Source organism: Jiangella ureilytica (assembly GCF_004348545.1).
In the GTDB taxonomy this organism is placed as follows: Bacteria; Actinomycetota; Actinomycetes; order Jiangellales; family Jiangellaceae; genus Jiangella; species Jiangella ureilytica.
Map to the genome: position 1 here is coordinate 1 of NZ_SMKL01000034.1, position 56,423 is coordinate 56,423.

Here is a 56,423-nt window from a genome sequence, read left to right on the forward strand (position 1 = left end):
GCCCGCCCCCGGATGACGGGAAGCCTCCGGCCCCCAGTCGCTGCCGGCGTGCACGGCACTCCACGGGTCAGCTCTTCGACTCGCCCTCGGCGTCGGAGAGGACGACTCTCGCGACCTCGCGCATGGACGTGCGCTTGTCCATGGCGGCCTTCTGGATCCACCGGAACGCGTCGGGCTCGCTCAGCCCGTATCTCGTCTGCAGGATGCCCTTGGCGCGGTCGACCAGCTTGCGCGTCTCGAGACGGTCGTTGAGGTCGGCGACCTCGTTCTCGAGCTGGGTGATCTCTTCGTGTCGCGACAGCGCCATCTCGATGGCCGGCACCAGGTCGGCTTTGCTGAACGGCTTCACCAGGTAGGCCATGGCGCCGGCCTCGCGGGCCCGCTCGACGAGGTCACGCTGGGAGAAGGCGGTGAGGATGAGGACGGGAGCGATGCGCTGCTCGACGATGCGGGCGGCGGCCGAGATGCCGTCGAGTACCGGCATCTTCACGTCCATGACGACGAGGTCGGGGCGGTGCTCCTCGGCCAGCCGGACGGCACTGGCGCCGTCGGCGGCCTCTCCCACCACCTCATAGCCCTCTTCACCCAGCATCTCGATGAGATCGAGGCGGATGAGCGACTCGTCCTCGGCCACGAGGACACGTCGGGCGGGCGCGGCTGGCGTAGGCGTTTCGGTCACCCGGGAAGCCTACTCGGCGCATGTTACGGATGAGGGTAGGCTGGGCCCCTGTCGCCGCGGACCGAGCGTGAGCGAGCGGCCCGGTAGGCAAATTGGCAAAGCCGGCGCACTCAAAATGCGTTGTTTGCGGGTTCGAGTCCCGCCCGGGCTACCCGTCGAACCGTCCTTCTACGATGGCGCACGGACGCGGGCCGGGCAGGCCGTTCTGGCAGTTCCGGGCCGCCGCGACGCGGACCGATCTGGGCGGCGGCATCGGGCTGGCGGCATACCCGCTACCCCCGTCTCGCTGACCGACGACCCGGCCGCGGTCGCGGCGGCGGGTGCCGCGGCGACGCTGCCGTGGCTGCTGACCGGGCTGCTCGCCGGCTCGCCGGCCGACCGCCTCATCGGCTCGTCGCCGGCACCGCGAGGTCCTGCTGGGCAGCGTCGCCGTCACCGCCGTGACACCCCCCTGCTGCCGACGAGTGACGAGCACCCCTTGCGGATACCCCTCCCCCGTATCTAGAGTACCCCTACGGGGTAGCAGTAACCGACGAGCAACGGGAGCCGGACCGATGACGAGCACACTGCAGGTCGAGATCGCCGCCGCGACGGTTGCCGAGACCGAGGAGCTGACGGCCATGGTGCGCACCGCCCGCGCGTATGACGGCGCGTACCGCGTCATGGTCGCGAACCAGACCATCGACGCCGCCTACATCGGGCGGCACCTGACCCGGGTCGCGCACGGGCCGGACGGCCGGATCCTCGGGTTCGCCAGCCTGCAGGTGCCCGGGCGCGGCGGGCCGGGCGAGGGCGAGCTCGACTTCATGTTCGTCGCCGACGACGCGCAGGGGCTCGGCATCGGCCGGCTGCTGATCGACGACGTCGTCGCCCACGCCCGCGCGCAGGGCCTCGTCCGCGTCCACATCGTCTCGCACCCGCCGTCGGCGGGGTTCTACCGGCGCTGCGGGGCGCGCGACGTCGCCGTCATCGCCCCGTACGGGCGCATCGGCTGGAGCCGTCCGCACCTGGTCCTCGACCTCGAGGACTGACCGCCCGGCTCAGGCCTCCAGCTGTGGCCTCGACGCGGCCTTCTTGAGCTGCCGGCGACGGCGCCAGCCCGGCCGCCGCACGCTGATGCTGCCCATGTTCAGGGTCCCGGCGACGGTGACGACGGCGCGCGGCGAGGCCGGCCGCTCCGGCACCTTGACGTCGACGCTGGAGAAGCGCGGCTCGACGTCGACGTCGACGGCGACGTCCTCGGGAACGACCAGGCGCAGCGAGCCGGCCGACACCTCGATGTCGATGCGGCAGCCGCCCGCGGTGAAGATCGCCTCGGTGAAGTCGAGCGTCACCGAGGACATCGACGACTGGACGGTCAGCTGCGCCGGCACGTCCCACCGGCCGACCCGCTGCACGGACGAGCCGTCGGCTCTGATGACGGCGTCGGGCACCGGACGCGCGGAGACGCCGTCGTCACCGAGATCGGCGACGACGGCGTCGAGGTCACCGCGCGTGCGCGCGGCGAGGGCGGAGCCCAGCCGGTCGTCCAGTTCGTCGAGTCCGAGCCGGCCGTCGGCGGCGGCCGCGCGGATGCGCTCGGCCACCTGCTCACGCTCCGCGTCGGAGACGCGTTGCAGGGCGCTGCGCCGGTCGGCGTCGTCATCGGCCATGGCCGCGATCCTACGACCGCGCCCGGCCCGGCGGCGGCGCCCCCACGCTCGGCGGCGGCGCCCGCAACGCGTACCCGGGCGGACCGTCAGCGGTCCTCGCGGAACTCCACGTGCCGGCCGGCGAGCGGGTCGTACTTGCGCAGGACCAGCCGGTCGGGGTCGTTGCGGCGGTTCTTCCGGGTGACGTAGGTGTACCCGGTGCCGGCCGTCGACCGGAGCTTCACGACCGGACGGAGATCGGTGCGCGCCATGTCTGTCCTTCCTCTGAGCTGCGAGCCGTCATCAACCCTGGCGGGCCTTGAGCCGCGGGTCGTTCTTGTTGATCACGAACAGCCGGCCGCGACGGCGGACCAGCTGCGAACCGGGCCGGTTCTTCAGCGACCTGAGCGAGTTGCGGACCTTCATGGCGCCTCCTCTGACGAGAACTGTTCTCATAACCGCGACGGCGGCGCGGTTGTTCCCGTCGGCGGTGCCACGGACAGAGCGCGTTTGACCCTCCTCGGAGGGGCCGGTAACGTACCCCACCCCTAGCGACGCCTCCGTCGGTAGCGGGTGGGGCACCTGCCCGCCCGTTCGATGGAGGCTCTTTCGTGTCCACGCCCTCTCCGCTGCGCCACCGCGACTTCCGCCTGCTCCTCGCCGGCCAGGCGACGAGCCAGTTCGGCGCCCAGATCAGCGGCATCGCGATCCCGCTGCTCGCCGTCCTCACGCTCGGCGCCTCGGCGTTGGAGGCCGGGCTGCTGGCGGCGTCGTCGACCCTCGCGTTCGCCGTCATCGGGTTGCCGGCCGGCGCCTGGATCGACCGCTGCCGGCGGCGGCCGGTGCTGATCGCCGCCGACCTCGCGCGGGCGCTGCTGCTCGCCACCATCCCGCTCGCGGCCGTCCTGGGGGTGCTGACGGTGCCGCAGCTGATCGCCGTCGCCCTGCTGACCGGGGTCGCGCGGGTCTTCTTCGACGTCGGCTACCAGAGCTACCTGCCCGCGGTCATCGGCCGCGACCGGGTGCTGGCCGGCAACTCGGCGATGGAGACGGTGCGCGCGTCCGGCCAGTTCGCCGGGCCCGGCCTGGGCGGCTGGCTGACCGGTCTGCTCGGAGGCGCCGCCGTGGTGGCGGTGCAGGTGGTGACGTTCCTGGTGTCGGCGGCCGCGCTGGCCGCGATCCGCACGCCCGAACCCGCACCGGCGCCCGTCCCGGGGCGAGTCGGGCGGGGCCGGCTGCGGGCCGAGATCCGCGCCGGCCTCGCGTTCGTCCGCCGCACCCCGGCGCTGCGCGCGACCGCCGCGGCGAGCGCCCTGTCGAACTTCTGCTTCGCGGTGGCGGCCGCGGTCTCGGTGATCTTCATGGCCCGGACGCTGGATCTGTCGCCGGCGGCCATCGGGCTCGCCGTCGCGGCCGGGTCCGCGACCGTCCTGGCCGGCGCGGCCGCGACCCCCTGGCTGTCGCGGCGGGCCGGGTCGGCCCGGATCTGCTGGCTGGCACTCGCGGTGACGGGCCCGTTCGGCCTGCTGGTGCCGCTGGCCGAGCCCGGCTGGACGGCGATCGCCTTCCTCGTCGCCGGCCTGGGCGCCGGCGAGCTCGGCCAGATCGTCTACGCGATCGCCAGCGTGAGCCTGCGCCAGCAGATCACCCCGGACGAGCTGCTCGGCCGGGTCAACGCGACCATGCGGGTGCTGATCATGGGCGCGTTCCCGCTGGGCGGCGTGGTGGGCGGCCTGCTCGGCGAGCTGGCCGGGCCGCGGGCGACGCTGTGGGTGTGCGGCGCGCTGACGCTGCTCGCGCCGCTCCCGCTCTGGTGGGCGCTGCGCGGGGTCCGCGACGTCGAGCAGCTGCTGCCGGGCTGAGCGAAAACCGCGCGCGCACGACGGTGCGAGATTGCTACCGTCGGCCCCATGCCGCAACGCGCGCAGCTGACGACGACGCCGGAGACCGTCCCGGCGCGCTGACAGCTGTCCACCGACGTCCGGGGCGAGTGCCCCGGGCGTCGCCGCGTGGTCACTCGCCCTCACTCATGAGGAGACCACGATGCACGACCACCGCAGGCTAGGCCGCGAGCTGGACCTGTTCGACACCGATCCGCTCATCGGCGCCGGGCTGCCGTACTGGCTGCCCGGCGGCGCCGCCGTCCGCCATGCGCTCGAGCAGTACGTCCACGCCGTCGAGCGCAGGGCCGGCTACCGGCACGTGAACTCGCCCGTCCTCGGCAAACGGGAGCTGTTCGAGCTCTCCGGCCATTGGTCGCACTACAGCGACGACATGTTCCCACCCATGGACGTGGGCGGCGAGCAGCTCGTGCTGCGGCCGAGCCTGTGCCCGCACCACGCGCTGATCTATCGCTCGCGCGGACACTCGTACCGCGAGCTGCCGCTGCGCATCGCCGAGCTGGGCGGCATGTACCGCTCGGAGCTGTCCGGCGTGCTCGGCGGGCTGACCCGGGTGCGGGCCATCCAGCTCAACGACGCGCACGTCTTCTGCGCCGAGGAGCAGGCGGCGGACGAGGCGGCCGCGGCGCTCGCGCTGATCAGGGCCGCGCACGCGGCCATGGGCATCCGGCCCGCGCGGCTGCGGCTGTCGCTGCCCGGCGCCGGCGGCACGTACGCCGGCGCACCGGCGGCCTGGCAGCGGGCCACCGAGCTGCTGGCCGACGTGCTGGAACGGTCCGGCGAGAAGTACGAGGCCGAGGAGGGCGAGGCGGCGTTCTACGGCCCCAAGATCGACGTGCAGATCACCGACGGCGCCGGGCGCGAGTCGACCCTGTCCACCGTCCAGATCGACTTCCACCAGCCCGAGCGCTTCGGCCTCGAGTACGTGGGGGCCGACGGCGCCAGGCACCGGCCGGTCATGGTGCACCGCAGCGTCATCGGCAGCCTGGAGCGTGCGGTCGCACACCTCATCGAGGTGCACGGCGGCGCCTTCCCGCCCTGGCTGGCGCCGGTGCAGGTGGTGGTGCTGCCGGTCGCGGCGGCGCAGGAGGCCGCGGCGCACGCCGTCGTCGAGCGCTGCCTGGACGCCGGGCTGCGAGCCGAGGTCGCCGCGCCCGGACAGGGCAGCCTGGGCGCCCGCATCCGCGCCGCCCGGCTGGTCCCGTACGCCGCCGTCGTCGGAGCCCAGGAGGCCGACGGCGACGGGGTCGCCCTGAGGCTGCGGGACGGACGGCGGCTCGACCCGCTGCCGGCGGCCGAGGCCGTGGCCCGCATCTGCGCCCGGGTGGCCGCCCACGCCGCCGACCTCTGGTGACGACGCCGCCGGACTCGCCCGGACCGCTGTCGATCATGGAGAAGGTCGGGTTCCCCGTGTTCCGGAGGCCGCCCTTCGCCATGATCAACTCGGGTCGAGGGGCAGGGCGTCGGCGAGGACGCGCTCGCCGGGCGGCGTGAACGCGGCCAGCAGAGTGGCGGTGATGGCGCTTGGCGCGGCGGTGGCGGCGAGCCGGCCCGCGCCGAGCTCGTCGGCCGCCCCGTGCACGACGGTGTAGAAGACCGCGACCAGCCAGTCGGCGGGCAGGTCGGAGCGGAACCCGCCGTCGGCCCGGCCGCGCTCGAGCAGCGCCCGGACGCGCCGCAAGGGGCTCTCGTGCAGCTCGCGGATCCGCTCCGGCGGCAGCGCGCGCTGCGCGGCGACCAGCAGCATGCGCGACTCGTCGACGACCTGCCAGCTGGACTCGACCAGCCGGGCCAGCGCCTGGCGGGCGTCGCCATCCAGGTCGACGGCGTCGAGCGTCTCGTGCGCGCGGGTCATCGCGCGGACGAACACGGCGTCGACCAGCTCGGTGCGCGAGCTGAAGTGCCCGTAGAGCGTGACCCGCCCGACCCCGGCCGCCGCGGCGATGTCCGAGACGCTCGCATCGGGGTCGCGGACCAGGCAGGCCGCGGCGGCGTCGAGGATCGCGGCGACGTTGCGCTGCGCATCGGCGCGGCGGCCCGTCGTGACCGGCATCGCGTGCTCCCGTCTTGTCGAACAGCCGTGTTCGAGTTACTGTATCGCGTAGAAGTCGAACACAGTTGTTCAGGTTAGGGAGTCATCGATGGACGCCGATACGACGCGTGCCGCCGGCCGCTGGCGGCTCCTCGCCCTTCTGGGCGTCGCCCAGTTCATGCTGGTGCTGGACGTGACGGTGGTGGCGGTGGCCCTGCCCGACATCGGCACCGATCTCGGCCTCGGCCGCACGGCGCTGACCTGGGTCGTCTCGGCGTACACGCTGATGTTCGGCGGCCTGCTGCTGCTCGGCGGGCGGTTGGCCGACCTCGTCGGCGCACGCCGCGTCGTGCTCGCGGGGCTGGCGTTGTTCACGACGGCCTCGCTGGTCAGCGGGGTGGCGTGGAACGCGGAGTCGCTGATCGGCGGCCGGATCAGCCAGGGCGCCGCCGCCGCGCTGCTCTCCCCTGCCGCACTGTCGATCGTCGCGACGACGTTCCACGGCGCGGAGCGGAACCGGGCGCTCGGCGTGTGGTCCGCGCTGGGTGGCGCCGGCTCCGCGGCCGGCGTGCTGGTCGGCGGGCTGCTCACGGCCGGGCCGGGCTGGTCGTGGATCTTCTACGTCAATGTGCCGGTCGGCGTGGCGGTGCTCGCACTGCTGCGGCGGGCACTGCCGGTCCCGGCTCCGGCCGGGCCCGGCCGCACGAGGCGGCCGCGGCTCGACCTGCCGGGCGCCCTGCTGGTGACGGCCGGCACCGCGGCGTTGATCTACGGCTTGGTCAACGCCGGCGACGACGGCTGGACGGCTTCCTCGACGGTGGCGCCGGTCGCCGCCGCGGCCGTCCTGTACACCGGATTCGTCCTGCTGCAGCGGCGGCTGCGGGCGCCGCTGATCGACCCGTGGCTGCTCACCCGGCGGCCGATGCTGGCCGGCGTGTTGCTGATGCTGGTCGCGACCGGGCTGCTGATCTCGTCGTTCTTCCTCGGCTCGTTCCTCCTGCAGCACGGGCGCGGGTACGGCGCGCTGACCACCGGCCTGCTGTTCCTGCCGGTGGCGGTCGCGACGGCGGCCGGTGCGCACGCGGGCGGGCGGGCCGTGGGCCGGCTGGGCCCGCGCCCGGTCGCCACCGTCGCACTGGCCGTGGCCGCCGCCGGGGCGACCCTCGCCGCCGTCGCGACCACCCTGGCCGACCCGAGCATCGGCACGGCGGCGCTGGTCACCGGCATGGGCGTCACCGCGGCCGGGCTCGGCGCCGGCTTCGTCACCGCCACCACGAGCGCCCTCGCGCACGTCGACCATCATGACGCCGGGCTGGCATCGGGCATCGTGAGCACGTTCCACGAGTTCGGCGCCGCCCTCGGTGTGGCCGTCGCCTCGAGCGTCGCCGCCGCGGACCTCGCGCCCGGCGCCGGCGGCACGGATGGGTTCACCGCCGCGTACACCGCCGGTGCCGTCGCCGCTGCCACCGCCGCCGTCCTGGCGCTGCTCCTGATCCCGGCCGGCCGCCCGGACCACGCCGCGCTTCCGGTGCACTGACCGCTCCCACCCGCGGTCGATCGTGGAGAAGGCGGGCGGGCCTACGGGAGGTTGCGGGCGATGGCGTCGCGGGCCAGCCGCAGCACGGCGGCCCGGCCGGGAACGCCGCCCGGAGGCGCGTCGGCGGGTGGCGCGCCGGGCGGCCGGGCCAGCGGGGCATCGGGCGCGCGGTCGGCGGCGGCGTCGAGGATCGCCGCCGGGCCGCCGTCGCCGAGCCGGCGCAGCAGGTCGGCGAGGTTGCGCACCGTCACCCACAGCCGAGTCCAGGTGCCGGTGCGGGCGAGGTAGTCGATCACCTCGCGGTAGCCCTCGAGCGCGTCGCGCAGGCGGCCGGCGTCGGCGCGGGCGGTCAGCAGGCCGATCGACGCGAGGCCGGCGCCGGCCGTGGCGCCCGACGCCCGGAACCCGGCGATCGCCGCGGCGTAGTGCTCCTCGGCCCGCTCCCACTCCCCCGCCGCGTTGGCGATCTCCGCCTCGAGGTAGGCCGTGAACGCTCGCGCGCTCGGCGAACCGGCGGCGTGCGCCATGGGCTTGGCCAGCGCCCTGGCGCGGTCGTCGTCGCCGTCGTACAGGGCGGCCAGGGCGGCGATGCCGTACGCCGTCGCCGGCCAGGGGTCCGACGCGGCCGCGGTGAGGGCGTGGCCGACGGCGTCGGCGAACCGGCCGTCCGCGAGCTCGGCCGACGCCAGCGTCGTCAGGCAGCTCCGCGCCGCCCGCGACCCGGCCGGCGCCAGCCCGAGCCCGGCCCGGGCCAGCCGCTGTGCCCGCACCCGGTCGCCGGCCTGGTGAGCACCATGGGCGACGACGGCGACGACGTCCGCACGCGCCGGGTGGGACGCGACGACGAGGTCGGCGGCCAGGTGCTCGGCCCAGGCGCGCAGCTCGGTGATATCGCGCCACGCCGACGCCTCGAACAACCCGGTGACCAGCGCGGCAGCTGCCTCCATCTCGTCCGGCCGGCGGGCCAGCGCCCACGCGGCCCGCAGGTTCGGCAGCTCGCGGCGCAGGACGGCGTCGGCAGCCGGCTCGTCCTCGGAGGTGACGGCGGCGTCGATCCAGGCGACCGTGTCGAGCGCCGAGCGCAGCAGTCGCCGGTCCGCCGCCTCCTCCTCGCCGGCGGCCGCCAGCCGGTCGCGGCCGAACGCGCGCAACGGCTCGGGCAGCCGGTATCGCCGCGGCCGCTCGGGCCCGGCGACCAGCAGCGCCGCGTCATCCAGCCGGGCGAGCGCGGCGGCCGGGTCGTCGAGCCCGAGGCCGGTCCCGACCCGTTCGGCGGTCGGCAGGTCGACGCCGTCGGGGAACACCGCGAGGTGCCGGAACAGCCGCCGCTCGTCGTCGCCGAGCAGAGCGTAGGCCCACTCGACGATGTCGCCGGCCGTCCGCTGCCGCTCGTCCAGCCGAGCCCGCAGCTCGGCCGGCGCGAACGTGGTCAGCCGGCCGGCCGCCAGCTCGATCGCCAGGGGCACGCCGTCGAGGGCGCGCACGATGTCGGCGACCAGCGGGAGGTCCTCGTCGCCGACGGTGCCGAGCCCGGCCCGTCCGCCCCGCGTCGCCCGGTCGAGGAAGAGCGCCACCGACGGCACGGAGCGCACGCCGTCGCCCTCGGCGGGCCCGCCGGGCGGGACCGGTAGCGGCGCCAGGGGCGCCAGGCACTCCACGTTCACGCCGAGCGGCTCGCGGCTGGTCGCCAGCACCGTCAGCTCCGGGCAGCCGGCCAGCAGGGTCGCGACGGTGTCGCGGGCGGCGTCGAGCAGGTGCTCGCAGTCGTCGACCACCACCAGCCCCGGCGCGGTCGCGAGCACCGCGACGCACGCGGCCAGCACGTCGCCGTGCACGACGTCGAGCCCGATCGCGCCGGCCAGCGCGTACGGTACCGCCGCAGGAGACGTGACGGCCGCCAGCGGCAGCAGCGCCACGGCGCCCGCCCGGTGCGCCACCTCGACGGCCAGCCGGGTCTTCCCCACCCCGCCGGCGCCCACCAGCGTCACCAGCCGCTCGGTCGCGAGCAGCCGCTCGACGGCGGCCAGCTGCGCCTCGCGGCCGTACAGCGGGCCGGGCGGGCGGGCGGTCACCGGCGGGTCCGCGCCGGGGTGCACCGGATGCTCGGCGACTCGCGTGCGCCGTTCTCGCGGCGCCCGCCCCGTCAGCGACCCGCCCGCCACGGCCCGCTCGAGGTCGCCCAGCTCCGGCGACGGGTCCAGCCCGGCCTCCTCGGCGAGCCGGCGGCGGAACGCGCGCCCGGCCGCCAGCGCGTCGGCCCGCCGGCCGGCGGCGGCGAGGGCGCGCACGTGCAGCCGGGCGGCCGGCTCGCGCAGCGGGTCGGCCGCCAGCAGGTCGCCGGCCAGGACGATCGCCTCGGCTGCGGACGCGGCGTCGCCGGCCGCACCGGCGTCGGCCAGGCACCCGGCCAGCGCCTCGGTGACGTCGCGACGCAGCAGGTCGAGGCCGGCGGCGGCGCTTGCGAGCGGCTCGACGGCGGCCAGCTCCGCCAGCGCCGGGCCGCGCCACAGCGCCAGCGCGGTCCGCAGCAGCTCGACGGCGGCGGCCGGCTCGTCGGTGGTGGCGCGGGCCCGGGCCAGCAGGGTGCGGGCGCGGACGTGGTCGAGCTCGCCGTCGGCCAGCCGCAGCCGGTACCCGTCGTCGAGCGTCTCGAGTCGCGCGGCCGCGGGACCGAGATGTCCGCGCAGCCGAGACAGGTGGTGGTGCAGGGCAGCCCGGCCGGACTCGGGCGGCTCGTCCGGCCAGAGCACGTCGAGCAGGTGGTCGGCGGTGACGGCGCGGCCCTCGGCCAGCGCGAGGACGGCGAGGACGGCCCGCCGCTCCGGCCCGGGCACCGCGACGTCGTCGCCGCCGACGGCCAGCCGGACCGGCCCCAGGAGCCGCACCCGCACGGTCGAGTCCATGACACCCCCCGCCCCAGCATGCCGCTCCGGGGCGGGGTCCGCCAGGGTCCGGCCGGCGACTACGCGCGGGCGGCGACGAAGTAGGGGCGCCCCCGCGTGTCTCCTGTTGGTCTGGCCGCCGGCGGTTCACGCGTGGCGTGGCGACCGGTCCGGCTGGAGTCCGGCCCGCCGGTCGCTGGCGCCGGACCCCGTGATCATCGGCGGTCACTGGCGGCCCGGCGCCAGCGATCACCGTTGATCACGGAGAAGGAAGGGTCACCAGAGCTCCGGAAGCCGCTCTTCGCCATGATCAACAGTGCGTGGCCGGCGCGAACCCCGCCACAGCCGAACCGGTCGCCGACACCACCCACGAAGCCGTCAGCGGCCAGCGCGACCCAAGGCACGGCGGGCTGGGCCGGGGCCTTTCTGCGGACGAGGCCCTGGTGCTGTGGAAGGTGAGGGCGGCGGCGCGGGTCACGTCAAGCGCCCCACCACAGCAGCGACCCGGCCCTAAGGCGCGCGGGCTCGAGGCGCGCCGCCGCGCCCGCGAGGTCGATCATGTCGGTCCCCCTCGCCCGTGACCACGACCTTCCGCGGGTCCTACACGTCCACGAACTGGGCACCACCACGCCGGACCCATACGAGGACAGCCGGAACGCGGCGAGAGTCGGCAGCGCTACTTCGACTGCGGCAGCTTGACCGAGCCGCGGCGCGGAGCGCCGGCCGACGGCGGCGGGACGACGGGGCCGATGTCGCCGTCGGGGGCCTCGTCGAGGTCGACGATGACCGGGGCGTGGTCGCTGGGGCCGGTGCCCTTGCGCGCGTGCCGGTCGACCCACGCGGCGGCCACCCGCCCGGCCACCGCGGAGCTGGCCAGCACGAGGTCGATGCGCATGCCGAGGTCCTTGTGGAACATGCCGGCGCGGTAGTCCCAGTACGTGAACACCCGCTCGGACGGCCAGCGGTCGCGGACGACGTCGTGCAGGCCGGCGGACTGCAGGTCGGCCAGCGCGGCCCGCTCGGGCGGGGTGACGTGGGTCTGCCCGATGTAGGCGTCGGGGTCGAAGACGTCGGCGTCGGCGGGGGCGATGTTCATGTCGCCGCAGACCATGACGGAGTCGGGCCCGGCCTCGACCTGGGCGCGCAGGGCCGCGAGCCATTGCAGCTTGTAGGCGTAGTGCTCGGAGTCGGGCTCGCGGCCGTTGGGCACGTAGACCGAGTGCACCCGCACGCCCCCGCAGGTGGCCGAGACGGCCCGCGCCTCCTGGTGCGGGAACCCCGGCCCGCCCGGCAGCCCGGTGACGACGTCGTCGAGACCGACCCGCGAGAACAGCGCGACGCCGTTCCAGCGCGCCTCGCCGTGGTAGGCCGCCTGGTAGCCGCGCTTCTCGAGCTCGGCGCCCAGCAGCCCCTCGATGGCGTCGTCGGCGAGCTTGGTCTCCTGCAGGCAGACGACGTCGGGGCGGCGCTGGTCGAGCCAGGGCAGCAGCCGGGGCATGCGCTGCTTGACGGAGTTGACGTTCCACGTGGCGACTCTCACCGCACCTACCGTAGCCGCGTCCGCTGACACCGGCGAAGACGGTGCGCAGGGTCGTCGTCCTCACCGACCTCCAGCAGGCCGTGCACATCGAGCTCGATCGCGACGCCGAGCCCGCGTGCGAGCCGGAAGGGCGCTACACGGCGGCCGAGTGACCGACGGGCGGCGACGGCGTCAGCGGTGCTGCAGGGCGAGCCGCAGCCCGAAGCCGACCAGCACGACCCCCGTCACCCGGTCGGCCACGCGCGCGAAGCGCGAGCGCCCGAGGGTGCGCGCCATGAATCCGGCCCCGGCGATGACGAACGCGAACCAGGCCATTCCGATGAGGTTGTGCACGACCGCGAGCAGAATGCCCATCAGCAGCGGCGAGGTGCCCTCGGGAATGAACTGCGGAATGGTCGCGACATAGAACACCCCGATCTTCGGATTGAGAATGTTCGTCCCGAGTCCGGTGAGCCACGAGACCCACAGCGACCCGCGCTCGGGCACATCCGCCGCCTCCAACGGGTCGTCGGAGGCAGGCCGCCGCCGCAGGCTCGTCCACAACAGGTGCGCGCCGAGCCCGACCAGGTATACCGCGCCGGCGAGCGTGAGCAGCCGGTACGCCGTCTCGGACGCGACCAGCAGCGCCGACGCCCCGACCGCGGCGGCGACGCCCCAGGCCAGGCAGCCGGCGCCGACGCCCAGCGCGGCGGCGACGGCGTGCCCGCGGCCCCGGCTGACGGCGGCGCGGAGCACCAGGGCGGTGTCGAGCCCGGGAATGACGGTGAGGAGGGCGGCTACGACGGAGAACGAGAGCAGCGCCTGTCCGATGGTCACGGACCAGCCTAACCCGGGGCGAATCCACCACCAGCGACCGGCGCGATCTTACTCGCCGTCACAACGACGAACAAGACTGTTCATGATCGATTGTTTCGGCTACGGTCCGAATCGGTGCTGCAGCATTCCCGAACCCAGAGAATCGAGGCCGCCATGAACCACCAGGCCCCTCTCCAGCACATCGCGACGTTCTGCGGCAATTGCGACTGCGGTTGCCCGGACCTCTTCCTGGACCAGAACGCTCCCCCGGAGCGCAGAGTCGTCATCACCGACGACTTCGGCCAGCGCGTGCAGATGAGCCTGGCGCAGTTCCGCACCATCGTCGAGTCGGCCAAGGAGGGCCGGCTCGACGAGGTGCTGCGGCCGGCCAACGCCTGAACGTCGGCCGGCCGCACCCTCGGCGAAGCGTCAGTGGTACGCCGGCGCGACCTTGCCGACGGCGTCGCCGATGCGGTGCACCCGCATGGCGTTGGTCGAGCCGGGGATGCCGGGAGGCGAGCCCGCCACGATGATGACGAGGTCGCCGCGGCGGCAGCGCTCCTGCTCGAGCAGCATGCGGTCGACCTGCTTGACCATCTCGTCGGTGTGGTCGACGTGCTCGGCGGTGAACGCCTCGATGCCCCACGACAGCGCCAGCTGGTGCCGGGTGGCGCTCAGCGGGCTGAACGCCAGCAGCGGGATGTCGGGACGCAGCCGGGCCATCCGGCGGGCGGAGTCGCCGCTCTGGGTGAACGCGACCAGGTACTTCGCGCCCAGCAGGGCACCGGTCTCGACCGCGGCCTTGGTGATGGCGCCGCCCTTGGTGCGCGGCTGCGTGCCCAGCGGCGGGATGCGCTCGAGGCCGTGCTCCTCGACCGTCTCGACGATCTTCGCCATGGTGGTGACGGTCTCGATGGGATAGGCCCCGACGCTGGTCTCGCCGGACAGCATGACGGCGTCGGCGCCGTCGAGGACGGCGTTGGCGACGTCGGAGGTCTCGGCGCGGGTGGGCCGTGGGTTGGTGATCATGGAGTCGAGCATCTGGGTGGCGACGATGACCGGCTTGGCCCGGCGCCGGCACAGCTCGACGGCGCGTTTCTGCACCAGCGGGACGTCCCACAGGGGCAGCTCGACGCCGAGGTCGCCGCGGGCGACCATGACGCCGTCGAACGCGTCGACGATCTCGGCGAGGTTCTCGACCGCCTGCGGCTTCTCGACCTTGGCGATGACCGGCAGCCGGACGCCCTCTTCGGCCATGATGCGGTGGACGTCGTCGACGTCGGCGGCGGACCGGACGAACGACAGCGCGATCATGTCGGCGCCGATGCGCAGCCCCCACCGCAGGTCTTCGATGTCCTTCTCGGACAGCGCCGGCACGCTGACGGCGGTGCCGGGCAGGTTGAGGCCCTTGTGGTTGGAGACCTTGCCGCCGATGACGACCGTGGTGACGACGTCGGTGTCGGTGACCTCGGTGACCTCGAGCGCCAGGCGGCCGTCGTCGATCAGCACGGAGTCGCCCGCCGTCACGTCGCCGGGCAGGCCCTTGTACGTGGTGGACGCACGCTCGGCCGTGCCCTCGACGTCGTCGACGGTGATGGTGAAGGTCTGGCCGACCTCGAGCTCCGCCGAACCGCCGGCGAACTCGCCCAGCCGGATCTTCGGGCCCTGGAGGTCGACGAGGACGCCCACGTTGCGCTCAGCCTCGGTGGCCGCCTTGCGCACCCTGAGGTACCGCTCCTCGTGTTCCGCGTGGCTCCCGTGACTGAGGTTGAACCGCGCGACGTCCATGCCGACGTCGATCAGTTCCCGCAGCCGCTCCGGCGAGTCGGTCGCTGGACCAAGAGTGCAAACAATCTTCGCTCTACGCACGTCCGCCAACACTAGTCGTCATCGGGCTCACACCGCGAGCGGACGGTCGGTGGGCGAGACCGGCGACGGGAGCCGGTCGACTCCGGTCAGCTTCCGGTCGACGGCGGCAGCCACCGACCGGCCCTCGGCGATGGCCCACACGATGAGGGACTGGCCGCGGCCGGCGTCGCCGGCCACGAAGACGCCCGGGACCGTGGTCTCGAACGACTCGTCGCGCACGATGTTGCCCCGCGCGTCGAGGTCGACGCCGAGCTGCTCGACCAGCGCCGACTTCTCGGGTCCGACGAACCCCATGGCCAGCAGGACGAGGTCGGCGGGCAGGTCGCGCTCGGTGCCCGGCACCGGCTCGAAGCCCGACGACGTCCGCTCGACCTCGACCAGCCGCAGCGCCGTCACCCGGCCGTCGTCGCCGGTGAACTCCAGCGTGGAGACGGCGTAGACGCGTTCGCCGCCCTCCTCGTGGGCGCTGGACGTGCGCAGCATGAGCGGCCAGGTGGGCCACGGCGTGGACGCGTGCCGGGTGCCCGGGGGCTCCGGCATGATCTCGAGCTGCGTCACCGACGCCGCGCCCTGCCGGTGGGCGGTGCCCAGGCAGTCGGCGCCGGTGTCGCCGCCGCCGATGATGACGACGTGCTTGCCCTCGGCCGTGATCTGCCCGGGGACGGTCTCGCCCTGGGCGACGCGGTTGGCCTGCGGCAGGTACTCCATGGCCTGGTGGACGCCGTCGAGCTCGCGCCCGGGGATCGGCAGGTCGCGCCAGTCCGTGGCGCCCACGGCCAGCACGACCGCGTCGTAGCGGGCCTGCAGCTCCTTGCCGGTGATGGTCGCCCCGACCTCGACACCGGTGCGGAAGATGGTGCCCTCGGCCCGCATCTGGTCGAGCCGCCGGTCGAGGTGCCTCTTCTCCATCTTGAACTCGGGGATGCCGTAGCGCAGCAGCCCGCCGGCGCGGTCGGCCCGCTCGTAGACGGCGACGGTGTGCCCCGCGCGGGTCAGCTGCTGGGCGACGGCGAGGCCGGCCGGTCCGGAGCCGATGACGGCCACCGTCCGGTCGGTCAGCCGCTCCGGCGGCAGCGGCGCCACCCAGCCCTCGTCGAACGCCTTGTCGATGATCGACACTTCGACGTTCTTAATGGTGACGGCGTCGTCGGCGATGGCGACCACGCAGGCCGCCTCGCACGGCGCCGGGCACAGCCGCCCGGTGAACTCGGGGAAGTTGTTCGTGGCGTGCAACCGCTCGGCCGCCACCTTCCAGTCGTCGCGCCAGACGAGGTCGTTCCACTCCGGGATCAGGTTCCCCAGCGGGCAGCCGTGGTGGCAGAACGGGATGCCGCAGTCCATGCAGCGCCCGGCCTGCTCGACGATGATCGGCAGCAGGGTGCGGCCGATGCCCGGTGCGGGGTAGACCTCGTTCCAGTCGCGCAGCCGCTCCTCGACCGGCCGCGCCTTGGCCACCTGGCGCGGGGTCTTCAGGAAGCCTCGTGGGTCAGCCATGCGCCGCCTCCATGATCGCGACGTCGACATCGCGTCCATCGCGCTCGGCGGCGGCCTTGGCGGCGAGCACTCGCTTGTAGTCCGTGGGCATGATGAGCGAGAACCGGGCCTGGGCCAGCGCCCAGTCGGCCAGCAGCTCCTCGGCGACGGCCGAGCCGGTCTCGTCGCGGTATTTCTGGATGATGGCGTACAGCCGCGTCAGCGCGCCGGCGTCGGGCGTCTCGACCTCGACCATCTCGGGGTTCACCAGGCTGGTGTCGAGGTCGAGGACGAATGCCGTCCCACCGGACATGCCGGCCGCGATGTTGCGGCCGGTGCGGCCCAGGATGACGACGGTGCCGCCGGTCATGTACTCGAGCGCGTGGTCGCCGACGCCCTCGACGACGGCGGTGACGCCGGAGTTGCGGACGCAGAACCGCTCGCCCACCAGGCCGCGGACGAACAGCTCGCCGCCGGTGGCGCCGTAGGCGGCGACGTTGCCGGCGATGATGTTCTCTTCGGCCGCGAACGGTGCGGAGCGGTCCGGCCGGACGACGACGCGGCCGCCCGACAGCCCTTTGGCGAGGTAGTCGTTGACGTCGCCCTCGAGCCGGAGCGTGACGCCGGCCGGCAGGAACGCGCCGAACGACTGCCCGGCCGAGCCGGTGAACGTGACGTCGATGGTGTCGTCGGGCAGGCCCGTGCCGTCGGTGCGCTTGGTCACCTCGTGGCCGAGCATGGTGCCGACGGTGCGGTTGACGTTGCGCACCTCGAGCTGCATGCGCACCGGCTCGCCGTGCTCGAGCGCGTCGGTGGCCAGGGCGATGAGCTGGTTGTCCAGCGCCTTCTCGAGGCCGTGGTCCTGGCCGACGACCTGGCGGCGGGCGGCGCCGTCGGGGAGGTCGGGCACGTGCAGGATCGGTGAGAGGTCGAGCCCGGCGGCCTTCCAGTGGTCGACGGCGGCCTCGGTGTCGAGCAGGTCGGCGCGGCCGATGGCCTCGTCGAGGCTGCGGAAGCCCAGCTCGGCCAGGTACTCGCGGACCTCCTCGGCGATGTACTCGAAGAAGTTGACGACGAACTCGGGCCGGCCGGTGAACTTCTTGCGCAGCTCCGGGTTCTGCGTCGCGACGCCGACGGGGCAGGTGTCGAGGTGGCAGACCCGCATCATGATGCAGCCCGACACGACCAGCGGCGCCGTCGCGAACCCGTACTCCTCGGCACCCAGCAGCGCGGCGACGATGACGTCGCGGCCGGTCTTGAGCTGGCCGTCGGTCTGCACGACGATGCGGTCGCGCAGCCCGTTGAGCAGCAGCGTCTGCTGCGTCTCGGCCAGGCCCAGCTCCCACGGGCCGCCGGCGTGCTTGAGGCTGGTCAGCGGGGCGGCGCCGGTGCCGCCGTCGTGACCGGAGATGAGCACGACGTCGGCGTGCGCCTTCGAGACGCCCGCGGCGACCGTCCCGACCCCCACCTCGGCGACGAGCTTCACGTGGATGCGCGCCGCCGGGTTGGCGTTCTTGAGGTCGTGGATGAGCTGCTTGAGGTCCTCGATGGAGTAGATGTCGTGGTGCGGCGGCGGCGAGATGAGGCCGACGCCCGGGGTGGAGTGCCGCGTGCGGGCCACCCACGGGTACACCTTGTGGCCGGGCAGCTGGCCGCCCTCGCCGGGCTTCGCGCCCTGCGCCATCTTGATCTGGATGTCGTCGGCGTTGCTCAGGTAGTCGGACGTGACGCCGAACCGGCCGCTGGCCACCTGCTTGATGGCGCTGCGCCGCTCGGGGTCGTGCAGGCGGTCGGTGTCCTCGCCGCCTTCGCCGGTGTTCGACTTCGCGCCGAGGCGGTTCATCGCGACGGCCAGCGTCTCGTGCGCCTCCTTGCTGATGGAGCCGTACGACATGGCGCCGGTGGAGAACCGCCGGACGATCGCCTCGACCGGCTCGACCTCGTCGAGCGGGACGGGCGGGCGCTCGCCGGTCTTGAGCGTGAACAGCCCCCGCAGCGTCATGATGCGCTGCGACTGCTCGTTGACCCGCTCGGTGTACTGCTTGAAGACGTCGTAGCGGCCCGCGCGCGTGGAGTGCTGCAGCCGGAAGACGGTCTCGGGGTCGAACAGGTGCGGCTCGCCCTCGCGGCGCCACTGGTACTCGCCGCCCACCTCGAGCTTGCGGTGCCGGGTGGCGCTGCCGCCGCGCGGGTAGGCCCGGGCGTGGCGACGGCGGACCTCTTCGGCGACGACGTCGAGGCCGATGCCGCCGAGTCGCGACGTGGTGCCGGTGAAGTACCGGTCGACGACGTCCTTGGCCAGGCCGACCGCCTCGAAGATCTGCGCGCCGGTGTAGGACGCGACCGTCGAGACGCCCATCTTGCTCATGACCTTGAGCACGCCCTTGCCGAGCGCCTTGATGAGGTTGGCGACGGCCTTCTCGGGGCTGATGTCGGGCAGCAGGGTGCCCTGGCGGACGAGGTCCTCGACACTCTCCATGGCGAGGTACGGGTTCACCGCGCCCGCGCCGTAGCCGATGAGCAGCGCGACGTGGTGCACCTCGCGGACGTCGCCGGCCTCGACGACCAGGCCGACCTTGGTACGGCTCTTCTCGCGGATCAGGTGGTGGTGCACCGCCGACGTGAGCAACAGCGACGGGATCGGGGCCAGCGTGGTGTCGGAGTGGCGGTCGGACAGCACGATGATGCGGGCGCCGGCCTCGATGGCCTTCGACGCCTCGGCGCAGATCTCCGCCAGCCGCCGGCCGAGCTCGGCGCCGCCGCCGGAGACGTCGTAGAGCCCCCGGATGACGTGCGTGGCGTACCCGGGCAGGTTGCCGTCGCGGTTGATGTGGATGATCTTGGCGAGTTGGTCGTTGTCGATGACCGGGAACGGCAGCACCAGCTGGCGGCACGAGGCCGGGCCGGGGTCGAGCAGGTTGCCCTCGGGGCCGATGGTGCCGGCCAGCGACGTGACCAGCTCTTCGCGGATGGCGTCGAGCGGCGGGTTCGTGACCTGCGCGAACAACTGCGAGAAGTAGTCGAACAGCAGCCGCGGCCGGTTCGACAGCGCCGCGATGGGCGTATCGGTGCCCATTGATCCGATCGGCTCCGCCCCGGCATTGGCCATGGGCGCGATCAGCAGCCGCAGCTCCTCCTCGGTGTAGCCGAAGGTCTGCTGCCGGCGGGTGACGCTGGCGTGGGTGTGCACGACGTGCTCGCGCTGCGGCAGGTCGCCGAGGCGGATGAGGCCGGCGTGCAGCCACTCGCCGTACGGCTCGCCCGCGGCGAGGTCGTCCATGACCTCGTCGTCGTCCATGACCTTGTGGCCGGCGACGTCGACGAGGAACATGCGGCCCGGCTCGAGCCGGCCCTTGCGCACGACGGTGGCCGGGTCGAGATCGAGCACCCCGGCCTCGGACGCCAGCACGACGAGGCCGTCGTCGGTGATCCAGTAGCGGCCCGGGCGCAGGCCGTTGCGGTCGAGCAGCGCGCCGACCAGGCTGCCGTCGGTGAAGACGACCGCGGCCGGGCCGTCCCACGGCTCCATGATCGTGCTGTGGAACTCGAAGAAGTCGCGCCGCGACTTCGAGATGCCCTGGTGGTTCTCCCACGCCTCGGGGATCATCATGCGCACCGCGTGCGGCAGGCTCCGCCCGCCCAGGTGCAGCAGCTCGAGCACCTCGTCGAAGCTGGCGGAGTCGCTGCCGTCGGGCGCGACGATGGGGTACAGCCGCGCGAGGTCGCCGCCGATGACGTCGCTCTCGAGCTGTGACTCGCGGGCGCGCATCCAGTTGCGGTTGCCCTGGACGGTGTTGATCTCGCCGTTGTGCGCGACGAAGCGGTACGGGTGCGCCAGCGGCCAGCTCGGGAACGTGTTCGTCGAGAACCGCGAGTGCACGACGGCGATGGCGGAGGCCAGCCGCTCGTCGGACAGGTCCGGGAAGAACGGCTCCAGCTGGCCGGTGGTCAGCATGCCCTTGTAGACGATGGTGCGCGACGACAGGCTCGGGAAGTACGCCCCTGCGGTGCGCTCGAGCCGCTTGCGCAGGGCGAACGTCTTGCGGTCCAGCTCGATGCCGCTCAGCTGGTACCCGTGTGCGTCGGCGACGAAGAGCTGGCGGATGCGCGGCAGTGTCGAACGCGCCGTCGCCCCCAGCAGGCCCGGCGTGGTGGGCACCTCGCGCCAGGCGAGGACCGTGAGCCCCTCCTCGGCGGCGATGCGCGCGGTGTCCTCGACGATGCGCGCGTTCTGCGCATCGTCGTCGGGGATGAAGGCCAGCCCGGTGGCGTAGTGCCCCGCGGCGGGCAGCTCGACGCCGGCGACCGCCCGGCAGAACGCGTCGGGGACCTGGAGCAGGATGCCGGCGCCGTCGCCGGAGTCGGGCTCGGCGCCCGAGGCGCCCCGGTGGTCGAGGTTGCTCAGGGCGGTCAGCCCGCGATCGACGATCGCGCGGCTGGCCACGCCGTCGAGCGTGGCCACGAAGGCCACCCCGCAGGCGTCGTGTTCGAACTTCGGGTCGTACAGGCCCTGAGGGTCGGGCGTGAGGCGCATGGCACTCCCGTCGTCGCAGACTGGCGGCGGGTGCAGGGACGGCGCTGGCCCGTGCTTGAGTTTCGTGGAGATTACAACACTTCGGCCGTTGTGTGTTGTCGCGTCTCTCCATGATATCGGCGACGGCGTTCTCCGGCGCGCGGAGGAATCACCGGTTGATCATCGGATTCTCCGCCGATGGCCGGTCGTCGCCGCAGATCGTGAGCTCGGAAGACTGTCGGACCGGGACAAATACGTTGACGTCCACGGACTCGTGAAGGGCGCCACGCCGGGCGTGGCGTCAGCGGTTCGTGGCCGTTTCGTGACGTAACCCGGCGCTTCCTTGCGGCCGGCGACCACCCCGGCCGCCCCCAGCTCCCGTTGATCTTGGAGATACCGCGGGATCAATCGGGCGAACCGGACCACGATCCCGCATTTACTCCAAGATCAACTCGGGCTCGGGCGCGGGCGGGCGGTGCTGGTGATGATGCGTCGCCGACGGGGTCAGCCGCCGGAGGAGGGGGTGTTGGTCGAGTCGTCGGCCGGTGGCGCCTCTGCGGGCGGGGTGGCCTTCTTGGCGGGCGCCTTCTTCGCCGGGGGCGCCTCGGCGGGCGGGGTGGCCTTCTTGGCGGGCGCCTTCTTCGCCGCGGGCGCCTTCTTGGCCGTGCCGGTCGACGCCGCCGTGGTGGTGCCGGCCGCCGTCTTCTTCGCCGGCGCCTTCTTCGTGGTGGTCTTCTGGGCCGCGGCGGTCGTGGAGGCGGGGTCCGCGGCGCCGGCCGCCGTCTTCGCCGGCGCCTTCGTGGCCGGGGCCTTCTTGGCCGCCGACGTGCTCGCGGTCGTGGTGCTGGCGGCCGTCTCGGTGGCGGCGGTGGCCGTGGCCTCGGTGGCCGTGGCCTTCGTGGCCGAAGCCTTCTTCGCCGCGGCCTTCTTCGCCACAGGAGCGGCCGCCTCGCCCGCGGGCTTCTCCCCGGCCGGCTTCTCCCCCGCCGGCTTCTCGTCCGCCGCCGGCTTCTCGTCCGCCGCCGGCTCGTCACCCTCGGCGGGCTTCTCGTCAGCGGCGGGCTTCTTCGCGCCCTCGGCAATGGCCGTGGTGCCGGGAGCCGCCTTCGTCGCCGTCGTCTTCTTGGTGGCGACCGCGAGGCCGCCCTTCTCCCCCGCCTCGGCGCTCTCGCCGTCGCCGTCGTCGGGGAGGGTGAGCGGGGCGTCGTCGTCCTTCGCCTTGTCGTCGCCGAACGGGTCGGGCTGGTCGTAGAAGCCGCGCAGCGACTCGGGGTCCTCGCGGCCGGGGTGCCTCTTGAGCGACCAGAAGTAGAACGCGAGCGCCGCCACGAAGATCAGCCCGGACACCCAGAGGTTGACCCGCAGGCCGAACACCTCGTTCGCGGGATCGATGCGCAGGTACTCCCAGAAGACGCGCCCCAGCGTGTAGCCGGCGACGTACAGCGCGAACAGCCGGCCGAATCCGATGGCGTAGCGCTTGTCGAGCCACATCAGCAGGAACGCCAGGCCCAGCGCCCACAGCGACTCGTAGAGGAACGTCGGGTGGAACGTGGTGACGTCGGCGTAGCCGGCCGGCCGGTTGACGGGGTCGATCTCGAGACCCCACGGGAGGTCCGTCGGCCGGCCGAAGAGCTCCTGGTTGAACCAGTTGCCCCACCGGCCGACGGCCTGGGCGATGAGGATGCCGGGCGCGAGGGCGTCGGCCATGGCCGCGAACGGGACGCCGCGCCGGCGGCAGGCGATCCACACGCCCAGGCCGCCCACGGCGATGGCGCCCCAGATGCCCAGGCCGCCCTCCCAGATGCGCAGCGCCTGCCAGGGGTCGCGGCCCTCGCGGAAGTAGAGCTGGTTGTCGGTGATGACGTGGTACAGCCGTCCGCCGATGATGCCGAACGGCACCGCCCACACCGCGACGTCGGCGACCACGCCGGCCTCGCCGCCGCGGGCGAGCCAGCGCTTGTTGCCGAGCCAGATCGCCAGCACGATGCCGGCCATGATGCACAGGGCATAGGCCCTCAACTCGAAGCCGCCGATGTCCCAGGAACCGCTGCCGGGGCTGGGGATGGAGGCGGGCAGCACCATGGCCGGAGTCGCGATCACAGGCGAACCGTACCGGACCGGTCGAAGCAGTACCTCATCGTGGTGTGCACCATTTCACTAGGCGCCTGACTGCAGGGCAACTGGCCGCGTTCACCGGGCGGCGACCGCTGCGCGCGGGGCCACTGATCGCAGTCACTGCGTGGCGGACGGGTTCGGCGTCTCGGCCGCGGGCGGGGTGGCCGGCGGGGTGGCCGGAGCCGTCGCGCTGGCGTCGGGAGCCGGCGTGGCGAGGCTGCCACCGGCGGCGACGGTGGCGACGGCGGCCTGGATGCCCTCGGGCGTCCACTGGCTGGCGTCGAGCAGCTCACCGTTGACGAACACCGTCGGGGTGCCCTCGACCTGGTGCTCGCGGGCCGTCTCGGGCACCGCGGCCGCCCAGTCCTCGAACTCGTCGTCGCGGACGCAGCTCTCGTAGTCGCCGCCGATGCCGACCTGCTCGCCGAGGTCGACCAGCGAGCTGGTGGACCACTGGGTGCCCTGGGCGGCGAACGCCGCGTCCTTGAACTCCGAGCCCATGCCCTCTTGCGAGGCGCAGGCGAAGGCGTTGTTGGCCCGCCGGGAGTACACGCCGCCGGTGTAGTCGAGCGGGTGGTAGACGATGTTCGCCTCGCCGGAGTCGACCAGCTGCTGGATCGCCGCGCTGTTGGCCGCCTCGAAGTCGCGGCAGTGCGGGCAGAGGAAGTCCATCCAGTAGTCGATGGTCACCGGTGCCGAGGCCTCGCCGCTGAGGACGCCCTGGCCGTCGCCGTCGATCTGAAGGCCGTTGCCGGTGCCCGCGGCGTCGGGAACGGCGACCGGGCCGTCGTCGCCGCCGCGGCTGGCTGCCACGGCCACCGCGATGATCGCGACCGCGACCACGATGGCCACCGCGACGCCGTAGCGCATCATCCGCTCGCGCCGCTTCTCTTGGCGCGCCTGCTCCTCGCGCATCGCCTTGACACGCTCGCGGGCCTCGGCCTTCTTGCTACTCATCGCTGGGCTTCCTTCGACACGAGTGGGTTCACGGGGATTGACGAGGGTACAACTTCACTGACCCTGGCGGGAGTTCCAGATCGTACCGTCACGATGACGTCACGGCTCCCTCGACCGCGGCGCGGAACTCGGCGGCGCTCATCGCCGCCGGATTCTCCAGCGGCTCCCCGTTCAGCAGCACCGACGGCGTGGCCTCGAGGCCCTCGTCGCGGAAGGCGTCGAGGACGTGCCGGCCCCAGTCGGCGTAGGTGCCGTCGCGCACGCACGACTCGAAGACGGCGTCGTCGAGGCCGACCGCCTGGCCGGCCGCGAGCAGGTCGTCGGTCGTGTAGCCGCCGGAGCGCTCGGCCGGCTGGTTCGCGAACAGCTCGGTGAGGTACTCGACCGGCCGGCCGGCGTCGATGGCGCAGCCGAACGCGTTGCTGGCGCGGTCGGACTCCTCGCCGAGGAACGCCGCCGGGTGGTAGACCACCCGGGCGGTGCCGGCGGCGACCAGCTCCTCGAGCACCGGGCCGTTCTCGGCCTCGAACTCGCCACAGAACGGGCACTGGAAGTCGAACCAGTAGTCGATGGTCACCGGCGCCGACTCCTCGCCGGCGGCCACGCCGGTGCCGCCCTCGACGGTGCCCGACGGGATGGCGCCGGTGCCTTCGGGACCATCGGACCCGCGGTTGACCAGCGCGATCACGATGACGGCGACCACGACGAGGACAGCCACGGAGACGCCGGCCCGGATGAAGCGCTCGCGGCGGCGCTCGGCCAGCGCCCTGGCCTCGGCCTCCTTGCGCAGCGCCTCGGCGCGCCGGCGAGCGGCTTCTCTCTTGGAGCCTCGGGCCGGCGGCCGGTTGTCGTTGTCCCGTTTGCTGGCCATCAGCGCTCGCGCACTCCCGCGGCGAGGTCAGCGGCCAGCTCGGCGACGGCGGCGACCCCCGCCGCGGGGTCGGCGGCGTCGAGCAGCCGGCGCACGAACGCGGACCCGACGACGACGCCGTCGGCGTAGGCGGCGATCTCGGTGGCCTGGGCGGCGGTGGAGACCCCGAGCCCGACGGCGACCGGGAGGTCGGTCGTCGCCTTCGTGCGCTCGACCAGGCCGGCCGCGGCGTCGCCGACCTGCTCGCGGGTGCCGGTGACGCCCATGACGGAGGTGGCGTAGACGAAGCCGCGGCAGGCCGCCGTCGTCATGGCGATGCGCTCCGGCGTGGACGACGGCGCCACCAGGAAGACGGTGTCGAGGCCGTGCTCTCGGGCCGCCGGGAGCCAGGTGTCGTCGGCGTCGGGCGTGAGGTCGGGCGTGATGACGCCGGCCCCGCCGGCCGCGGCGAGGTCGCGCGCGAACGCGGCGGCGCCGTAGCGGTCGAGCGGGTTCCAGTACGACATGACGACGGCGGGCGCCTCTGTGGCGGCGACCGCCTCGACCACGCGCAGCACGTCGGTGGTCGTGGTGCCGGCCCGCAACGCGGCGTCGACGGCGGACTGGATGACCGGGCCGTCGATGAGCGGGTCGCTGTAGGGCAGCCCGACCTCGACGATGTCGACGCCGGCGGCGACCATGGCCGTCAGCGCGGCGATGGAGCCGTCGACGCTGGGGTAGCCGGCCGGCAGGTAGCCGACGAGCGCGGCGCGACCCTCGGCCCGTGCCTTCTCGAACGCGACGGAGGTGGTCATGCCTGGACCTCCCCCGACTCGTCCATGATGCCGAACCACTTGGCGGCGGTGTCGACGTCCTTGTCGCCGCGCCCGGACAGGTTCACCAGGATGGTGGCGTCGGGGCCGAGGCGCTCGCCCAGCCGCCTGGCGCCGGCCAGCGCATGCGAGCTCTCGATGGCCGGGATGATGCCCTCGGTGCGGCAGAGCAGGCGGAACGCCTCCATGGCGTCGGCGTCGTCGACCGGCTCGTACGCGGCCCGTCCGGAGTCCTTCAGCCAGGAGTGCTCAGGGCCGACGCCCGGGTAGTCGAGGCCGGCGGAGATGGAGTGCGACTCGATGGTCTGGCCCATGTCGTCCTGCAGCAGGTACGAGCGCGCGCCGTGCAGCACGCCGGGAGAGCCGGCCGTGATGGTCGCGGCGTGCCGGCCGGTGGCGACGCCGTCGCCGCCGGCCTCGAAGCCGTGCAGCGCGACGTCGGCGTCGTCGATGAAGGCGTGGAAGATGCCGATGGCGTTGGAGCCGCCGCCCACGCAGGCCGCGACCGCGTCGGGCAGCCGGCCGGTGAGCTCGAGGACCTGCTGGCGCGCCTCGACCCCGATGATGCGCTGCAGGTCGCGCACCAGGGTGGGGAACGGGTGCGGCCCGGCGACGGTGCCGAAGACGTAGTTGGTGGTGGCGACGTTGGTGACCCAGTCGCGCAGCGCCTCGTTGATGGCGTCCTTGAGCGTGCGCGAGCCGGTCTTCACCGGGACGACGGTGGCGCCGAGCAGCTCCATGCGGGCGACGTTGAGCGCCTGCCGGCGGGTGTCCTCCTCGCCCATGTAGATGACGCACTCGAGGCCCATGAGCGCGGCCGCGGTGGCCGTGGCGACGCCGTGCTGGCCGGCGCCGGTCTCGGCGATGACCCGCTGCTTGCCGATGCGCCTGGTGAGCAGCGCCTGGCCCAGCACGTTGTTGATCTTGTGCGAGCCGGTGTGGTTGAGGTCTTCGCGCTTGAGCAGGATGCGCGCGCCATGGGCCGCCTGCTCCCCGAACCGGGCCGCCTCGGTGATGGGGGTGGGCCGGCCGGTGTAGGTGGTGAGCAGGTGGGTCAGCTCGGCCTGGAAGGCGGGGTCGTGCCGGGCGGCGGTGTACTCGCGGTCGAGCTCGTCGAGCGCCGCGATCAGCGCCTCCGGGACGTAGCGGCCGCCGTAGGGGCCGAACCGGCCGGGCCGGTCCTCGTGACCAGTGGCAAGGACGTGCCCGTGGTCGGGCATGGTGTCCACCCGAGTAGCTCCTCGATGCGTTGCAGAGATGGCTGACAGGTGACGAGAGCGCAGCCGTGCGCCGTCACCCCGTGACGGTATCGCAGCGGGCGGACCCGTCCCCAATCGCATCGGGATTTTCCGAACCGCTCGACGCTGGTTCAGCGCCGTCATGACGTTCCACCGCACTCTCGGCACGCAGGCGCCGGGGCACGGCCGTCGGCCCTCGATCGTGACGGCGACCCGGGCGTCAGCCCTGGCGGCTGCCGCGGTTGAGGGCGGGGTGGGCACCGGCCGCCACCAGGTCGGCGACGGCGGCCCGGGGATCCTTGCCGGTCACCAGGGTCTCGCCGACCAGGACGGCGTCGGCCCCCGCACGGGCGAGGTCGATGACGTCGCGGGGCGACTTCACGCCGGACTCGGCGATCTTGACGATGCCGTCCGGAACCGTCGGCGCCAGCCGCTCGAACGTGGTGGTGTCGACCTCGAGCGTCTTGAGGTTGCGCGCGTTGATGCCGACGAGCCTCGCCCCGGCGTCGGCCGCCCGCTGGACCTCGTCGGCCGTGTGCGCCTCGACCAGCGGCGTGAGCCCGATGGACTCGGCCCGCTCGATGAGGCTCACCAGCGCGATCTGCTCGAGCGCGGCGACGATGAGCAGCGCGAGGTCGGCGCCGTACGCGCGCGCCTCCCACAGCTGGTAGCTGGTGACGATGAAGTCCTTGCGCAGCACCGGGGCCTCGACGGCGGCCCGGACGGTCTTGAGGTCGTCGAGGGTGCCGCCGAACCGGCGCTGCTCGGTGAGCACGCTGATGGCGGCGGCGCCGCCGGCCTCGTAGTCGACCGCGAGCGCGGCGGGGTCGGCGATCTCGGCCAGGGAACCCCGTGACGGGCTCGACCGTTTCACCTCAGCGATGACGGAGACACCCGGCGAACGGAGCAGGGGCAGCGGATCACGGGCCGGCGGCTGCTTGGCCGCCTTCTCCTTGAGCTGATCGAGAGGGCAGCGGCCCTCACGTTCGGCCAGGTCGGCGCGCACCCCGTCGATGATCTCTTCGAGAACGCTCATCTCCGCCCCTCGCCGGTGCCGTGCGCCCGGATCGGTCGACCCGGTCGGACCAGAGTAACGGCGCGTGATGAGTGGTCACGACATACCCCCGGTGAAGGGTGCCCGACGGGCGTGTGCTTCATCCGTCGGCGAACGGCTCGAGGGCGTACCCCACACCACGCACCGAACGGATGGCCAGCGCGCCGCCGAGCTTGCCCCGCAGCGTCGCGACGTGCACGTCGACCGTGCGCGTGTCCACCGGCACCGGGTAGCCCAGCGCCTGGCACATGAGCTCCTCACGCGTGCAGACCCGGCCGGCCCGGGACATGAGATGGGCCAGCAGGGCGGCCTGCAACGGCGTCAGCGCGACCTCGTGTCCGCCGGGCGTGGCCACCGTGCGGTGGTCGACGTCGAGCGTCACGCCGCCCACGGAGACGACCGGCGGGCCCCCGCGGGCCCGGTCCGAGGTCGTCCTGCCGGGGCGGGTCATGGCCTACCCGATGCTGTCCTCGCCCGTCGTGGCGGCGGGCTGGCGGGGGCCGGCCTGCGGGTCGCGCTGCCCGAGGCCCATCATCTGCATGATCTTGCCGACGATGCCGGCCACGACGACCAGGCCCACACCGCCGATCCAGAACAGCGGCCAGTTGAGCAGGATGACGGCGATGCAGCCGACCACGAAGCCGGCCAGGATCAGGATGACCGTGGTCCAGGCGGCAGGTGTGTGGCCGTGCTCGTTGTGCGCCATCGGTGTTCGTCTCCTGTCGTCCTGGCGTCGTTACCGCACATTGTGCCGGATGATCGGGGTCGCTCGTCGGCCGACCTCCGTACCGGGGCTCGATTGCCGGTGCTCAGGTACCGGTGCTCACGTGGTGGGGTCGTCGCCGCGGTCGAGGGCGTCCCAGGTGGCGCGGTTGCCCTCGGCCGGCTTGGCCGCCCCCTCCGCACGGGCGTGACCGGCCGGGCGCTCGTAGCGGGCGCCCATGGCGGGCCAGCCGGGCCCGCGCACCGCGACCAGCGCCCCCGCCGCCGTGACCAGCAGCCCGGCGACGACGACGGCGACCGCCCAGGCCGGCGACGTGGTGATCTCTTCGGCCGAGCCCAGGCCGTCGGGGCTGCTCTCGAGCCAGTCCCGCACCCGTCCGGCGAGGTCCGGGAGGGTCAGTGCCGCCAGCGCGGCCTGCGCCGCGCCCAGGAGGGCCAGCGCGGCGCCCACGACGCGCCGGCCCAGCCGCCGCACCGCAGGGACCGCCACGACGGCCGCCAGGGCCACCAGGGCGACGGCGGGCGCGAGCGGCACGAGGTCGGAGCCGGACACCGTCGTCGACGTCACGGAGAGTGACGACGACAGCTCCGCACGCCCCCACGGCCGCGACGCCGCGACCAGCCCGAGGACTCCCCCGGCGGCCAGCAGGACCAGCGCGCCGAGGTACTCGCGGCGGGCGGCCGGGCTCACCGCACCGGCCGCATGGTCTCGGCGACGGCGATGGCCCGCAGCGCCGCGGCGGCCTTGTTGCGCGACTCCGTCCACTCCGCCTCGGGGTCGGAGTCGGCGACGATGCCCGCGCCGGCCTGCACGTAGCCGACGCCGTCGCGGATCAGCGCCGTGCGGATGGCGATGGCGACATCGAGGTCGCCGGCGAAGTCGAGGTAGCCCACGACCCCGCCGTAGACGCCGCGGCGGACCGGCTCGAGGTCGTCGATGATCTCCATGGCCCGGACCTTCGGCGCGCCGGACAGCGTGCCGGCCGGGAAACAGGCCGCCAGCACGTCGAGCGCCTCGTGGTCGTCGCGCAGCCGCCCCACCACCGTCGACTCGATGTGCATGACGTGGCTGTAGCGGCGCACCGTCATGAAGTCGACCACCTCGACCGTGCCGGGCGCGCAGACCCGGCCGAGGTCGTTGCGGGAGAGGTCGACGAGCATGAGGTGCTCGGCCCGCTCCTTGGGGTCGGCGAGCAGCTCGTCGGCCAGCGCGGCGTCGGCCTCGGGAGTCTCGCCGCGCCACCGGGTGCCCGCGATGGGGTGCGTCATGACGCGGTCGCCGTTGACCTTGACCAGCGCCTCGGGGCTGGACCCGACGACGGAGTAGGCGCCGTCGTCGCCGCCGCCGGGACCGGGCAGCCGGACGAGGTACATGTACGGGCTCGGGTTGTCGCGGCGCAGCACGCGGTAGACGTCCAGCGCGTCGGCGTGCGTGGGGGTCTGGAACCGCTGCGAGAGCACGATCTGGAACGCCTCGCCGGCCCGGATCTCCTCCTTGGCCCGCTCGACGGCGGCCAGGAAGTCGGCCCTCTCGGTGCGGCTGTCGTGCCGCGGCGGCGTGCCGGGGTCGTAGGAGGCCACCGACGACGGCGTGGGCTGCGCGAGCTCGGTGGTCATGCGGTCGAGGCGGGCGACGGCGTCGGCCCATGCCTCGTCGACCCGCTCGTCGCTGTCGTCCCAGTTGACGGCGTTGGCCACCAGCAGGACGGTGCCGTCGTCGTGGTCGAGGACGGCGAGGTCGGTGGCCAGCAGGAACGACATGTCGGGGAGCTGCAGGTCGTCGACGGTGGTCTCGGGCAGCCGCTCGAGCCGGCGGACGGCGTCGTAGGAGACGAACCCGACCAGCCCGCCGGTCAGCGGCGGGAGGCCCGGCAGCCGCTGGCTCCTGAGTGCCCGCAGCGTGCCACGCAGCGCCTCCCAGGGGTCGCCGCCGGAGGGCAGCCCCACGGGCGGGTTGCCGTGCCAGACCGCCTCGCCGTCGCGCTCGCTGAGCACGGCCGCCGACTGGGCGCCGACGAAGGAGTAGCGCGACCACACGCCGCCGTGCTCGGCGGACTCGAGCAGGAACGTGCCGGGCCGCCCCGCGGCGAGCTTGTGGTAGACGCCGACCGGGGTCTCGCCGTCGGCCAGCAGCCGCCGGACGACCGGGATGACCCGCCGCTCCTTGGCGAGGACCCGGAAGTTCTCGAGGTCGGGCGTGACCGGAAGGGGCGCGCTCATGCCGCCGTCCCCTCGACGGAGTCGAGCAGGCCGTCGTCGAAGCAGGTGCGGGTGCCGGTGTGGCAGGCCGGGCCCTCTTGGTCGACCTTCAGCAGCAGGGTGTCGCCGTCGCAGTCGAGGCGCACCTCGCGGACCCACTGGCGGTGGCCGGACGTCTCGCCCTTGACCCAGTACTCGGCCCGGCTGCGGCTCCAGTACGTGGCCCGGCCGGTGGTGAGGGTGCGATGCAACGCCTCGGCGTCCATCCACGCGAGCATGAGCACCTCGCCGGTGTCGTGCTGCTGGACGACCGCGGGCAGCAGTCCGTCGGCGGTGAGTGTGAGCCGGGCGGCTACGGAGGGGTCGAGACCGGGCATCTGCCCATTGTCCCCGACGGCGTCCGGGCGAAGGACACGCCTCCGGACTTCCGGTTCACGTCGTGGACGAGACGATCACCGACGAGGGAGGACGCCGACCGGGAGGTCGCGGGAAGCGCCGAGAGCCATGACGGAATCGGGATAGGGTGCCGTGGTCGGCTACGTCTCGCGACCGTCCCGGATCCGGACCCTTGACGAAGGAGCTCTCTCGTGGCACGCACGTTCCGCGCCGCCGCGGCGGCGTCGGCCGTTGCCGCCGCGGTCCTGCTGGGCGGCTGTTCGGGCGACGACGGCGAGCCGCGGCGCGATGCGTCGGGCAACGTCACCGAGACCGCCGACGCGGCCGACGTGTTCGACGTGCGGGTGGGCGACTGCCTCGGCGACTTCGGCGACTCCGAGCAGGTCGAGGACGTCGCGGTCGTGCCGTGCGACGGCGAGCACGCCCAAGAGGTCTATGCGACGGGGCAGGTCCCCGACGGCGAGCTGCCCGGCGACGACGACCTCCGGGCCCAGGCGGTGGAGCTCTGCACCACGGAGTTCCAGACCTACGTCGGCCTCGCCTACGAGGAGTCGGCGCTGGACTTCACCTGGCTGCAGCCCACGGCGCAGTCGTGGGACCAGGGCGACCGCGAGCTGGTCTGCCTGGTCTACGACCCCGCGGGCCCCGTGACCGGTTCGCTGCAGGGCGCGAACCGCTGACGTCGTGAGCACCCCCATGACTCCGCCGCCCGTCCGCGCGGGCGGCGGCGGCACAGCGCCGTGAGATCGGCGTGTTCAATCTGAAGGAGACAATGATCGTGCGTATCACGATTCGTACCGCTGTCACGGCCCTCGCCGCCGCCGCGGCGCTGAGCCTCAGCGCCTGTGGCGACGGTGCGTCCGACGCCGGCGACGGCGACGAGAGCACCACCAGCGAGGAGACCGCGGCCGGGGGCGAAGAGACCCCCGCCGGGGACGAGACCGAGCCGCCCGCCGAGGAGGAGTCCTCCGAGGAGCCGGAAGGCGAGACCCAGAACGTCTTCGACGTCGGCCTCGGCGACTGCATCAGCAGCTTCAACGCCGAGGAGCAGATCGAGGAGCTGACCGTCATCCCCTGCGAGGAGGAGCACGACCAGGAGGTCTTCGCGGTCCTCGAGGTCCCCGAGGGCGACGGCAGCTTCCCCGGGTCCGAGACGTTCCAGACGCAGGTCGAGTCGGACTGCATCGGCGAGTTCGCCACGTTCGTCGGCATGGACTACAACGAGTCGGTTCTGGACATCCAGTGGCTGGAGCCGACCGAGGAGTCGTGGGCCCAGGGCGACCGCGAGCTCGTCTGCACCGTCTACGACCCGGCCGGCCCGGTGACCGGCACCCTCGAGGGCGCCAACCGCTGACGGACCACGCCCGCCTGGGTCAGCGCGACTGGCTGACCCAGGCGGCGTGCAGGGCGGCGTAGACGCCGCCCTTCTCGACCAGTTCGGCGTGCGGGCCGGCCTCGACGAGGCGGCCGCGGTCGAACACGAAGACCTCGTCGGCCGCCTCGGCGGTGGACAGCCGGTGCGCGATGGTCACCGACGTGCGCCCGCGGGAGATGCCCTCGAGCGCCCGGGCCAGCCGGACCTCGGTGGCGGGGTCGACGGCGCTGGTGGCCTCGTCGAGGACCAGCAGGTCGGGGTCGGCGAGGTAGGCACGGGCCAGCGCCACCAACTGCCGCTCGCCCGCCGACAGCGACTCGCCGCGCTGCCCGACCGGCGTCTGCAGCCCGAACGGCAGCGAGTCGAGCCACTCCCCCAGCCCCAGCTCGGTGACGGCGATCAGCAGGTCGTCGTCGGTGGCCTCGGGCCGGCCGTAGCGCAGGTTGGCCGCCAGGGTGTCGTCGAAGAGGAAACCCTCTTGCGGCACCATGACGACCCGCTCGCGCAGGGAGTCGAACCGGATGTCGCGCAGGTCGATGCCGTCGACCAGCACGCGGCCCTCGACCGGGTCCATCAGCCGGGTGAGCAGCTTGGCGAACGTCGTCTTGCCCGAGCCGGTCTCGCCGACCACGGCGACCCTGGTGTGGCGGGCGATGGCGACGTCGACCTCGTGCAGCACCGTCGGCCCGTTCGGGTAGGCGTACGAGACGTGCTCGAACCGGACGTCGATGGGCCCGCGCGGCAGCCGCACGCCGTTGTCGGCCGGGTCGGCGACGTCGGCCGGGGTGTCGAGGATGCCCAGCACCCGCCGCCAGCCGGCGATGGCGTTCTGCGCCTCGCTCAGCACCTCGGTGCCCACCTGGACCGGCGCCACGAACAGGGTGACCAGGAAGAGGAAGGCCAGCATGCGGCCGAGCGAGATGTCGCCGGCCACGCCGAGCAGCACGCCGACCACGACGATGGCGGCGTTGGCCAGCCCGGCCACCACCTCGCCGGTGGAGAACGCCGTGGCCGCGAGCCGCTGGGCGCGGCTGGCCGCCACGCGGTGCGACTCGACGGCGTCGTCGATGCGTTGCTGGGTGCGGCCCTCGACGGCGTACGCCCGGACCGCCTGGGCGCCGACGACGGACTCGGAGATGGCGCCGAGCATGCCGCCGACCCGCTCGCGCACCACCATGTAGGCCGACGACAGCATGCGCTGGAACGTGCGCAGCGCCAGGAACAGCGGCAGGAAGCAGATCCAGACCAGCAGCGTCAGCTGCCACGAGTACACCGCCATGACGACGGTGGCGATGATCAGCTGGCCGATGCTGACCAGCATGATCAGCCCGCCCCACTGGACGAACTGCGAGATGGTGTCGACGTCGCTGGTGACCCGTGACACCAGCGACCCGCGCCGTTCGGTGTCCTGGGTGAGCACCGACAGGTCGTGGACGTGCCGGAACGCCTTGGTCCGCAGCGTCGCGAGGCCGGCCTCGCTGGCCTGGAAGATGCGCCGGTTCATGAAGTACGCGGCGACGACGGTGACGAGGACCCCGCCGGCGGCCAGCGCGATCATCCAGCGGACGTAGCCGAGGTCGGGGCCGCTGCCGGTGTTGAGGCCGCTGTCGATGGTCTGCTGGACGGCGATGGGCACGACCACGCGCCCGGCCGTGGCCACGAGCGCGAGCAGCAGGGTCACCGTCAGGCCGGTGGAGATCTCGGGCGACAGCGCCAGCCCGCGGCGGAACGTCCGCCACGCGCCGTCGCCGGTGCGGACCTCGCCCAGCTGCGATCCTCGGCCGGCTACTGCGCTCATGACCGGACCTCCTGGTCGGTGCCGGCCCTGGCCCGCTCGGCGGCGTCGCGCTCGTAGGCGGTGATGAGGTCGCGATAGCCGGGCGAGGCCGCCAGCAGCTCCGTGTGGGTGCCGCGCGCCGACACCCGGCCGTCCTCGACGTAGACGACCTCGTCGGCCAGCGCGATGGTGGCCCGCCGGTACGCCACGACGACGACGGTGGACGGCAGCGCCGCGTCTCGGAGCCCGGCGAGGATGCGCCGCTCGACCTCGGGGTCGACGGCGCTGGTGGCGTCGTCGAGGACGAGCAGGCGCGGCCTGCGGACCAGCGCCCGGGCCAGCGCCAGCCGCTGCCGCTGCCCGCCGGACAGGGTGGCGCCGCGCTCGCCGATGCGGGCGTCGAGGTCGCCGTCGAGCTCGTGCACGAAGCGGTCGCCCTGGGCCAGCCGCAGCGCCGCCCAGACGTCGTCGTCGGGCACGGACAGGCCGAGGGTGACGTTGTCGCGGACGCTGTCCTCGAAGATGAACGGCTGCTGGAAGACCAGCGCCACCGCCCCGGCGACCGCGCCGGGCTCGAGGTGGCGCAGGTCGGTGCCGTCGAGCAGCACCGCGCCGCCGCCCGGGTCGACCAGCCGGACCAGCAGGCTGGCCAGCGTCGACTTGCCCGACCCGGTGGACCCGACGACGGCGACCGTGCGGCCTGGCTCGACGTCGAGGTGGACGCCGTCGAGCACCGGCGTGCCCTCGACGTAGGAGTAGGTGACGTCGCGGACGCCGAGATGCGCAGGGCCGGCGTCGCCGTCGAGGCTGCCCGTGCCGTGCGGCAGCGCCCCCGTCGCGTCGAGGACCGCCTGCACCCGCCGCCAGCCGACGGTGGCGCGCGGGAGCTCGCCGAGCACGAAGCCGATGGCGCGGATGGGGAACGCGGTGATGGTGAGCAGGTACGCCACCTGGACCAGCGTGCCGGCCGCCATGTCACCGTCGGCGACCCGGGCCGAGCCGATGATCAGCACCGCGAGCACGCCGAGGTTGGGCAGCGCCTCGAGCAGGGGGTCGAACGCGCCCCGGACCCGGCCGACGGCGGCGTTGGCGTCGCGCAGCTGCCCCGCGACCTTGGCGAACCGTTCGGTCTCGGCGGACTCGCGGCCCATCGCCTTGACGACCAGGGCGCCGTCGAACGACTCGTGCGCGACGCCGGAGAGCTCGGCCCGCAGCGCCTGCGCCCTGGTGGCCAGCGGCGACAGCCGGCGCTGGTAGACGAAGTTGAGCAGCAGGATGGCCGGGAACACCAGCGCGCCGACCAGCGCCAGCAGCGGGTCGGCCAGGAACATCGACACCAGCGCGAAGACCAGCATGACGACGACGCCGAGCGCGAACGGCAGCGGCGCGATGGGCCAGAACGACGCCTCGACGTCGGCGTTCGCGTTGGACAGCAGCTTGCCGGTGGAGTGCTGGTGGTGCCAGGACAGCGGCAGCCTGAGGTACTGACGGCTCACCTGGCGCCGGTAGCGGGCGTTGAGGCGATACTGGCCGAGACCGGCGAAGTACCGGCGCACCACGATGCCACCGGCCTTGACCAGCGCCGTCACCATGATGGCCAACGCTGTCAGCGCGAGGGCGCCCGTGGTGGTCTCGCCCTCGCGGAACGCCGGCACCACCACCCGGTCGGTGACCCGCCCGATGACCTCGGCCGCCGCCACCGTCGCGAACCCGTACACCGCGCTGCCCGCCACCGCGATGCCGAGGATGACCGGCTCGTCCCGCATGGCCCGGACGAGGATCCGGACCCCCTCGCGCAGGGTGGCCTGCCGCTCGTCCCTCACATCACTCGCTCTCTGCGCTCCACGCCTGCGGCCACGGAGGGCGCGCAGGCGTGATCGACCGCTCGCGCGAATTCCGTGGGGTGCCCGGCTTTGTACGGTACCAACAGCCGCCGACACACCTGTAATCGGTTTCCGTTCCCCACCGCCCCACGAAATGATCACGTTCAGCACAAGATCCCGTGTCGCACTACGCCTGCAACCGTGTCGACGCTCCGGCGATCGTGGTGACGCGCCGCTCACGCCCGGGAAACCGGCGGACACCCCCGAGACCGGCGGATGGCAGCCCGATCCGGGCCGCAAGCGCCGGTTTCCGGAGCGTGAGCCGGATCATGGGAATCCACAGTGAGTGGCCGGCGTAACCGTCAGCAGAGCGCAACCAACTGCCGAACACCACAGCGCAACCGCCAGCGGCCAGCGGAACAGGAGCACAGCGGGCCTAAGGGCCGGGTTCATTCCGGGGAGGGGGCCCTGGTGCTGTGAAAGCCCTCGACAATGAAAGACAGCAGGGCCCGACCCACGTGAGCACCCCCACGCCGAACCTCCAACCCCGCGCAGAACGAAGCTGCCCACCTCACCACAGGGGGCGAGCCGGGCAGCGACGGGTGGGACGACGGCGTCAGGCGGTGGCGCTCCGGCGCGAGCGCAGGACGAATGCCAGCCCGACGATGCCGAGCAGGGCGGCACCCGCCAGCGGCAGGCCGGTGCCGGCGCCGGTGTCGGGCAGCGGCTCGCCCGGCGTCTCCGACGGCGTCGGGGTGGGCGTCGGGGTCGGCTTCTCGGTCACCGCGACGGTGACGGTGGCCGGCTCGGAGGTGGCCGCACCGTCGGACACGGTGAACGTGAAGGAGTCGTCGCCGGTCCAGCCCTCGGCCGGGGTGTAGGTGAGGTCGGCGCCCTCGCCGCTCAGCGTGCCGTTGGCCGGCTCGGAGGTCAGCTCGTAGGTGAGCTCGTCGCCGTCCTCGTCGGTGCCGGTGAGCGTGATGTCGACCGGGGTGTCCACGACGGTCTCGACGGCCTGGTCGTCGGCGACGGGCGGGTGGTTGGCCGAGAACGTGCCGGCCGCGATGAGCACCGTGGAGTCCAGCTGCTCGTCGGAGGCGTCGGCGATGGCCAGCTTGATGTGGTTGGTCTCGCCGGCCTGGACGTCGGCGGTGCAGGTGAGCACCGTCGTGAAGCCGTCCAGCTCGGTGGCGTGCGCGCCGCCGGGCAGCTCGTTGTCGACGTACAGGTCGGCGTTGAGGTCGTTGTTGATGGTGTTGATCGTGACCGGCTGCGCGTCGTCGCCGACGACGGCGCAGTTCTCGCCGTTGACGAAGAACCCGAACACGTCGTTGTAGATGTCGCCGACGTACTCGTTGTACTCCTCCGAGCCGAAGACGTAGTCGAACCGGATCTGGTCGGTCTCCGGCACGAAGTCGAACTCGAGCACCGTGGCGTCGCGGGTCGGGAACGCCGCCAGCGGGTCGAGGTCGGCGTCGCCGGGCAGCCCCAGCTCCGTGGTCATGTCGTCGGCGGTGTTCGGGCCGAGGACACTGCTGCGCTCGCCGCCCACGGAGCCCGACGACAGCAGGACGCCGCCGGGCACGCCGAAGACGTCGTCGAACCCGCCGGCCAGGCCGGCCGCGACCGGGCTGCCCAGGAACTCGATGGCGTCGACCGTGACGCCGTCGCCGACCAGGGTCTGGACGATCTCTTCGGCGGTGAGTCCGCCGGTGTCGAGGTCGGCGACGGTCTGGTCGCCGACGCCCTCGCCCTTGGCCGTGAACGACTCGGGCGAGACGCGGCCGCCGGCGTCCTCGGCGGCCAGGGCGGCCGGCGCACCGGCCGCGACGATGATCAGGAGGCCGCCCGCGACCAGCGCGGACGTCCTGTGGACAGACGACAGAGACCTCACTGTGGTGCCCCCCTCAAGGCCCGGCGGCCCCAGAAGGCGCCGCCGTCATACGCAAAGAAGAAAAGTGTCGTGGCAGGGCCCGCCCGCGCATGCGGACGGACCGCGTCAGCATAGTGGCAAACACACCACTTGAGGAGACTCGACCCGCTAGGTGGTCGAACGAGGTTTAGCGGACGGTATGACCGGATTCGGTCAGCGCCCTCTTGACCTCGCCGATGCGCAGATCGCCGAAGTGGAAGACGCTCGCGGCCAGGACGGCGTCGGCCCCGGCGGCGACGGCGGGCGCGAAGTCCGCGAGGGCCCCGGCACCGCCGCTGGCGATGACCGGCACGCCGACGGCGGCCCGCACGGCCGTCAGCAGCTCGAGGTCGTAGCCGTCCTTGGTGCCGTCGGCGTCCATCGAGTTCAGCAGGATCTCGCCGGCGCCCAGCTGCGCCGCCTCCGCCGCCCAGCCGACGGCGTCGATGCCGGTGCCGCGGCGGCCGCCGTGGGTGGTGACCTCGAAGCCGGACTCGGTGCCGCCGCCGCGCCGCGCGTCGACCGACAGCACGAGCACCTGGTTGCCGAAGCGGGCCGCGATCTCGGCGACCAGCTCGGGCCTGGTGACGGCGGCGGTGTTGACGCCGATCTTGTCCGCGCCCGCCCGCAGCAGCCGGTCGACGTCGTCGGCGGAGCGGACGCCGCCGCCGACGGTCAGCGGGATGAACACCTGCTCGGCCGTGCGCGAGACGACGTCGTACATCGTCGACCGGTCGTCCGACGACGCGGTGATGTCGAGGAACACCAGCTCGTCGGCGCCCTCGCTGCCATAGGCGGCGGCCAGCTCGACCGGGTCGCCGGCGTCGCGCAGGTTGGTGAAGTTCACGCCCTTGACCACGCGGCCGGCGTCGACGTCGAGGCAGGGGATGACGCGGACGGCCACGCTCACTGGGGGGCCTCTCGAGCCTCAACCGAGAAGCGTACGTCGGCTACTGCGACCTTCAGCGCCTCTTCCAGCGTGAACTGGCCGGCGTAGAGCGCCTTGCCGATGATCGCGCCCTCGACGCCGATGTCCACCAGCGACCGCAGCGCCGCGACGTCGTCCAGGCTGGACACGCCGCCCGACGCCACGACCGGCTTCGTCGTCCGCGCGCACACCTCGCGCAGCAGGTCGAGGTTGGGGCCGCGCAGGGTGCCGTCCTTGGTGACGTCGGTGACGACGTAGCGGGCGCAGCCGTCGCGGTCGAGCCGCTCGAGCACCTCCCACAGGTCGCCGCCGTCGCGGGTCCAGCCGCGGGCGGCCAGGGTGGTGCCGCGCACGTCCAGCCCCACGGCGACGCGGTCGCCGTGGCGGGCGATGGCCGACGCCGTCCACTCGGGGTCCTCGAGCGCGGCGGTGCCGAGGTTGACCCGCCGGCACCCCGTCGCCAGCGCCGCGGCTAGCGACTCGTCGTCGCGGATGCCGCCGGACAGCTCGACGTCGACGTCCAGCCGCCCCACCACGGCGGCCAGCAGCTCGCGGTTCGACCCGCGCCCGAACGCGGCGTCGAGGTCGACCAGGTGCACCCACGGCGCGCCGGCGCTCTGCCAGGCCAGCGCGGCCTCGAGCGGGTCGCCGTAGGAGGTCTCGGAGCCGGCCTCGCCCTGGACCAGGCGCACGGCCTGGCCGTCGGCGACGTCGACGGCCGGCAGCAGCTCGAGGATCGCCATCAGACCTTCACCGCCCGGAACCGCAGCCGGCGGTAGTCGGCCCACCAGGCGTCGTCGTGCCAGAGCGCCGGCCGGGCGATCTCTTCCGCGCGCGCCAGCACCTCGGCCGGCAGCGCCTCGACCTGCGACGACGCGAACATCTCCAGCCACTTCGTCATGCCGTCGGGGCCGGTGAGCTTCGTCGGACGGTCGTAGAAGTCGAGCTGGCGGATCTCGAGCCCGGCGTCCTCGAGCATGGCGGCGTACTCGGCCGGGGAGTTGAAGAACCAGGGCCAGGTGCGGTCGGGCAGCCCGGCCTCGCGGCAGGCGCGGTCGACGGCGGCGGTGATGGACGCGACGTTGCCGGTGGCGCCCATCTCGGCGACGAACCGGCCGCCCTCGCGCAGCGCGTCGGACACGCAGCCGAGCACCTCGACCTGCGACGTCATCCAGTGCAGCGCGGCGTTGGAGACGACGGCGTCGACCGGCTCGTCGACGGTGAAGTCGTGCGCGTCGGCGACCCGCAGCTCCACCGCGCCGCCCAGCCGCTCGCGGGCGGCCTCGATCATGGCCGGGTCGGAGTCCATGCCGATGACCCGCGCGCCGGCGTCGATGAGCCGCTGCGTCAGCTCGCCGGTGCCGCAGCCGAGGTCGAGGATCGACTCGCCCTCCTGCGGCTTGAGCCAGTCGAGCAGCTCCGCACCATAGGCCGCGACGAACGCGAAGTCGCGATCGTAGGCCCGTGCGTCCCAGTTGGTCACGGTCACAGACTCCTCACCCAGTTCTCGAGCAACCGCAGCCCCGCGTCACCGGACTTCTCCGGGTGGAACTGCGTCGCACTCAGCGGCCCGTTCTCGACGGCGGCGACGAAGGTGTCGCCCTGGTGCTCGGACGTCGTCACCAGGGGCGGGCGCAACCGCTCCGGCGGCGGCATCACCCAGTGACGCACACCGTACGAGTGCACGAAGTAGAACCGTTCCTTCTCCACGCCGTGGAAGAGCACCGAGCCGGCGGGCGCGTCGACGGTGTTCCAGCCCATGTGCGGCAGCGGGGTCGCCTGCAGCTGCTCGACGGTGCCCGGCCACTCCCCCATGCCCTCGGCCTCGACGCCGTGCTCGACGCCGCGCTCGAACAGGATCTGCATGCCGACGCAGATGCCGAGGACGGGCCGGGCCCCGGCGAGGCGGCGGCCCACGATCTCGTGGCCGCGGACGGCGCGCAGGCCGGCCATGCACGCGGCGAACGCGCCGACGCCGGGGACCACGAGCCCGTCGGCCTCGGCGGCCGCGGTGCGATCCGCCGTCAGCGTCACCGTCGCGCCGACCTTCTCCAGCGCGCGGGTCGCCGAGCGGACGTTGCCCGATCCGTAGTCGAGCACGACAACGCGCGATTGACGGATGCCGCGCTTCGAGACATTCCGGGCCCCGACGCCGGGCAAGGGGGAATCGTGTTTCGACAGCACGTCACTCATCGTCCACCTCGGCGTGTCAGACTGCGAGCGTGAGCCTCGACGATCGCGCCGGCGCCGCACTTCCGGGGGCGGGCCGACGCTGGCCGCTGCGGGTCGCCGTGGGTTCCGCGGCGGTCGCCGTGGCGGGCCTCGCCACCACCGGCGCGGGCGGCTGGTACTACGCCGACGAGCTGCTGCAGGTGCGTCCCGATCCGCCGGACTACCCGGTCGAGGTCATCGCCGTCGTCGGCAGCACCGTCACGTTGAGCGGCGCGGGCGCCCAGGAGCCCGGCGTCGTCGGCCTCGAGTGGCCGGGCGGCTTCGCGCGTGTCGGGCCCGACATCGACGTGATCGGCGAGTACGTGCTGCGCAGCATCAGCGGCTACCCGCAGCTGCCCGTCGTCGGCACGAACGTCCGTGTCGCCTACTACGCCGCGCCCGCCGACCTGCACGACCTGTCGCGCGTGGCCGGGCTCGAGGCCCGCGTCATCGAGTTCGACGGCCCGCTGGGCCGCTACCCGGCCACCTACGTCCCGGCCGGCGGCGACCGCTGGCTCATCCACGTGCACGGCCGCGGCGCCACCCGGGGCCAGGCGTACCGGCTGGTGCCGGCGGTGCACCGGCTCGGGCTGCCGCAGCTGTCCATCGCCTACCGCAACGACGACGGCGCCCCCGAGGGCCCGCACCGCGAGTACGGCCTGGGCTGGACGGAGTCCGAGGACCTCGCGGCGGCCATCGACTGGGCCCGCGAGCACGGGGCCCGCGACGTCGTGCTGACCGGTTACTCCATGGGCGGCGCGATCGTCGGCAACCACCTGCGAGTGGCGGGGTCGTCCGGCGTGGCCGGGGTGATCTACGACTCCCCCGTGCTGTCGTGGCCGGACATCCTGGTCTACCAGGCGCGGCTGCGCGGGGTGCCGGCGTTCGGCGCCACCGTCGCGGCATCGGTCGTGCGGGCGCGCACCGGCATCAACGTCTGGGCCATGGACCAGGTGGCGCACGCCGACCGGCTCGACGTCCCGGTGCTGCTCGTGCACGGCGCGGCCGACACCACTGTCCCCGTCACGTCGTCGGAGCGGTTCGCCGCGGCGCGGCCCGACCTGGTGACGTTCCTGCGCACCGAGGCCGAGCACGTCCGCAGCTGGAACCTGGGCCCGTCGGTGTACGAAGGCGCCGTCGAGCGGTTCCTGACCGGGCTGCCCGCCCTGGGCGCCGGCGACGAAGCCGGCGACGGCGCCGCCGTGCAGGTCTAGCCCCCGGCCGGCCGCGAGGTCCCGGGCGGTGAGTCCCACGAGGGAGAAGGGGAATCGCTCCGTCACAACGCGCCCTTCGTCGACGGCACGCCGCGCTCGCGCGGGTCGATGGCGACGGCGGTGCGCAGCGCCCGGGCGACGGCCTTGAACTGCGCCTCGGCGATGTGGTGCGGGTCGCGCCCGCCGAGCACGCGCATGTGCATGGTCAGGCCGCCGTGGTGGGCCAGGCTCTCGAGCACGTGCGCCGTCAGTGACCCGGTGAAGTGGCCGCCGATGAGCACGAACTCCTGCCCGGCCGGCTCGCCGGAGTGCACGAAGTACGGGCGCCCGGACACGTCGACGACGGCGTGCGCCAGCGCCTCGTCGAGCGGCACGGTCGCCTCGCCGTAGCGGACGATGCCGACCTTGTCGCCCAGCGCCTCGCGCAGCGCCTGCCCGATGACGATGGCGGTGTCCTCGACGGTGTGGTGGACGTCGATGTGGGTGTCGCCCTCGGAACGGACGGTGAGGTCGATGAGCGAGTGCCGGGCCAGCGCCGTCAGCATGTGGTCGTAGAACGGCACCGTGGTGGCGATGTCGTGGCGGCCCTCGCCATCGAGGTCCAGTTCGACGCTGACCTTGCTCTCGCTGGTCGCGCGCTCGACCTTGGCGGTGCGGCTCATCGTTGCTCCTTCAGTACGTCGACGAGAGCGACCTTGAACGCCGTCGTCTCCTCGGGGGTGCCCACTGACACCCGCAGCCAGCCGTCCGGGCCGGTCTCGCGGATCAGGACGCCGTGGTCCAGCAGGCCCTGCCAGACGGCGTGCCGGTCGCCGAACCGCCCGAACAGCACGAAGTTGGCGTCGGAGTCGGCGACGTCGAGGCCCTGGTCGCGCAGCCACAGCGCCAGCGCGTCGCGCTCGTCGCGCAGCTGGGCGACCCGCGCCTGCAGCTCGGTCGCGTGCTCGAGGGCGACGACGGCGACGGCCTGCGTGACCGCCGACAGGTGGTACGGCAGCCGGACGACGCGCAGGACGTCGACGATCCGTGTGGAGGCAGCGGCGTAGCCGAGCCGGGCGCCGGCGAACGCGAACGCCTTGCTCATGGTCCGGGTGACGATGAGCCGGGGGTGGGTCTCGAGCAGGGTGAGCGCGCTCGGCACACCGTCGCGGCGGAACTCGGCGTACGCCTCGTCGACGACGACGATGCCGTCGGTGGCCTCGTGCAGCGCCGTGACCAGGCCGAGCGGGACCGCCGTCCCCGTCGGGTTGTTCGGCGAGGCGATGAAGACGACCGTGGGCTGGTGCTCCGCGATCGCCTTGAGCGCCTGTTCCCGGTCGATGCCGAAATCGTCGCTGCGTCGAGCCGTCACCCAGTCGGTGGCGGTGTCGCGGGCGTACTCCGGGTACATCGAGTAGGTCGGCGCGAAGCTGAGGGCCGTCCGGCCCGGGCCGCCGAAGGCCTGCAGGATCTGCAGCATGACCTCGTTGGAGCCGTTGGCGGCCCACACCTGGCCCGTCTCGAGGGCCACGCCGGACTCGCGCTCGAGGTAGGCGGCCAGCCGCTCGCGCAGCGTCGTCGCCTCGCGGTCGGGGTAGCGGTTGAGGGTGCGGACGGCGTGCGCGACCGCCCGCGCGGCGTCGGCGACCAGCCGTTCCGACGGCGGGAACGGGTTCTCGTTGACGTTCAGGCAGACCGGCACGTCGAGCTGCGGCGCGCCGTACGGCTCGAAGCCGCGCAGCTCGTCGCGGATGGGGAGGTCGGTCATCGCCCGTCCCCTTCGAACCTCGCCGTGATCGCTTCGCCGTGCGCCGGCAGGTCCTCGGCGTCGGCGAGCGCGCGGACGTCGTCGGCGACGTTCTTCAGAGCTTCCTGGTCGTAGTGGACGACGTGGACGCCGCGCAGGAAGGTCTGCACCGACAGGCCGGACGTGTGCCGGGCGCTGCCGCCGGTGGGGAGGACGTGGTTGGAGCCGGCCGCGTAGTCGCCGAGGCTGACCGGGGACCAGGGGCCGACGAAGACGGCACCGGCGTTCCTGACCCTGCTCGCCACCGTCGCGGCGTCGCGGGTCTGGATCTCCAGGTGCTCGGCCGCGTAGGCGTCGACCACGGCGAGGCCCTGCTCGAGGTCGTCGACCAGGACGATGCCGGACTGCTCGCCGCTGAGCGCCGTGCGGACGCGCTCGTCGTGCTTGGTGGTCTTGGTGCGCAGGTCGAGCTCGGCCGTCACCGCGTCGGCGAGGGCGTCGCTGTCGGTGACCAGCACCGATGCCGCGAGGGGGTCGTGCTCGGCCTGGCTGATGAGGTCGGCGGCGACGTGACCGGCGTCGGCGGTGTCGTCCGCGAGCACCGCGATCTCCGTCGGCCCCGCCTCGGCGTCGATGCCCACGACGCCGCGCAACAGCCGCTTCGCCGCCGCGACGTAGACGTTGCCGGGCCCGGTGACGAGGTCGACGGGCCGGACGCGGACGCCGTCGTCGCCGACGGCGTCGTTGCTCAGGCCATAGGCGAACATCGCGAGCGCCTGCGCGCCGCCGACCGCGTAGACCTCCGTGACGCCGAGGAGGGCGCAGGCGGCGAGAATGGTGGGGTGCGGCAGGCCGCCGAAGTGTTTCTGGGGCGGGCTGGCGACGGCGAGGCTGTCGACGCCCGCGACCTGCGCCGGGACCACGTTCATGACGACGCTGCTCGGGTAGACCGCCAGGCCGCCGGGCACGTAGAGGCCGACCCGCTGGACCGGGATCCACCGCTCGGTGACGGTGCCGCCGGGGACCACCGTCGTGGTGACGTCCTGCCGGCGCTGGTCGCCGTGGACCAGGCGGGCGCGGCGGATGGACTCCTCGAGCGCCGTCCGGACGCGGCCGTCGAGGCCGGCGAGCGCCTGGTCGATCGCGTCTTGGGGGACGCGCACGTCCCTCAGCTCGACCCCGTCGAACCGTAGAGTGAGCTCCCGGACCGCCGCCAGCCCCCGATGCCGCACGTCGTCGCAGATCGGCCGGACGGCGTCGAGCGCGGCCTCGACGTCGACCGGTGCGCGTGGGACGAGCGTGCGGTAGTCGAGGGTCTCGCCGGCGGCGAGCCTCCCCCGCAGGTCGATGCGGCGTATCACTCACCCGAGTCTATTAGCGCCGTTCACGCCTCGGACGCATTGCCCGCATCGCAAGATGCGGTGTCCCACCGTGCGGGCGCTCCCGTTGCGAGCCGGCGAGCGGGTCGCATGGCCTCGAGTCAGCCGAGGTCGAGAGCCCCAGGACGCGAGGCCCGAGACCCCTCCGGACGGTGGAAGCGCAGCCCTCTGGAAATTCTCTGACGAGCGTCAGAGAATCGAGGCATGGAGATCCGAGCCGTCGATCCCGAGTCGCCTCTTGCTCGGCGGTGCCTCGCCGCCTATGCGGCCGAGCTGCGGACCCGCTTCCCCGAGGGCTTCGACGACGGCGACCTGGTGGCGGCCCGCGAGCTGATCCCGCCGGCCGGCAGGCTCCTCGTCGCCGGGGACGGGATGGGCTGCGCCGCCGTCCGCACCATCGGCCCGCGCACCGGCGAGATCCGGCACATGTGGGTGCACCCGGACGCCCGCGGCCGGGGCCTGGGCCGGCGCCTGCTCACCGAGCTGGAGCAGCACGCGCGCGCTCTCACGATCACGACGCTGCACCTCGGCACCCACGAGGTCCTCACGGAGGCGCTCGCCCTCTACCGCTCCGCCGGCTACGAGCCGACGACCCCCTACGGCGACACCGCGCACGTCCACCACTGGCTCACGAAGCGGATCGACGACACCCCCTAGGGTGTGTCTCCCAAGTCTCGGCCGTAGCGAGCGGCGTCCAGGCGGATGCCTCGCAAGGCCGAGGAGGGAGTCATAGCGGGGTTCTATGACGACCGACGAGAACGCAGCGAGGCGCCGCCTGGGCGTCGCGCAGTAGGCCATGGACTTGGGAGACACACCCTAGCCGAACAGCGCCCGCATCATGGCCGGCACCGACGCGGCCACCTCGCGCGCGTAGCCCTGCCGCGTCCCCGGCGGGTTGGAGTCCTTCGAGTCGTGCGCCACGCCCACGGCGTCGATGCCGACCGAGCGGCACAGCGCCACCGTCCGCGGCAGGTGGAACCGCTGGCTGACCACGAGCAGCCGCGACAGCCCGAACTCGTCGCGGGCCCGCACGCACGACGACCAGCTGTCGACGCCGTGGGGGTCCTCGACGATCGCCTCGTCCGGCACCCCCGCTCCGACGAGGTAGCGCCGCATGGCCGCCGGCTCGTCGTAGCCGCCCGGTCCGGTGCCGCCGCTGACCAGCAGCGTCCGCGTCCGCCCCAGGTGGTACAGCGCCGCCGCGACGTCGAGCCGCCCGGCCAGCATGCGCGACGGCCGCCCGTCGGCGCGGACGCCGGCGCCCATCACCATCGTCACGTCGATCGACGGCGCCTCCCTCGGTGAGGAGAGGATCCGGCCCGCGCTCGCCCCGTACGCCCACAGGCTCGGCACCGCCAGAGCGACGACGGCGGCAGCTGTGGCCACGGCGATCCAGCGCCGGCGGCTCATCGCAGCACCGGCTCGAGGTACCCGTGCAGGACGGCGCGCAGCTCACCCACGAGCGCATCGCGCTGTGGCTCGTCGGCCGCCACGATCAGCGGCATCATCGCCCGGACGAGTTGGACCGCGACCGTCGCCGTCCGTTCGACCACGTCGGGCGGCAGCCCCGGCGCTCGCGACGACACCAGCGCCGCCACCCGCCCGAGCAGCGCGGCGTGCAGCGGCGCGGCCGCGGCGGTGAGCGACGGCGGCAGGTCCGGCCGGGCGAACAGCGCCTTGAAGCCGCGGTGGGCCAGGTTGAACTCGACCAGCGGCCCGGTGATCGCGGCGATCAGCTCGTCCAGCGGCAGCGCGGCGAGGTCGGTCCCGTCGAACGCGGCGGCGTGCACCTCGCTGAGCGAGCGCGTGTACCGCTCGGCCAGGGCGCGGGCGATGTCGTCCTTGTTGGCGAAGAACTGGTACAGCGAGCCGGGCGAGATGCCGGCCCGGGCCGCGATGGCGTTGGTGCTGACGGCCTCGTAGCCGGACTCCGCGAACGCCTCGGCCGCGGCCGCCATGATCTGGTCCATCCGCGCCTGCCCGCGCGCCTGCCGTCCGGTCACGGCCCTCCTCGCCCAGAAAACACGAGCAGCCGCTCGCCTTTCCTCGACGCTATCACGCGCGCGTGACGCGATGAGTGATGCCGACCCGGACGGTTCCGCTGCTCCCCTGCACCTCGATGGCGGTGGACCGCCTGCTCAGCGGTGCACCGCCTCGGTGGCCTGCAGCGCGGGCAGGTCGGCGCGCGCCGGCAGGCCCTCCCAGTCGCCGAGGGCGGTGCAGGCGAACGCGCCGGCCGCGACCGCGGTGGCCAGCCGCCGGTCGGCGCCGGCGCCCTCCATCAGCTCGGTGAGGTAGCCGGCCACGAACGCGTCGCCGGCGCCGACGGTGTCGACCACCTGCACGGGAACCGCCGGCGTCCGCCGCAGCTCGCCGTCGATGAGCGAGACGGCGCCGTCGGCCCCCATCTTGATGACCACCTGCGCCGGGCCGAGCTCGGCCAGCGCGTACGCCATGTCCGCCGGGTCGGCCTCGGGCACGATCAGCGACGCCTCCTCGGGCCCGGCGAACAGCACGTCGGCCTGCCGGACCAGCGGCGCCAGCGTTGCACCGGCGTCGGCCCGGCTCCACAGCGCCGACCGGTAGTTGACGTCGAACGACACCGTCGTCCCCGCCGCCCGCGCGGTCTCGACGGCGAGCTGCACGGCCGACGCGGGGCCGGGGCCGAGCGCCGGCGTGATGCCGGTGACGTGCAGGACGGCGGCCTGCTGGATCGGCTCGAGCGGCAGGCCGGACGCCGTCAGGGCCGACGCCGCGCTGCCGGCCCGGTAGTAGCGGACCCGGGTGGCGAGGCTGTTCGGCCGCTCCTTCACCATCAGCCCGGTGGGGCGGGTGTCGTCGACGGCGGCGAGGGCGTCGACGCCCTCGGCGCGCAGCTCGCGCAGCATCAGCTCGCCGAACCCGTCGGCGCCGACCCGGCTGATCCACGTGGCCGGGCGGCCCAGCCGCCGGACCCCGACGGCGACGTTCAGCTCGGCGCCGGCGACGGACAGCTTGAGGTCGCGATGGTGTGCCCACCCGCCGGTCTCGGCAGCCGCGACCAGCGCCATCGCCTCGCCGATGGTGACGAGGCCGCTCATGCGCCCGCCCGTGCTTCCCGGACCGCGGCGAGCGCCGTCGTCGCCCGGTGCGCCAGCGCGCCGAGGTCGCCACCGTCGGCGGCGTCGCCGAGCAGCGGCCCGCCCAGGCCGACACCGGCCGCGCCGGCGCGGATCCAGTCGCCGATGTTCGCGAGGCTGACCCCGCCGGTCGGCATGATCGCGATGTCCGGGAACGGCCCGCGCAGCGCCGTGATGTACGACGGCCCGACCGCAGAGCCGGGGAACAGCTTGACCACGGTCGCGCCCGCCCGCCAGGCGGCCAGCACCTCGGTCGGCGTCAGTCCGCCCGGGTAGGCCGGGATGCCGGCCTCGCGGGCGGCGGCGACCACCTCCGGCTCGAACGACGGCGACACGACGAACCCGGCCCCGGCCTCGACGACGGCCCGCACCTGGTCCGCGTCGACGACGGTGCCGGCCCCGACGTCGACGGTGTCCGGCAGCTCGGCGCGGATCGCCTTGATCGCCTCGAGGGCGCCCGGCGAGGTCAGCGTGATCTCCAGGCAGGTGATGCCGGCGTCGACGAGAGTGCGGCTGATCGCGCCGAACCGGTCGGCCGAGCGGGCCCGCAGGATCGCCATGACCCCGGTCTCGCGCAGCTGCGCGCTCGGGGGGATGCGGTCGGTCATCGTGGTTCCTCTCTCGACGGGGCTGCGCCCAGCTGCTGCGAGATGGCCCGGCCCGCGGCGACGACGAGCTCGCCCAGCCGGTCGAAGCGGTCGGGGGTGATGCGGGTGGCCAGGCCGGCGACCGAGACGGCGGCCGTGACGGCGCCGTCGTGGTCGAACACCGGCGCGGCGACGCAGCGGATGTCGGGCTCGTTCTCGATGTCGTCGACGGCGTACCGGCGCTCGCGGATCGTCTTCAGACCCGCGCGGAACTCGGCCGGGTCGGTCACCGTCCGCCCGGTGCGCGGCGCGAGCCCCCGCGCGACGACGGCGTCGACGGCGGCCTCGTCGGCGAAGGCGAGGTAGGCCCGCCCGACCCCGGTCGAGTGTGCGGGCTGGCGGGACCCGACGTAGGAGTTCATCCGCACCCGCCCCGGCCCGTCGATCTTGGCGATGTAGACCATGTCCGGCAGGTCGGGCAGCACGAGATGCACCGACTCCCCCGACTCCTCGACCAGGCGGCGCAGCGCCGGCTGGGCCAGCGCGCGCAGATCGACGGAGTCGAGGTACACGCGGCCGAGCTGGGCGGTCCGCGGGCCGAGCAGGTACCTGCCCTGCTCGACCCGGACCAGCCCCGATTCGGCCATGGGTGCCAGCAGGCGCAGCGCCGAGCTCTTGTGCACCCCGACGGCGGCGGCCAGCTCGGTCAGGGTCCCCCCGCCGGCGGCCGTGGCGGCGGACACCGCGTCGAGCAGCGCGAGCCCGCGCCGCAGCGACGACGACGTGTTCCGCTCCACCGGCTCACCTTCCGTTGCGCTCTGCACAACCAGGTTGTGTACTGAGCGCATCATATCGGGTGGACCGGTGCGAGGGACCACTGGTCGCCGCGCGCCGACGGGTCAAGGGCGAGCCACTACCGCCGGAGCAGCAGCAACTCGCCCCTCACGCCATGGGACTCAGGCGCCCTTGACGATGTCGCGCAGCCAGTGCAGCTGCTCGCGGGTCTGGAAGGTCTGGCCGCCCTCGTGCTTGTTGTACGGCCAGACCCTGATCTCCTTGGGCCCGGCGTAGTGGTTGAACGAGCCGAACACCGTCGACGGCGGGCACGTGGTGTCCATGAGGCCGACGCTGTAGAGGGCGGGCGCCGTGGCGCGCACGGCGAAGTTCATGCCGTCGAAGTAGGAGAGGGTCCGGAACACCCGCTCCTCATGATCGCGGTGGATGGAGAGGTACCGGGCGATCTCGTAGTACGGCTGGGTCTCCACGATCTCGGTGGCCCGCCGGAAGCCGGTCAGGAACGGCACGTCGATCATGGCGCCGATCAGACCGGGCCGCAGGCCGGCCACCGCCGTCGCGATGCCGCCGCCCTGGCTGCTGCCGGCGATGACGACCCGCGAGGGGTCGACCAGGGGGTGCGAGAGCGCGGCGTCGACGGCGCGGACGGCGTCGGTGAAGACGCGGCGGTAGTAGTAGTCGGCCGGGTCGAGGATGCCGCGGGTCATGAATCCGGGCGTCTGGGCGTTCTGGCCGCCGACCGGGTCGGGGGTGTCGCCGGGCGAGCCGTTCGAGCCCTGGCCGCGGGTGTCCATGACGAAGGTCGCGAACCCGGCGGCCGCGGTGGCCAGCCAGTCGTGCGGGAAGCCGCGGCCGCCGCCGTAGCCGATGTAGTGGACGACGGCAGGCAGCGGCGCCGAGGCTCCCGCCGGGACCATGAACCAGCCCGCGACGCGGTGCCCGCCCCAGCCGGAGTACCGCACGTCGTACACGTCGACGAGGCTGAGGGCGGAGTCGTACGGAGTGAACTCCGGGTCGAGCGGGAAGTCCGCCGCCTCGGTCAGGGTGCGGGACCAGAACTCGTCGAAGTCGGGCTGCTCGTCGCGCTCGGGGCGGTACTCGCGCAGTTCCGGGAGCGGCTTGTCGAACAACGGCATGGCGGGCGTCCTCCGCGGGCGTCGTTGAGGGTCGGATGCTGTGGTCAGACCAGTTGAGCGCACTTTAGCCGAACCTCAGAGGTCCGATCAGAACGCCCGCATTCACCTCTTGATCCCGGTGATCGATCACTCACCCGCATCCTCCGGCACATCCGATGTATTCCCCCAACGGTGTGTGGAGGCCACGCAGAGCCGACGGAGACGAGCAGGCCTGGCACTCGGAGGCATGACGACGGCGGTGGGCACGGTGGCGGCTCCGTCATGCCCACGCAGTTCCAGCCGGAGTCGTGGTGGCAGGTCGATCTCGGCTCCGTCGAGGACGTCGAGCAGATCGCGGTCTGGAACCGCACCGGCTGCTGCGCGGACCGGCTGACGAACGTCTACGTGCTCGTGTCCGGCACGCCGTTCACGTCGGGCTCGTTGAGCCAGACCCTCGCGCAGCCGGGCGTGTGGGCGTACCACCACACCGGGCAGGGCGGCACCCCGTCGCTCGTCGACGTCGGGCGCACCGGACGCTACGTCCGGGTACAACTGGTGGGTAACCACGCGCTCTCGCTGGCGGAGGTGCAGGTGTATGGCCGAGCCCGAAACGCGGCGCGTGCGATGACGAATCACTAGTGATGGGTCTAGATTGCCCTAATGGGGACAACAACACGCCAGCGCACAGGAACACCGGCAACGGTGGTGCTGGAGCGAGCCGGGGTGCCGTTCACGATGCACCCGTACCACCACGACTCCTCCGCACCGTCCTTCGGCCTGGAGGCCGCCCGCGCCCTCGGTGTCATGCCGACGCGCGTCTTCAAGACCCTCCTCGCCGAGGTCGACGACGATCTCGTGGTCGCCGTGGTGCCGGTGTCCGGATCGCTGGATCTCAAGTCGCTGGCCCGGGCCGCCTCCGGCAAGCGGGCGGTCATGGCCGCCACGTCGCAGGCGGAGCGGGCCACGGGTTACGTGGTCGGGGGAATCAGTCCGTTCGGGCAGCGGCGCCGGCTGCCCACCATCGTCGACGAGTCGGCCTACGGCTTCCCGACGGTGTTCGTCTCGGCCGGCAGGCGTGGTCTCGACGTCGAGATCGCGCCGGCCGACCTCATCAGGCTGACGGGGGCCAAGACGGCGACCATCGGCCGCACCAGCTGACTCCTCACGCGCTGACATCGGGCCGGGTCGTCCCCCGCTGCTCCTGCCAGGCGTCACCCGTGTCGTCGTGGTCGGCTGACCGGCTCAGCCATTACCGCCGCTCGTCGGTCTCGGCTCGTGCCCGCCGGCCTGGCGGCCGTACCGCAGGCGGTCGCTCGCTGCCCGCGAACAGCCGCAACGGCGGGTCGTCGGGACCGGCGGCGGTGAGCACGAGCCCAGTGGACGGCTCCGCTCACGGCTGCTGTCCGGGGCTCCACGGGGTCTGGTCCTCGCGGAACAGCGCGATGACGGCCGCCACGACGACCGCGACCATGGACCACACCAGCAGCGCGGCGTCGGCGTCGAGGAGCAGCGGGTACATGCGGTCGGTGCCGTCGGCGAGCCCGGAGACGTCGTCGCCGGGCCCGAGCAGCCCGCCGGCGAACCGGGCGACCAGCGAGCCGACCACGCCGAACGCGGCCAGCGCCACCAGGGTGGTCACCGGGGTGCGCCGGTGCCAGACCGTGAACCCCGTCCCCAGCACCAGGCCGAACCCGGCGCCGAGCAGAGTGAAGACGGCGTCGCGGTCGAAGAACTCGCGGCTCTCGCAGTTTCTCCGGACCAGCTCGCCGTCCACCACCACGCAGCGCACGTCGGTCGAGAGCAGCCACCAGAGCACGCCCATGAGCAGACCGGCGACGACCGAGGCGACCGCGATCTGCACGACGACGCGGGCCGGACTCTGTGCCGTGTGCCCCAGCCGCTCGGCCCGGGTGGTCACGACGCCAGACACGTGGGGCCCAGGAGCTGCTTGAGATCGCCCATGAGCGCCGTGGACGGCGTGACCCGCAGGCGGTCGTCGAGCTTCATGACGGTGGTGCGGCTGGACCCGGTGAGCCGCAGGTGCACCGGCGTGACCCCGGGGTGCGTCGTCAGCACGTCCTTGAGGCGCTCGACCAGCGGCGGGGTGCACCGGGTCATGGGCATGGTGACCACCACCGGGCCGGACGGGCCGTCGGAGAGGTCGGGCAGGCTCAGCTCGGCGGCGATGAGCTGCGGCGACTCTTCGCGGCGGTCGAGCCGGCCCTTGACGACGACGATCTCGTCCTCGGCCAGCTGCAGCGCGTAGAGCTGGTAGGTGGCCGGGAAGAACATCGCCTCGATGGACCCCTCGAGGTCCTCGATGGTGACGATGGCCCAGGTGTCGCCGCGCTTGCTGACCTTGCGCTGCAGCGACGTGATGAGACCGCCGATGCTGAGGGTGGTGCCGTTGGGCACCTCGGTCTCGTCGGCGAGCGCGGAGATGGGCCGGTCGGAGGCGTTGGCGACGACGTGCTCGAGCCCGAGCAGCGGGTGGTCGGAGACGTAGAGCCCGAGCATCTCGCGCTCGAAGGCCAGCTTCTGCTTCTTGTCCCACTCGGTGAGCTCGGGCACCTGGACCTCGAAGCCGCCGCCGGTGTCGTCGCCCGCACCGCCGAACAGGTCGAACTGGCCGACCGCCTCGTTGCGCTTGAGCGAGATGACGGTGTCGACGGCGTCGTCGACGACGGCGGCCAGCGCGCGCCGCGCGTAGCCGAGGGAGTCGAACGCGCCGGCCCGGACCAGCGACTCGACCACCCGCTTGTTGCAGACGTGGACCGGGACCTTGTCCATGAAGTCGGGAAACGTCTCGAACCGGCCCTTCTCCTGGCGGGCCGTCACGATGCCGTCGACGACGTTGGCGCCGACGTTGCGGATGGCGGTGAGGCCGAAGCGGACGTCGGTGCCGACCGGGGTGAAGTCGCCGGCGGACTCGTTGACGTCGGGCGGCAGCACCTTGATGCCCATGCGGCGGCACTCGGACAGGTACAGCGCCGTCTTGTCCTTGTCGTCGCGGACCGACGTGAGCACCGCGGCCATGTACTCGGCCGGGTAGTGCGCCTTGAGGTAGGCGGTCCAGTACGCGATGACGCCGTAGGCCGCGCTGTGGGCCTTGTTGAACGCGTAGTCGGAGAACGGGACCAGGATGTCCCAGATGGTCTTGATGGCGTCGTCGCCGAACCCGTTGGCCTTCATGCCGTCGGAGAACGGCACGTACTCGGCGTCGAGGACCTCGCGCTTCTTCTTGCCCATGGCGCGGCGGAGCAGGTCGGCTTTTCCGAGCGAGTACCCGGCCAGTTGCTGGGCGATGGCCATGACCTGCTCTTGGTAGATGATCAGGCCGTAGGTGGTGCCGAGGATGGGTTCGAGCGCCTCGGCCAGCTCGGGATGGATGGGCGTGATGGGCTGCTGGCCGTTCTTGCGCAGCGCGTAGTTGATGTGGCTGTTCGCGCCCATGGGGCCGGGCCGGTACAGCGCGATGAGGGCGGAGATGTCCTCGAAGTTGTCGGGCTTCATCTGCCGCAGCAGCGACCGCATGGGCCCGCCGTCGAGCTGGAACACGCCCAGGGAGTCGCCGCGGCCGAGCAGCTCGTACGCCCCCCGGTCGTCGAGCGGCAGCTCCTCGAGGACGATGGCGTCCTTGCCGTTGCGGACGATGTTCTTCAGCGCGTCGTCGAGGATGGTGAGGTTGCGCAGACCCAGGAAGTCCATCTTGACCAGCCCGAGCTCTTCGCACGTCGGGTAGTCGAACTGGGTGATGATGGCGCCGTCCTGCTCGCGCTTCATGACCGGGATGGTGTCGAGCAGCGGCGCCGACGACATGATGACGCCGGCCGCGTGCACCCCCCACTGGCGCTTCAGGTTCTCGAGGCCCTTCGCGGTGTCGACGACGCGGCGCACCTCGGGGTCGGACTCGTACAGCGACCGGAACTCGCCGGCCTCGGCATAGCGCTTGTGCTGGGGGTCGAAGATGCCGCTGAGCGGGATGTCCTTGCCCATGACGGCCGGCGGCATGGCCTTGGTGATGCGCTCGCCGACGGCGAACGGGTTGCCCAGCACCCGGGAGGCGTCCTTGATGGCCTGCTTGGCCTTGATGGTGCCGTAGGTGACGATCTGGGCGACGTGGTCGGTGCCGTACTTCTCGGTGACGTAGCGGATGACCTCGCCGCGCCGGCGCTCGTCGAAGTCGATGTCGAAGTCGGGCATCGACTTGCGCTCGGGATTGAGGAACCGCTCGAAGATCAGGCCGTGCTGGATGGGGTCGAGGTCGGTGATGCCCATGGCGTACGCCGCGATGGACCCCGCGCCGGACCCGCGGCCCGGGCCGACCCGGATGCCGTTGTCCTTGGCCCAGTTGATGAAGTCGGCGACGACGAGGTAGTAGCCGGCGTAGCCCTTGGTGGTGACGACCTCGGTCTCGTAGTTGGCCCGCGCCCGGACCTCGTCGCTGATGCCGCCCGGGAAGCGGCGGTGCAGGCCGGCCTCGACCTCCTTGACGAACCAGGAGACCTCGTCCTCGCCCGGCGGGACCGGGTAGCGCGGCATGTACTTGCCGGCCTCTTCGACGAACTTGACGTCGCAGCGCTCGGCGATGAGCAGGGTGTTGTCGCAGGCCTCGGGGTAGTCGGCCCACTTCTCGCGCATCTCGGCCGAGGTCTTGAGGTAGAAGTCCTCGGCGTCGAACTTGAACCGCTTGGGGTCGGCCAGGGTGGACCCGGACTGCACGCAGAGAAGGACCTCGTGGGCTGTGCTGTCAGCCTTGTGGGTGTAGTGGAGGTCGTTGGCGGCCAGCAGCGGCAGGTTGAGGTCCTTGCCGAGGCGCAGCAGGTCCTCGCGGATGCGGGTCTCGATGTCGAGGCCGTGGTCCATGAGCTCGAGGAAGAAGTTGTCCTTGCCGAAGATGTCGCGGAACTCGGCCGCCGCCTTGACGGCCTCGTCGTACTTGCCCAGCCGCAGGAACGTCTGGACCTCGCCGCTGGGGCAGCCGGTGGTGGCGATGATGCCGCTGGAGTAGTTCTGCAGCAGCTCGCGGTCCATGCGCGGCTTGAAGTAGAAGCCCTCGATGGAGGCCAGCGACGACAGCCGGAAGAGGTTGTGCATGCCGCCGGTGTTCTCGGCGAACATCGTCATGTGCGTGTAGGCGCCGCTGCCGGAGACGTCGTCGCCGCCGCCGTCGCCCCAGCGCACCCGGGTCTTGTCGAACCGGCTGGTGCGCGGCGTCAGGTACGCCTCGGTGCCGATGATGGGC

General features: G+C 73.1%; 50 protein-coding genes, 1 tRNA gene and 2 pseudogenes (1 of these 53 running past the window's edge). 13 read left to right on the forward strand and 40 right to left on the reverse strand.

Annotation, left to right across the window (positions count from 1 at the left end):
* Window positions 1–67: 67 nt before the first annotated feature.
* On the reverse strand, window positions 68–679 hold the full coding sequence (locus E1212_RS15950; RefSeq protein WP_238992364.1) for an ANTAR domain-containing response regulator: 612 nt from the start codon (window positions 677–679) through the stop codon (window positions 68–70).
* Between the two features lie 77 nt (window positions 680–756).
* Here E1212_RS15950 and E1212_RS15955 point away from each other — a divergent pair.
* From E1212_RS15955 to E1212_RS15960, 3 genes and pseudogenes are all read left to right on the forward strand, one after another.
* A tRNA-Leu gene (locus tag E1212_RS15955) sits at window positions 757–830 on the forward strand.
* A 22-nt stretch (window positions 831–852) separates the two neighbouring features.
* Window positions 853–1,061, forward strand: a pseudogene (locus E1212_RS31115) (MFS transporter); the annotation flags it as partial.
* Between the two features lie 172 nt (window positions 1,062–1,233).
* Entirely contained in the window at window positions 1,234–1,710 is a 477-nt protein-coding gene (locus tag E1212_RS15960) for a GNAT family N-acetyltransferase (RefSeq protein ID WP_131984168.1), read from the forward strand.
* A gap of 9 nt (window positions 1,711–1,719) precedes the next feature.
* Here the strand turns inward: E1212_RS15960 and E1212_RS15965 are convergent, their stop codons facing one another.
* From E1212_RS15965 to ykgO, 3 genes are all read right to left on the reverse strand, one after another.
* Window positions 1,720–2,331, reverse strand: a complete 612-nt coding sequence (locus tag E1212_RS15965; RefSeq protein ID WP_131984170.1) for a DUF1707 SHOCT-like domain-containing protein — start codon at window positions 2,329–2,331, stop codon at window positions 1,720–1,722.
* A gap of 86 nt (window positions 2,332–2,417) precedes the next feature.
* On the reverse strand, window positions 2,418–2,582 hold the full coding sequence (rpmG, locus tag E1212_RS15970) for a 50S ribosomal protein L33 (RefSeq protein WP_131984172.1): 165 nt from the start codon (window positions 2,580–2,582) through the stop codon (window positions 2,418–2,420).
* 31 nt (window positions 2,583–2,613) lie between these two features.
* On the reverse strand, window positions 2,614–2,736 hold the full coding sequence (gene ykgO, locus E1212_RS15975; protein ID WP_131984174.1) for a type B 50S ribosomal protein L36: 123 nt from the start codon (window positions 2,734–2,736) through the stop codon (window positions 2,614–2,616).
* Between the two features lie 185 nt (window positions 2,737–2,921).
* Between ykgO and E1212_RS15980 the strand changes: the two genes are divergently transcribed.
* Both E1212_RS15980 and thrS read left to right on the forward strand, forming a co-directional pair.
* Window positions 2,922–4,172 carry an MFS transporter gene (locus E1212_RS15980; protein WP_131984176.1) on the forward strand — a complete coding sequence of 417 codons (1,251 nt, stop codon included), beginning with the start codon at window positions 2,922–2,924 and terminating at the stop codon, window positions 4,170–4,172.
* A gap of 181 nt (window positions 4,173–4,353) precedes the next feature.
* Complete coding sequence (gene thrS / locus E1212_RS15985; protein WP_131984178.1) at window positions 4,354–5,565, forward strand: threonine--tRNA ligase; 1,212 nt, start codon at window positions 4,354–4,356, stop codon at window positions 5,563–5,565.
* Between the two features lie 84 nt (window positions 5,566–5,649).
* Here thrS and E1212_RS15990 read toward each other — a convergent pair whose 3' ends face one another.
* Window positions 5,650–6,264: a TetR/AcrR family transcriptional regulator gene (locus E1212_RS15990; protein WP_131984180.1), complete on the reverse strand. Its 615-nt coding sequence runs from the start codon at window positions 6,262–6,264 to the stop codon at window positions 5,650–5,652.
* 88 nt (window positions 6,265–6,352) lie between these two features.
* Between E1212_RS15990 and E1212_RS15995 the strand changes: the two genes are divergently transcribed.
* Window positions 6,353–7,780: an MFS transporter gene (locus E1212_RS15995; protein WP_131984181.1), complete on the forward strand. Its 1,428-nt coding sequence runs from the start codon at window positions 6,353–6,355 to the stop codon at window positions 7,778–7,780.
* A gap of 41 nt (window positions 7,781–7,821) precedes the next feature.
* On the opposite strand, the gene E1212_RS16000 is transcribed toward E1212_RS15995, so the two are convergent.
* The 3 genes from E1212_RS16000 to E1212_RS16010 all read right to left on the reverse strand — a co-directional run bounded on the left by E1212_RS16000 (window position 7,822) and on the right by E1212_RS16010 (window position 13,018).
* A complete protein-coding gene (locus E1212_RS16000; RefSeq protein WP_131984183.1) occupies window positions 7,822–10,683 on the reverse strand; it encodes an AfsR/SARP family transcriptional regulator in 2,862 nt (953 codons plus the stop codon).
* Between the two features lie 655 nt (window positions 10,684–11,338).
* Window positions 11,339–12,202 carry an exodeoxyribonuclease III gene (locus tag E1212_RS16005; protein ID WP_131984185.1) on the reverse strand — a complete coding sequence of 288 codons (864 nt, stop codon included), beginning with the start codon at window positions 12,200–12,202 and terminating at the stop codon, window positions 11,339–11,341.
* A gap of 171 nt (window positions 12,203–12,373) precedes the next feature.
* A complete protein-coding gene (locus tag E1212_RS16010; protein ID WP_131984187.1) occupies window positions 12,374–13,018 on the reverse strand; it encodes a LysE family translocator in 645 nt (214 codons plus the stop codon).
* A 153-nt stretch (window positions 13,019–13,171) separates the two neighbouring features.
* Here E1212_RS16010 and E1212_RS16015 point away from each other — a divergent pair, with 153 nt between their 5' ends.
* A complete protein-coding gene (locus tag E1212_RS16015) occupies window positions 13,172–13,396 on the forward strand; it encodes a hypothetical protein (RefSeq protein ID WP_131984189.1) in 225 nt (74 codons plus the stop codon).
* Window positions 13,397–13,426: 30 nt separating this feature from the next.
* Here the strand turns inward: E1212_RS16015 and pyk are convergent, their stop codons facing one another.
* The 14 genes and pseudogenes from pyk to hisI form a co-directional block, all read right to left on the reverse strand.
* Complete coding sequence (gene pyk, locus E1212_RS16020; RefSeq protein ID WP_131984191.1) at window positions 13,427–14,866, reverse strand: pyruvate kinase; 1,440 nt, start codon at window positions 14,864–14,866, stop codon at window positions 13,427–13,429.
* Window positions 14,867–14,893: 27 nt separating this feature from the next.
* A complete protein-coding gene (locus E1212_RS16025; protein WP_131984193.1) occupies window positions 14,894–16,360 on the reverse strand; it encodes a glutamate synthase subunit beta in 1,467 nt (488 codons plus the stop codon).
* Window positions 16,353–20,873: a glutamate synthase large subunit gene (gene gltB / locus E1212_RS16030; protein ID WP_131984195.1), complete on the reverse strand. Its 4,521-nt coding sequence runs from the start codon at window positions 20,871–20,873 to the stop codon at window positions 16,353–16,355. Before gltB ends, E1212_RS16025 begins: the two co-directional genes overlap by 8 nt.
* 1,023 nt (window positions 20,874–21,896) lie before the next feature.
* Window positions 21,897–22,934 (reverse strand): annotated as a pseudogene (lgt, locus tag E1212_RS16035) (prolipoprotein diacylglyceryl transferase); the annotation flags it as partial.
* 150 nt (window positions 22,935–23,084) lie between these two features.
* On the reverse strand, window positions 23,085–23,924 hold the full coding sequence (locus E1212_RS16040) for a DsbA family protein (protein ID WP_131984197.1): 840 nt from the start codon (window positions 23,922–23,924) through the stop codon (window positions 23,085–23,087).
* 88 nt (window positions 23,925–24,012) lie between these two features.
* Window positions 24,013–24,795: a DsbA family protein gene (locus E1212_RS16045; RefSeq protein WP_131984199.1), complete on the reverse strand. Its 783-nt coding sequence runs from the start codon at window positions 24,793–24,795 to the stop codon at window positions 24,013–24,015.
* Entirely contained in the window at window positions 24,795–25,589 is a 795-nt protein-coding gene (gene trpA, locus E1212_RS16050) for a tryptophan synthase subunit alpha (protein ID WP_131984201.1), read from the reverse strand. Before trpA ends, E1212_RS16045 begins: the two co-directional genes overlap by 1 nt.
* Window positions 25,586–26,827, reverse strand: a complete 1,242-nt coding sequence (gene trpB / locus E1212_RS16055; RefSeq protein WP_131984266.1) for a tryptophan synthase subunit beta — start codon at window positions 26,825–26,827, stop codon at window positions 25,586–25,588. Before trpB ends, trpA begins: the two co-directional genes overlap by 4 nt.
* A gap of 238 nt (window positions 26,828–27,065) precedes the next feature.
* The gene (gene trpC / locus E1212_RS16060; protein WP_131984203.1) at window positions 27,066–27,881 is read right to left on the reverse strand and encodes an indole-3-glycerol phosphate synthase TrpC; all 816 of its coding nucleotides are present in this window, start codon (window positions 27,879–27,881) and stop codon (window positions 27,066–27,068) included.
* Window positions 27,882–27,999: 118 nt separating this feature from the next.
* On the reverse strand, window positions 28,000–28,350 hold the full coding sequence (locus tag E1212_RS16065; protein ID WP_131984205.1) for a winged helix-turn-helix domain-containing protein: 351 nt from the start codon (window positions 28,348–28,350) through the stop codon (window positions 28,000–28,002).
* Window positions 28,351–28,353: 3 nt separating this feature from the next.
* The gene (locus tag E1212_RS16070) at window positions 28,354–28,605 is read right to left on the reverse strand and encodes an HGxxPAAW family protein (protein WP_131984207.1); all 252 of its coding nucleotides are present in this window, start codon (window positions 28,603–28,605) and stop codon (window positions 28,354–28,356) included.
* Window positions 28,606–28,722: 117 nt separating this feature from the next.
* Window positions 28,723–29,313: a Trp biosynthesis-associated membrane protein gene (locus E1212_RS16075; RefSeq protein WP_162605500.1), complete on the reverse strand. Its 591-nt coding sequence runs from the start codon at window positions 29,311–29,313 to the stop codon at window positions 28,723–28,725.
* Complete coding sequence (locus E1212_RS16080; RefSeq protein WP_131984211.1) at window positions 29,310–30,842, reverse strand: anthranilate synthase component I; 1,533 nt, start codon at window positions 30,840–30,842, stop codon at window positions 29,310–29,312. The genes E1212_RS16075 and E1212_RS16080 overlap by 4 nt, the downstream gene beginning before the upstream one ends.
* Window positions 30,839–31,198: a phosphoribosyl-AMP cyclohydrolase gene (hisI, locus tag E1212_RS16085; protein ID WP_131984213.1), complete on the reverse strand. Its 360-nt coding sequence runs from the start codon at window positions 31,196–31,198 to the stop codon at window positions 30,839–30,841. The genes E1212_RS16080 and hisI overlap by 4 nt, the downstream gene beginning before the upstream one ends.
* 210 nt (window positions 31,199–31,408) lie before the next feature.
* Between hisI and E1212_RS16090 the strand changes: the two genes are divergently transcribed.
* Together E1212_RS16090 and E1212_RS16095 are read left to right on the forward strand one after the other, a co-directional pair.
* A complete protein-coding gene (locus E1212_RS16090) occupies window positions 31,409–31,897 on the forward strand; it encodes a septum formation family protein (protein ID WP_131984215.1) in 489 nt (162 codons plus the stop codon).
* Between the two features lie 98 nt (window positions 31,898–31,995).
* Window positions 31,996–32,571, forward strand: coding sequence for a septum formation family protein (locus tag E1212_RS16095; protein WP_162605501.1), 576 nt, complete (start codon window positions 31,996–31,998; stop codon window positions 32,569–32,571).
* A gap of 19 nt (window positions 32,572–32,590) precedes the next feature.
* On the opposite strand, the gene E1212_RS16100 is transcribed toward E1212_RS16095, so the two are convergent.
* The 7 genes from E1212_RS16100 to hisH all read right to left on the reverse strand — a co-directional run bounded on the left by E1212_RS16100 (window position 32,591) and on the right by hisH (window position 41,153).
* Window positions 32,591–34,390, reverse strand: a complete 1,800-nt coding sequence (locus E1212_RS16100; protein WP_131984219.1) for an ABC transporter ATP-binding protein — start codon at window positions 34,388–34,390, stop codon at window positions 32,591–32,593.
* Window positions 34,387–36,135, reverse strand: coding sequence for an ABC transporter ATP-binding protein (locus tag E1212_RS16105; RefSeq protein WP_131984269.1), 1,749 nt, complete (start codon window positions 36,133–36,135; stop codon window positions 34,387–34,389). The genes E1212_RS16100 and E1212_RS16105 overlap by 4 nt, the downstream gene beginning before the upstream one ends.
* Before the next feature lie 673 nt (window positions 36,136–36,808).
* Window positions 36,809–38,086, reverse strand: coding sequence for a choice-of-anchor L domain-containing protein (locus E1212_RS16110; RefSeq protein WP_131984221.1), 1,278 nt, complete (start codon window positions 38,084–38,086; stop codon window positions 36,809–36,811).
* A 166-nt stretch (window positions 38,087–38,252) separates the two neighbouring features.
* Window positions 38,253–39,014, reverse strand: a complete 762-nt coding sequence (gene hisF, locus E1212_RS16115) for an imidazole glycerol phosphate synthase subunit HisF (RefSeq protein ID WP_131984223.1) — start codon at window positions 39,012–39,014, stop codon at window positions 38,253–38,255.
* Window positions 39,011–39,775, reverse strand: a complete 765-nt coding sequence (gene priA, locus E1212_RS16120) for a bifunctional 1-(5-phosphoribosyl)-5-((5-phosphoribosylamino)methylideneamino)imidazole-4-carboxamide isomerase/phosphoribosylanthranilate isomerase PriA (RefSeq protein ID WP_131984225.1) — start codon at window positions 39,773–39,775, stop codon at window positions 39,011–39,013. The genes hisF and priA overlap by 4 nt, the downstream gene beginning before the upstream one ends.
* On the reverse strand, window positions 39,775–40,515 hold the full coding sequence (locus E1212_RS16125; protein WP_131984227.1) for a class I SAM-dependent methyltransferase: 741 nt from the start codon (window positions 40,513–40,515) through the stop codon (window positions 39,775–39,777). The genes priA and E1212_RS16125 overlap by 1 nt, the downstream gene beginning before the upstream one ends.
* A gap of 2 nt (window positions 40,516–40,517) precedes the next feature.
* Complete coding sequence (gene hisH, locus E1212_RS16130) at window positions 40,518–41,153, reverse strand: imidazole glycerol phosphate synthase subunit HisH (protein ID WP_131984271.1); 636 nt, start codon at window positions 41,151–41,153, stop codon at window positions 40,518–40,520.
* A gap of 101 nt (window positions 41,154–41,254) precedes the next feature.
* Here hisH and E1212_RS16135 point away from each other — a divergent pair, with 101 nt between their 5' ends.
* Entirely contained in the window at window positions 41,255–42,457 is a 1,203-nt protein-coding gene (locus E1212_RS16135) for an alpha/beta hydrolase (protein ID WP_131984229.1), read from the forward strand.
* 62 nt (window positions 42,458–42,519) lie between these two features.
* Here E1212_RS16135 and hisB read toward each other — a convergent pair whose 3' ends face one another.
* Genes hisB through hisD form a run of 3 tightly spaced genes read right to left on the reverse strand, consistent with a single transcriptional unit; the run spans window position 42,520 to window position 45,544 of the window.
* Complete coding sequence (gene hisB, locus E1212_RS16140) at window positions 42,520–43,119, reverse strand: imidazoleglycerol-phosphate dehydratase HisB (protein ID WP_131984231.1); 600 nt, start codon at window positions 43,117–43,119, stop codon at window positions 42,520–42,522.
* On the reverse strand, window positions 43,116–44,204 hold the full coding sequence (locus E1212_RS16145; RefSeq protein ID WP_131984233.1) for a histidinol-phosphate transaminase: 1,089 nt from the start codon (window positions 44,202–44,204) through the stop codon (window positions 43,116–43,118). The genes hisB and E1212_RS16145 overlap by 4 nt, the downstream gene beginning before the upstream one ends.
* The gene (hisD, locus tag E1212_RS16150) at window positions 44,201–45,544 is read right to left on the reverse strand and encodes a histidinol dehydrogenase (protein WP_131984235.1); all 1,344 of its coding nucleotides are present in this window, start codon (window positions 45,542–45,544) and stop codon (window positions 44,201–44,203) included. Before hisD ends, E1212_RS16145 begins: the two co-directional genes overlap by 4 nt.
* A 222-nt stretch (window positions 45,545–45,766) precedes the next feature.
* Between hisD and E1212_RS16155 the strand changes: the two genes are divergently transcribed.
* A complete protein-coding gene (locus tag E1212_RS16155) occupies window positions 45,767–46,219 on the forward strand; it encodes a GNAT family N-acetyltransferase (protein WP_131984237.1) in 453 nt (150 codons plus the stop codon).
* Window positions 46,220–46,378: 159 nt separating this feature from the next.
* Here the strand turns inward: E1212_RS16155 and E1212_RS16160 are convergent, their stop codons facing one another.
* The 6 genes from E1212_RS16160 to E1212_RS16185 all read right to left on the reverse strand — a co-directional run bounded on the left by E1212_RS16160 (window position 46,379) and on the right by E1212_RS16185 (window position 51,199).
* Window positions 46,379–46,972, reverse strand: coding sequence for a SanA/YdcF family protein (locus E1212_RS16160; RefSeq protein ID WP_131984239.1), 594 nt, complete (start codon window positions 46,970–46,972; stop codon window positions 46,379–46,381).
* The gene (locus E1212_RS16165; protein WP_203416906.1) at window positions 46,969–47,565 is read right to left on the reverse strand and encodes a TetR/AcrR family transcriptional regulator; all 597 of its coding nucleotides are present in this window, start codon (window positions 47,563–47,565) and stop codon (window positions 46,969–46,971) included. Before E1212_RS16165 ends, E1212_RS16160 begins: the two co-directional genes overlap by 4 nt.
* A gap of 135 nt (window positions 47,566–47,700) precedes the next feature.
* The gene (locus E1212_RS16170) at window positions 47,701–48,642 is read right to left on the reverse strand and encodes a sugar kinase (RefSeq protein ID WP_131984241.1); all 942 of its coding nucleotides are present in this window, start codon (window positions 48,640–48,642) and stop codon (window positions 47,701–47,703) included.
* Window positions 48,639–49,289, reverse strand: a complete 651-nt coding sequence (locus tag E1212_RS16175) for a bifunctional 4-hydroxy-2-oxoglutarate aldolase/2-dehydro-3-deoxy-phosphogluconate aldolase (RefSeq protein WP_131984243.1) — start codon at window positions 49,287–49,289, stop codon at window positions 48,639–48,641. Before E1212_RS16175 ends, E1212_RS16170 begins: the two co-directional genes overlap by 4 nt.
* Window positions 49,286–50,065 carry an IclR family transcriptional regulator gene (locus E1212_RS16180; protein ID WP_162605502.1) on the reverse strand — a complete coding sequence of 260 codons (780 nt, stop codon included), beginning with the start codon at window positions 50,063–50,065 and terminating at the stop codon, window positions 49,286–49,288. Before E1212_RS16180 ends, E1212_RS16175 begins: the two co-directional genes overlap by 4 nt.
* A gap of 159 nt (window positions 50,066–50,224) precedes the next feature.
* A complete protein-coding gene (locus tag E1212_RS16185) occupies window positions 50,225–51,199 on the reverse strand; it encodes an acetylxylan esterase (protein ID WP_131984246.1) in 975 nt (324 codons plus the stop codon).
* A gap of 261 nt (window positions 51,200–51,460) precedes the next feature.
* Here E1212_RS16185 and E1212_RS16190 point away from each other — a divergent pair, with 261 nt between their 5' ends.
* Window positions 51,461–51,817, forward strand: a complete 357-nt coding sequence (locus E1212_RS16190) for a galactose-binding domain-containing protein (RefSeq protein ID WP_131984248.1) — start codon at window positions 51,461–51,463, stop codon at window positions 51,815–51,817.
* A gap of 21 nt (window positions 51,818–51,838) precedes the next feature.
* Entirely contained in the window at window positions 51,839–52,336 is a 498-nt protein-coding gene (gene ybaK / locus E1212_RS16195) for a Cys-tRNA(Pro) deacylase (protein ID WP_131984250.1), read from the forward strand.
* A 232-nt stretch (window positions 52,337–52,568) separates the two neighbouring features.
* Here the strand turns inward: ybaK and E1212_RS16200 are convergent, their stop codons facing one another.
* Together E1212_RS16200 and dnaE are read right to left on the reverse strand one after the other, a co-directional pair.
* Window positions 52,569–53,096 (reverse strand): DUF2567 domain-containing protein, encoded by a 528-nt coding sequence (locus tag E1212_RS16200; protein WP_131984252.1) that lies wholly within the window; start codon window positions 53,094–53,096, stop codon window positions 52,569–52,571.
* On the reverse strand, window positions 53,093–56,423 hold the 3' portion of the coding sequence (dnaE, locus tag E1212_RS16205; RefSeq protein WP_131984275.1) for a DNA polymerase III subunit alpha. 140 nt of this gene lie beyond the right edge of the window; the window shows 3,331 of its 3,471 coding nt (coding positions 141–3,471); its start codon lies off the right edge, out of view; the stop codon is at window positions 53,093–53,095. Before dnaE ends, E1212_RS16200 begins: the two co-directional genes overlap by 4 nt.

What these genes read in the sequence shown, in the direction of transcription:
- E1212_RS16015 (WP_131984189.1), top strand. Translation starts at nt 13,172, where the DNA reads ATGAACCACCAGGCCCCTCTCCAGCACATCGCGACGTTCTGCGGCAAT.
- gltB (WP_131984195.1), bottom strand. Translation starts at nt 20,873, where the DNA reads ATGCGCCTCACGCCCGACCCTCAGGGCCTGTACGACCCGAAGTTCGAA.
- ykgO (WP_131984174.1), bottom strand. Translation starts at nt 2,736, where the DNA reads ATGAAGGTCCGCAACTCGCTCAGGTCGCTGAAGAACCGGCCCGGTTCG.
- E1212_RS16070 (WP_131984207.1), bottom strand. Translation starts at nt 28,605, where the DNA reads ATGGCGCACAACGAGCACGGCCACACACCTGCCGCCTGGACCACGGTC.
- E1212_RS16025 (WP_131984193.1), bottom strand. Translation starts at nt 16,360, where the DNA reads ATGGCTGACCCACGAGGCTTCCTGAAGACCCCGCGCCAGGTGGCCAAG.
- E1212_RS16175 (WP_131984243.1), bottom strand. Translation starts at nt 49,289, where the DNA reads ATGACCGACCGCATCCCCCCGAGCGCGCAGCTGCGCGAGACCGGGGTC.
- rpmG (WP_131984172.1), bottom strand. Translation starts at nt 2,582, where the DNA reads ATGGCGCGCACCGATCTCCGTCCGGTCGTGAAGCTCCGGTCGACGGCC.
- E1212_RS16100 (WP_131984219.1), bottom strand. Translation starts at nt 34,390, where the DNA reads ATGAGCGCAGTAGCCGGCCGAGGATCGCAGCTGGGCGAGGTCCGCACC.
- thrS (WP_131984178.1), top strand. Translation starts at nt 4,354, where the DNA reads ATGCACGACCACCGCAGGCTAGGCCGCGAGCTGGACCTGTTCGACACC.
- E1212_RS16045 (WP_131984199.1), bottom strand. Translation starts at nt 24,795, where the DNA reads ATGGCCAGCAAACGGGACAACGACAACCGGCCGCCGGCCCGAGGCTCC.
- E1212_RS16185 (WP_131984246.1), bottom strand. Translation starts at nt 51,199, where the DNA reads ATGCCGTTGTTCGACAAGCCGCTCCCGGAACTGCGCGAGTACCGCCCC.
- hisI (WP_131984213.1), bottom strand. Translation starts at nt 31,198, where the DNA reads ATGCCCGGTCTCGACCCCTCCGTAGCCGCCCGGCTCACACTCACCGCC.
- E1212_RS16000 (WP_131984183.1), bottom strand. Translation starts at nt 10,683, where the DNA reads ATGGACTCGACCGTGCGGGTGCGGCTCCTGGGGCCGGTCCGGCTGGCC.
- hisB (WP_131984231.1), bottom strand. Translation starts at nt 43,119, where the DNA reads ATGAGCCGCACCGCCAAGGTCGAGCGCGCGACCAGCGAGAGCAAGGTC.
- E1212_RS15990 (WP_131984180.1), bottom strand. Translation starts at nt 6,264, where the DNA reads ATGCCGGTCACGACGGGCCGCCGCGCCGATGCGCAGCGCAACGTCGCC.
- E1212_RS16065 (WP_131984205.1), bottom strand. Translation starts at nt 28,350, where the DNA reads ATGACCCGCCCCGGCAGGACGACCTCGGACCGGGCCCGCGGGGGCCCG.
- E1212_RS16105 (WP_131984269.1), bottom strand. Translation starts at nt 36,135, where the DNA reads ATGCGGGACGAGCCGGTCATCCTCGGCATCGCGGTGGCGGGCAGCGCG.
- E1212_RS16155 (WP_131984237.1), top strand. Translation starts at nt 45,767, where the DNA reads ATGGAGATCCGAGCCGTCGATCCCGAGTCGCCTCTTGCTCGGCGGTGC.
- trpA (WP_131984201.1), bottom strand. Translation starts at nt 25,589, where the DNA reads ATGACCACCTCCGTCGCGTTCGAGAAGGCACGGGCCGAGGGTCGCGCC.
- trpC (WP_131984203.1), bottom strand. Translation starts at nt 27,881, where the DNA reads ATGAGCGTTCTCGAAGAGATCATCGACGGGGTGCGCGCCGACCTGGCC.
- E1212_RS16170 (WP_131984241.1), bottom strand. Translation starts at nt 48,642, where the DNA reads ATGAGCGGCCTCGTCACCATCGGCGAGGCGATGGCGCTGGTCGCGGCT.
- E1212_RS15965 (WP_131984170.1), bottom strand. Translation starts at nt 2,331, where the DNA reads ATGGCCGATGACGACGCCGACCGGCGCAGCGCCCTGCAACGCGTCTCC.
- E1212_RS16160 (WP_131984239.1), bottom strand. Translation starts at nt 46,972, where the DNA reads ATGAGCCGCCGGCGCTGGATCGCCGTGGCCACAGCTGCCGCCGTCGTC.
- E1212_RS16190 (WP_131984248.1), top strand. Translation starts at nt 51,461, where the DNA reads ATGCCCACGCAGTTCCAGCCGGAGTCGTGGTGGCAGGTCGATCTCGGC.
- ybaK (WP_131984250.1), top strand. Translation starts at nt 51,839, where the DNA reads ATGGGGACAACAACACGCCAGCGCACAGGAACACCGGCAACGGTGGTG.
- priA (WP_131984225.1), bottom strand. Translation starts at nt 39,775, where the DNA reads ATGGCGATCCTCGAGCTGCTGCCGGCCGTCGACGTCGCCGACGGCCAG.
- E1212_RS16145 (WP_131984233.1), bottom strand. Translation starts at nt 44,204, where the DNA reads ATGACCGACCTCCCCATCCGCGACGAGCTGCGCGGCTTCGAGCCGTAC.
- E1212_RS16080 (WP_131984211.1), bottom strand. Translation starts at nt 30,842, where the DNA reads ATGAGCGCGCCCCTTCCGGTCACGCCCGACCTCGAGAACTTCCGGGTC.
- trpB (WP_131984266.1), bottom strand. Translation starts at nt 26,827, where the DNA reads ATGCCCGACCACGGGCACGTCCTTGCCACTGGTCACGAGGACCGGCCC.
- E1212_RS15995 (WP_131984181.1), top strand. Translation starts at nt 6,353, where the DNA reads ATGGACGCCGATACGACGCGTGCCGCCGGCCGCTGGCGGCTCCTCGCC.
- E1212_RS15960 (WP_131984168.1), top strand. Translation starts at nt 1,234, where the DNA reads ATGACGAGCACACTGCAGGTCGAGATCGCCGCCGCGACGGTTGCCGAG.
- E1212_RS16040 (WP_131984197.1), bottom strand. Translation starts at nt 23,924, where the DNA reads ATGAGTAGCAAGAAGGCCGAGGCCCGCGAGCGTGTCAAGGCGATGCGC.